The organism is Lentisphaerota bacterium (assembly GCA_016873675.1).
GTDB lineage: Bacteria > Verrucomicrobiota > Kiritimatiellia > RFP12 > JAAYNR01 > VGWG01.
In genome coordinates this window covers 1-41553 of the sequence record VGWG01000015.1, presented here as the reverse complement: position 1 = coordinate 41553, position 41553 = coordinate 1, and the positions used below count along the sequence as shown (strand labels likewise).

At 64.2% G+C, this 41553-nt stretch carries 35 protein-coding genes and 1 tRNA gene; 12 read left to right on the top strand and 24 right to left on the bottom strand.

Going from position 1 to position 41553, the window contains the following annotated elements:
• On the bottom strand, positions 1-622 hold a 622-nt coding region (locus FJ222_03710; protein ID MBM4163532.1), incomplete at its 3' end, for a formylglycine-generating enzyme family protein.
• Between the two features lie 191 nt (positions 623-813).
• Here FJ222_03710 and FJ222_03705 point away from each other — a divergent pair.
• The 4 genes from FJ222_03705 (at position 814) to FJ222_03690 (ending at position 6177) form a co-directional block, all read left to right on the top strand.
• Complete coding sequence (locus tag FJ222_03705; protein ID MBM4163531.1) at positions 814-1668, top strand: sulfide/dihydroorotate dehydrogenase-like FAD/NAD-binding protein; 855 nt, start codon at positions 814-816, stop codon at positions 1666-1668.
• 5 nt (positions 1669-1673) lie between these two features.
• On the top strand, positions 1674-3176 hold the full coding sequence (gene gltA / locus FJ222_03700) for an NADPH-dependent glutamate synthase (protein MBM4163530.1): 1503 nt from the start codon (positions 1674-1676) through the stop codon (positions 3174-3176).
• Between the two features lie 179 nt (positions 3177-3355).
• Complete coding sequence (locus FJ222_03695; GenBank protein ID MBM4163529.1) at positions 3356-4951, top strand: FAD-binding protein; 1596 nt, start codon at positions 3356-3358, stop codon at positions 4949-4951.
• Between the two features lie 188 nt (positions 4952-5139).
• Positions 5140-6177, top strand: coding sequence for a hypothetical protein (locus FJ222_03690; protein ID MBM4163528.1), 1038 nt, complete (start codon positions 5140-5142; stop codon positions 6175-6177).
• Between the two features lie 167 nt (positions 6178-6344).
• Here the strand turns inward: FJ222_03690 and FJ222_03685 are convergent, their stop codons facing one another.
• From FJ222_03685 to FJ222_03650, 8 genes are all read right to left on the bottom strand, one after another.
• The gene (locus FJ222_03685) at positions 6345-6662 is read right to left on the bottom strand and encodes a hypothetical protein (GenBank protein MBM4163527.1); all 318 of its coding nucleotides are present in this window, start codon (positions 6660-6662) and stop codon (positions 6345-6347) included.
• Positions 6659-8437 (bottom strand): heat-shock protein Hsp70, encoded by a 1779-nt coding sequence (locus tag FJ222_03680; protein MBM4163526.1) that lies wholly within the window; start codon positions 8435-8437, stop codon positions 6659-6661. The genes FJ222_03685 and FJ222_03680 overlap by 4 nt, the downstream gene beginning before the upstream one ends.
• A 5-nt stretch (positions 8438-8442) precedes the next feature.
• Entirely contained in the window at positions 8443-9432 is a 990-nt protein-coding gene (gene grpE / locus FJ222_03675; GenBank protein MBM4163525.1) for a nucleotide exchange factor GrpE, read from the bottom strand.
• Positions 9255-9557 carry a J domain-containing protein gene (locus FJ222_03670; GenBank protein ID MBM4163524.1) on the bottom strand — a complete coding sequence of 101 codons (303 nt, stop codon included), beginning with the start codon at positions 9555-9557 and terminating at the stop codon, positions 9255-9257. Before FJ222_03670 ends, grpE begins: the two co-directional genes overlap by 178 nt.
• A gap of 2 nt (positions 9558-9559) precedes the next feature.
• On the bottom strand, positions 9560-12106 hold the full coding sequence (locus FJ222_03665) for a hypothetical protein (GenBank protein MBM4163523.1): 2547 nt from the start codon (positions 12104-12106) through the stop codon (positions 9560-9562).
• Between the two features lie 622 nt (positions 12107-12728).
• Positions 12729-12950, bottom strand: coding sequence for a hypothetical protein (locus tag FJ222_03660; GenBank protein ID MBM4163522.1), 222 nt, complete (start codon positions 12948-12950; stop codon positions 12729-12731).
• A 140-nt stretch (positions 12951-13090) separates the two neighbouring features.
• A complete protein-coding gene (locus FJ222_03655) occupies positions 13091-13438 on the bottom strand; it encodes a hypothetical protein (protein ID MBM4163521.1) in 348 nt (115 codons plus the stop codon).
• Positions 13439-13996: 558 nt separating this feature from the next.
• Positions 13997-14365, bottom strand: coding sequence for an acyl-CoA thioesterase (locus FJ222_03650; GenBank protein ID MBM4163520.1), 369 nt, complete (start codon positions 14363-14365; stop codon positions 13997-13999).
• Between FJ222_03650 and tsaE the strand changes: the two genes are divergently transcribed.
• From tsaE to FJ222_03635, 3 genes are read left to right on the top strand one after another with little or no spacing between them, the layout of a single operon-like run.
• Positions 14364-14879 carry a tRNA (adenosine(37)-N6)-threonylcarbamoyltransferase complex ATPase subunit type 1 TsaE gene (gene tsaE, locus FJ222_03645; protein MBM4163519.1) on the top strand — a complete coding sequence of 172 codons (516 nt, stop codon included), beginning with the start codon at positions 14364-14366 and terminating at the stop codon, positions 14877-14879. The genes FJ222_03650 and tsaE overlap by 2 nt on opposite strands.
• Before the next feature lie 24 nt (positions 14880-14903).
• Positions 14904-16007: a 23S rRNA (adenine(2503)-C(2))-methyltransferase RlmN gene (gene rlmN / locus FJ222_03640; protein MBM4163518.1), complete on the top strand. Its 1104-nt coding sequence runs from the start codon at positions 14904-14906 to the stop codon at positions 16005-16007.
• A complete protein-coding gene (locus tag FJ222_03635) occupies positions 16004-17326 on the top strand; it encodes a hypothetical protein (GenBank protein ID MBM4163517.1) in 1323 nt (440 codons plus the stop codon). The genes rlmN and FJ222_03635 overlap by 4 nt, the downstream gene beginning before the upstream one ends.
• Here the strand turns inward: FJ222_03635 and FJ222_03630 are convergent, their stop codons facing one another.
• Positions 17327-17896, bottom strand: coding sequence for a cob(I)yrinic acid a,c-diamide adenosyltransferase (locus FJ222_03630; protein MBM4163516.1), 570 nt, complete (start codon positions 17894-17896; stop codon positions 17327-17329).
• 129 nt (positions 17897-18025) lie between these two features.
• Between FJ222_03630 and FJ222_03625 the strand changes: the two genes are divergently transcribed.
• Positions 18026-18102, top strand: a tRNA-Arg gene (locus FJ222_03625).
• 37 nt (positions 18103-18139) lie between these two features.
• A complete protein-coding gene (locus FJ222_03620; protein MBM4163515.1) occupies positions 18140-19468 on the top strand; it encodes a phosphomannomutase/phosphoglucomutase in 1329 nt (442 codons plus the stop codon).
• A gap of 117 nt (positions 19469-19585) precedes the next feature.
• Here FJ222_03620 and FJ222_03615 read toward each other — a convergent pair whose 3' ends face one another.
• The 8 genes from FJ222_03615 to FJ222_03580 all read right to left on the bottom strand — a co-directional run bounded on the left by FJ222_03615 (position 19586) and on the right by FJ222_03580 (position 28081).
• Positions 19586-19996: a type II toxin-antitoxin system VapC family toxin gene (locus FJ222_03615; GenBank protein ID MBM4163514.1), complete on the bottom strand. Its 411-nt coding sequence runs from the start codon at positions 19994-19996 to the stop codon at positions 19586-19588.
• Positions 19993-20241, bottom strand: a complete 249-nt coding sequence (locus FJ222_03610) for an AbrB/MazE/SpoVT family DNA-binding domain-containing protein (protein ID MBM4163513.1) — start codon at positions 20239-20241, stop codon at positions 19993-19995. Before FJ222_03610 ends, FJ222_03615 begins: the two co-directional genes overlap by 4 nt.
• A gap of 139 nt (positions 20242-20380) precedes the next feature.
• The gene (locus tag FJ222_03605) at positions 20381-20515 is read right to left on the bottom strand and encodes a hypothetical protein (protein ID MBM4163512.1); all 135 of its coding nucleotides are present in this window, start codon (positions 20513-20515) and stop codon (positions 20381-20383) included.
• 6 nt (positions 20516-20521) lie between these two features.
• Positions 20522-21571, bottom strand: a complete 1050-nt coding sequence (gene tsaD, locus FJ222_03600) for a tRNA (adenosine(37)-N6)-threonylcarbamoyltransferase complex transferase subunit TsaD (GenBank protein MBM4163511.1) — start codon at positions 21569-21571, stop codon at positions 20522-20524.
• Between the two features lie 19 nt (positions 21572-21590).
• On the bottom strand, positions 21591-23066 hold the full coding sequence (locus FJ222_03595) for a S41 family peptidase (protein ID MBM4163510.1): 1476 nt from the start codon (positions 23064-23066) through the stop codon (positions 21591-21593).
• Positions 23002-23694, bottom strand: a complete 693-nt coding sequence (locus FJ222_03590) for an L-ribulose-5-phosphate 4-epimerase (protein MBM4163509.1) — start codon at positions 23692-23694, stop codon at positions 23002-23004. The genes FJ222_03595 and FJ222_03590 overlap by 65 nt, the downstream gene beginning before the upstream one ends.
• A gap of 26 nt (positions 23695-23720) precedes the next feature.
• On the bottom strand, positions 23721-25430 hold the full coding sequence (locus tag FJ222_03585) for a ribulokinase (GenBank protein ID MBM4163508.1): 1710 nt from the start codon (positions 25428-25430) through the stop codon (positions 23721-23723).
• Between the two features lie 23 nt (positions 25431-25453).
• Positions 25454-28081, bottom strand: a complete 2628-nt coding sequence (locus FJ222_03580) for a glycoside hydrolase family 2 protein (GenBank protein ID MBM4163507.1) — start codon at positions 28079-28081, stop codon at positions 25454-25456.
• 243 nt (positions 28082-28324) lie between these two features.
• On the opposite strand from FJ222_03580, the gene FJ222_03575 reads away from it, so the two are divergent.
• From FJ222_03575 to FJ222_03565, 3 genes are all read left to right on the top strand, one after another.
• Positions 28325-29566: an aminoacetone oxidase family FAD-binding enzyme gene (locus tag FJ222_03575; protein ID MBM4163506.1), complete on the top strand. Its 1242-nt coding sequence runs from the start codon at positions 28325-28327 to the stop codon at positions 29564-29566.
• A 119-nt stretch (positions 29567-29685) separates the two neighbouring features.
• Entirely contained in the window at positions 29686-30306 is a 621-nt protein-coding gene (locus tag FJ222_03570; GenBank protein MBM4163505.1) for a hypothetical protein, read from the top strand.
• Between the two features lie 14 nt (positions 30307-30320).
• Positions 30321-32063: a hypothetical protein gene (locus FJ222_03565; protein ID MBM4163504.1), complete on the top strand. Its 1743-nt coding sequence runs from the start codon at positions 30321-30323 to the stop codon at positions 32061-32063.
• 49 nt (positions 32064-32112) lie between these two features.
• Here the strand turns inward: FJ222_03565 and FJ222_03560 are convergent, their stop codons facing one another.
• The 6 genes from FJ222_03560 to FJ222_03535 form a co-directional block, all read right to left on the bottom strand.
• Positions 32113-35154, bottom strand: a complete 3042-nt coding sequence (locus FJ222_03560; protein ID MBM4163503.1) for a type I restriction endonuclease subunit R — start codon at positions 35152-35154, stop codon at positions 32113-32115.
• A gap of 18 nt (positions 35155-35172) precedes the next feature.
• Positions 35173-36381 carry an ImmA/IrrE family metallo-endopeptidase gene (locus tag FJ222_03555; GenBank protein MBM4163502.1) on the bottom strand — a complete coding sequence of 403 codons (1209 nt, stop codon included), beginning with the start codon at positions 36379-36381 and terminating at the stop codon, positions 35173-35175.
• A complete protein-coding gene (locus FJ222_03550; protein ID MBM4163501.1) occupies positions 36378-36671 on the bottom strand; it encodes a type II toxin-antitoxin system HigB family toxin in 294 nt (97 codons plus the stop codon). The genes FJ222_03555 and FJ222_03550 overlap by 4 nt, the downstream gene beginning before the upstream one ends.
• A gap of 130 nt (positions 36672-36801) precedes the next feature.
• Positions 36802-38229 carry a hypothetical protein gene (locus tag FJ222_03545; GenBank protein MBM4163500.1) on the bottom strand — a complete coding sequence of 476 codons (1428 nt, stop codon included), beginning with the start codon at positions 38227-38229 and terminating at the stop codon, positions 36802-36804.
• Positions 38226-39371, bottom strand: coding sequence for a DUF1016 domain-containing protein (locus tag FJ222_03540; protein ID MBM4163499.1), 1146 nt, complete (start codon positions 39369-39371; stop codon positions 38226-38228). The genes FJ222_03545 and FJ222_03540 overlap by 4 nt, the downstream gene beginning before the upstream one ends.
• The gene (locus tag FJ222_03535) at positions 39368-41362 is read right to left on the bottom strand and encodes an SAM-dependent DNA methyltransferase (protein ID MBM4163498.1); all 1995 of its coding nucleotides are present in this window, start codon (positions 41360-41362) and stop codon (positions 39368-39370) included. Before FJ222_03535 ends, FJ222_03540 begins: the two co-directional genes overlap by 4 nt.
• Positions 41363-41553: the final 191 nt, after the last annotated feature.

Genomic DNA, 41553 nt, shown 5'->3' with positions numbered 1-41553 from the left:
ACATGTCGGAATCGGCATAATACACTGGCGTGAGTCCCTCTTTCTCGGACCGGGCGTTGCACCACTTCACGCAGTCATACCAATTGACCCCCTGTACGGGATGGTTGGTCCCCTTTCCCGATCCGACATTATCGTAGGCGTATCCATAGCTTGCGCTCCAGATCCGGACCTCATCCCACATCGCCTTCGTGACCTCTCGAGGGTCCATGTAAAAGGTCGCGACCGTGAGGGAATACGCTCCCAAGTCTGGATCATTTCCGCTGTTCGTTCCTCCCGGAACCAACACCAGAAACGAGGGAACGTCCTGCGGCGATGCGTTGGTCACGGTCGCCACCACACGGTAGAACTGCCGTGCGACGTCCATCGGAACGGAACAGGTCACGCTGCCCGATCCGCTCGCCACAAGCGTAATCGGCGCAGCGCCGTTTGAAGCGGCCCTCCACGAGCCGCCAGGCGCGGGCGCCGATTCCACCCGGTACACCGTCGCGGTCGGAATTTCGTTGAATGTCAGCCGTCCCGCATGGTTGAACGACTCGACGCTCAATCCATCGGCCCGGGCCACCAATTGGAGTCCAGAGAGCGCCATTCCCAAAACAAACGCGCGCATCGTGGTCCCTTTCATCGCAGTGAGAACACTACCCCAAGATAATTTGTCTCGGAGTGTACTGGATAAGCCTGCCGTTTCGCAAGCCTTAAAGTAAGGTGCGTTTTGTTCGGGCGCTGATTCGCGCTTGTCCGGCCGGGCGCTGTTTTGCTACTATATCTCGAATTGTCACGACATACCCGTTTCCATCGGCCAACAAACAGGCATGCATGAACCGAATCATTCGCAAGCAGCAGCTCTCCGCAGAGGTCTTCCGCATCGAAGTCGAGGCACCGTTGATCGCGCGCGAACGGAAGGCCGGCCAGTTCATCATCGTCCAGGTTGACGATGCCTTCGGCGAACGGATACCGCTCACCATCGCCGATGCCGACCCGGTACGCGGCACGATCACGTTGATCTTTCAGACGGTCGGGCGAACGACCCACCTGCTGGCCGACAAAAACCCCGGCGATACCATTCCGGCGCTCCTCGGTCCGCTGGGCACACCCACCCACATTGAGAAATTCGGCCATGTGGTCTGCGTGGGCGGCGGGATTGGCGTGGCGCCGCTGCACCCCATCGCCGAGGCGCTCAAGGCCGCCGGGAACCGCCTGACCATCATCATGGGTGCCCGCACTGCGTCGCTGCTGATCCTGGAGGATGAAATGCGGGCGCTCGCCGACGATCTGATCATCGTCACCGACGACGGCTCCCGCGGCCGTCAGGCGCTGGTCACCGTCCCCCTAAAGGAACTGTGCGAACAGAACCCGAAACCCGATCTGGCCGTCGTGATCGGCCCGCCAATCATGATGAAGTTCGGCGCCGAAACGACGCGCCCGTATGGCGTTCCGACGGTGGTCTCGCTCAACACCATCATGATCGATGGCACCGGGATGTGCGGCGGCTGCCGCGTCACCGTCGGAGGCGAGACCAAGTTCGTCTGCGTCGATGGCCCCGAATTCGACGGCCATCAGGTCGATTTTGACAACATGATGAAACGCCTCCGCTCCTACAAGAGCCGGGAGGACGCCGACCACCACGCCTGCCATCTGCAACAACAGGCCCACAAACTCGCCGCTGGATAACGTTTATGTCTCACGCCACACCCGATCAGCTCCATCACGCCGCCACCGCCAAACTGGCCGAAATCCGAGCGTCCGGAAAACCGCTGACCGCCAAGGATCGCGCCGCCATCCCGCCGCAAGAGATGCCCAACCAGGATCCGAACCTCCGCCGCAGCAATATGAACGAGGTGGCTCTCGGCTATTCGCCCGAACAGACCCAGCTCGAGGCCGAACGCTGCCTCCAGTGCAAGAATGCGCCCTGTGTCGGCGGCTGCCCGGTGGGAATCAACATCCCCGCCTTTGTCAAGGCCGCGGCCGAGGGGCGCTTTGACGATTCGATCGCCATCATTCGCGAGGCGTCGCTGCTCCCCGCCGTTTGCGGCCGGGTCTGCCCGCAGGAGTCGCAGTGCCAGGCACCCTGCACACTCGGCAAGATCCTCAAGGATGTCAACAAGTCGGTCGCCATCGGCCGCATCGAGCGGTTTGTCGCTGATCGCCAGCGGGAGGGCGGCGCACAGGCGGTCCCCGCCATCAAGCCGCCGACCGGCCGAAAAGTCGCCGTCATCGGCTCGGGACCCGCCTCGATCACGGTCGCGGCCGATGTCCGCCGCGAAGGCCACGCCGTCACGATGTTCGAGGCGTTTCATAAACCGGGCGGCGTCCTCGTCTACGGCATCCCCGAGTTCCGCCTCCCCAAGGCGATTGTCCGGAAGGAGATCGAGACCCTCCAGGCCATGGGCGTGACGCTGGAGACCAACTACGTCATCGGCCGCACCCGCAAGCTGCGCGACCTGCTGGATCGGGACGGCTTTGATGCCGTCTTCGTCGGCACCGGCGCCGGCCTGCCGAAGTTCATGGGTATCCCGGGCGAGAACCTCGTCGGCGTCTTTTCCGCCAACGAGTACCTCACCCGCTCCAACCTGATGCGGGCCTACGACACCGCGCAGGCCCACACGCCGATCTACCCATCCCGCAAGGTCGCCGTCCTCGGCGGCGGCAACGTCGCCATGGACGCCGCCCGCACCGCCCTCCGGATGGGCGCGGCAGAGGTGCACCTGATCTACCGGCGCACCGAACAGGAGATGCCCGCCCGCGTCGAGGAGGTCGCCCATGCGCGGGAAGAGGGCGTGATATTCCATATCCTCCAGAATGCCAAGCGGATCTTCGGCGACGACAACGGCTGCGTGCGAGCCATCGAATGTCTCCGCTATGAGCTGGGCGAGCCCGACGCCTCGGGCCGCCGGCGTCCGGTTGAAATCCAGGGGAGCGAGTTTGAGATGGAGATGGACACCGTGATCGTGGCGATCGGCAACGAATCCAACCCGCTGATCCGCCAGACCACCGCCGGCCTGAACGTCAATAAATACGGCAACATCCTGGTCGACGAGACCGGTCAGACGAGCCTCGATGGCGTCTACGCCGGCGGCGATATCGTCCTCGGCGCAGCCACCGTCATCCTCGCCATGGGCGAAGGCCGCCGCGCCGCCGCCGCCATCAACGCCCGGCTGGCAGGCCCGGCGCGGGCCTAGCCGTTGGGAAGGGTTCAGGTTTCAGGGTTCAGAAAGCCGCGAAACGCAAGGTAGGGCAGCGGCGTCCCCGCCGCGCCGCAGCAATAGGGAATGAACCTGGAAACGGCAGTTTATTCAATGACCTCGTGCTTTGCGCCTTTCCCTGAACCCTGAACCCTTCTCTTCCCCGGAACCGCTCCATGCTCCGTGTCCACGACATACACCTGCCGCTCGATCACGCCCCCGATGACATCGCGGTTGCGGCCGCCCGTGTTCTGGGCGTGAAGCCCGGGGCGTTGCAGCAGTGGGTGGTGCGCCGCCAGGCCATCGATGCGCGACGAAAGAACGCCGTCACCCTGACCTATTCCGTGGATGTCGTCGTGGCCAACGAGTCTCGGCTGCTCCAAGCCGCCGCCTCGCCCCAGGTGGTCGCCTCCCCCGACGAATCCTACCATCCGGCCTCCCCCGGCACAGCCCCCTTGCAGCACAGGCCCGTGGTCGTGGGCACCGGTCCGGCTGGGCTTTTTGCGGCGCTGACGCTGGCGCAGGCCGGCTACCGGCCGATCGTGCTGGAACGGGGCCGGCCGGTGCCGCAGCGCTGCCGGGACGTCGAGGCGTTCTGGAACGGGGGGGCGCTCGACCCGCACTCCAACGCGCAGTTCGGCGAAGGCGGCGCCGGCACGTTTTCGGACGGCAAGCTGACCACCCTCATCAATGATCCGCGCTGCCGCAAGGTGTTGGAGGAGTTTGTGGCCGCTGGCGCCGACCCCTCCATCCTCGTCAGCGCCAAGCCGCATTTGGGGACCGACCGCCTCCGCGCCGTGGTGGTCGCGATCCGCCAGCGACTGGAGTCGCTGGGCGCATCAGTCCGCTTTGAACACCAGGTGACCGGTCTCGATCTGGATCAGCAGCAACTCCGCAGGGTCCGCCTGCAAACCGGCGAATCCCTGCCCGCCCAGGTCTGCGTGCTGGCCATCGGACACAGCGCGCGCGACACCGTGGCGATGCTGCATCACAGCGGCCTGCGCCTGACGCCCAAGCCGTTTTCCGTGGGCGTGCGCATTGAACACCCCCAGGCGCTCATTGACACGGCGCAATATGGCCGTTTTGCGGGACATCCGCGTCTGGGTCCGGCCGACTACAAGCTGGCCTATCACGCGCCCCACGGGCGCAGCGCGTACACCTTCTGCATGTGCCCCGGCGGCGAGGTGATCGCGGCGGCATCCGAATGCGGCGGCATCGTCACCAACGGCATGAGCGCCTCGGCGCGCGACCGGGTCAACGCCAACGCCGCGGTGCTGGTCGGCGTGACGCCCGCCGATTTTCCGGGCGACTCGCCCCTGAGCGGCTTTGATTTCCAGCGGCAATGGGAATCACTGGCGTTCGCGCTCGGAGGCGCCAATTACTGCGCCCCGGCGCAACGGGTCGGCGATTTTCTGCGCGGTGTGCCCGGCACGCAGTTTGGCCGTGTGACGCCCAGCTACACCCCCGGCGTGCGGCCGGCGGATCTCCGCGGCTGCCTGCCGCCGTATGTGGCGGACACCCTCCGCGCGGCGCTCCCCCAGTTCGGCCGGCGCGTCGCCGGCTTCGACCTGCCCGACGCCATCCTGACCGGCGTGGAGACCCGCAGTTCATCGCCGGTGAGCATGCCGCGAAGCGAATCGGGCGAGAGCAGCATTGGCGGCCTCTACCCCGCCGGCGAAGGCGCCGGCCACGCCGGCGGCATCACCTCCGCGGCCGTGGACGGCATCCGCACGGCCGAGGCGATCATTGCCCGTTTCGCGCCGCCCCGCTGACGCACCCGTGGGCGCATGGCGGTTCTGATGAGGGTTACTTAATCGAGGCTCTTGCAGAACCCCTTCGGATCGGTTGCGGAGCAAGGTAGACAAGGCGCCCCGCCCCCGTAATCTGTCACTTGTTGTGGATATGGCAACTACGATGTGCTAACATTGCCCCGCTACAACCGCAGAGAGAGGGGGCTGTCATGCGAGCATCACGGATCACAGCGGATGGGAAGGGTTATTATCACTGCATCAGCCGGGTGGTGGACCGGCAGATGATTCTGGGGGACGTGGAGCGGGAGAAGTTTCGGGAGTTGATGCGCGGAGTCGAGACGTTCAGTGGCGTACGGGTGCTGACCTATGCGATCCTCTCCAATCATTTCCATATTCTGGCCGAGGTGCCTGCGAAGCGCGAGCTTGGCGAAGCGGAAATTGTGGAACGCCTGGCGGCAATGTATGACCGTCGGGAGGTCGTGGCGATACTGGATCAATGGGCGTTGTGGCGGACGCACGGGTTGGATACTCGGGTGCAGGAGGAGCAGGATCGGCTGCGCGTGCGGATGTGTGATGCGGGGTCGTTTGTGAAGACGGTGAAGCAACGGTTCACGCAATGGTACAACCGGCGGAAGGGACGGACCGGCACGCTGTGGGAGGACCGATTCAAGAGCGTGATGATCGAGCCGCCGTCGCATGCGCTGCGGGAGCGCCAGAGTGTGGGCGCGCTGGCGACGATTGCGGCGTACATTGATCTCAATGCCGTGCGCGCGGGGATTGTGAGCGATCCACGGGACTACGCCTGGTGCGGCTACGGCGAGGCCGTGGCTGGCGGGAAACGGGCCCGCGAGGGACTTGCGCTGATTTTTGGCGAGGCGCATGCCGGGTGTTGGCGTACGGTTGCATCACGTTACAGGCATCTGATTGATGCAGCCGGCCCTGAAAGCGGACGCACCACTGGCGGCGCGGCGTTGCCGCCGACTCTTACCGTGAAACAGGTTCAACAGATCGTGAAACAGCGAGGGGAACTGCCGTTGCGGGATGTTTTGCGATGCCGGGTTCGTTATTTCAGCGACGGTCTGGCGATCGGCAGCAAGGCGTTTGTGAACGAGGTCTTCCAGCAACACCGTGACAACTTCGGCCCGAAGCGCAAAGACGGGGCGCGACCGCTCCGTTTTGCGGACTGGGGAGGACTGTGCGCGGCCCGCGACCTGCGCCTGAAGCCGATTGCGGCGCCCGGCGGGTGACGGCGGGCCAGGCATTTGCCGGTTCGGCCTTCAGTCAATCCAGGAGCCTCAGGGGAGCCTCAGGGGACATAGAAATAGTCTGGCACGGATGAAGTTTGCGCACCGCCGGAAAGGGCTGCCCAATCGCCGTGAATGCGTCCACAAAAAAGACCAAAGTTCAGTTCAACTTACGGTTCTAGGTTTAAGGGGTGGAGTGCTTCTTGCGCCTGCCCGTGGCGGTGGAGCGCCAATTCGTGGTGGCCGAGGCAGAGAGCGGCCACGGCCCGGGCCGACGCGAAGGCGGGGTCGTGACGCCAACGCCAGGCGCGATCAAAGGCGGCGGTAGCGGCGTCGAAATCCCTTTCCCTCAAGGCTCGACACCCGGCTTCAAACCACTGACGCGCGGCGCGGTCACCCGCTTGCAGCGTGGAAAGATCGCAGCCGCAACGAGGACACGTCGGGACGCCCTTCTCCAGCGTGCGTTTGCAGGTGGGGCAGTTGTTCATTCGGATTCCAGATAGAAGAGGATGTCTTTCAATTCCTCTATGGCCTTGCCCACGGCCGCGTCGACGCGCGCCTCGCGCGCGGCCGCGAGTTGCGCCAGAATCCGGTCCGTGTCGGCCTGATCCGCCGCATCCATCTTGGCGCGTGCCTGTGTCACGCGCGCCAGCAGGTCTGCGCAGTCGTCGGGCGGGGGTTCTTCGGTGGCAAGGCCCGCGTCATCGTCCCCACACGCATGGGCGTCTCCATCATCCAACGGCGCCGACGCGAAGAGTGCGGCGACTTCCTTGCGCGATTTCTCAAGTTGTGCAGCATCCAGCTTGGCCAGGGCGTTCTCAATGGCCACCTCTTTGGAGAGACCGGTGGCTTTCTCCGTGGCGGTCACGCGCAAGATGCCGTCCAGATCCAGAGCCATGTGCAGGACAATCTCGTTGTTCTGGGGGACACGGGAAAGGCCCTTGATCATGAACCGGCCAATCAAGGTGTTTTCGCGTGCGTCATCGCTTTCGCCCTGAAAGATGTTGACCTCCACAACTTCCTGACAGTCATAGCAGGTATAGAAACTTTCCGCGCGGCGGACCGGCAGGGGCGCCCCGGAGCGGATCACGGCGGCGAAGTGGTATGGGCAGTATTGTCCGCGCACATCGCCCAGACAGGACGTGCCGAAGGTGTACGGCGTAATGTCCACGAGGATGCGCTGCTCGGTCGCGCCCATCAGGCGGGATGCCATGACGCCGGCACCGTAGGCCACGGCCAAGTCGGGGTGTACGTCCGTGCGGGGGCGCTTGCCGAATTCGCGTTCCAGCAGATTTTGCACGGCTGGGATGCGGGTGGAGCCGCCGACCAGCACAATCTCGTCGATCTCGCGGGGCTTCAGCCCCGCATCGGCCAGTGCCCGATGCACGGCGGCCAGCATGCGCGTTAGGAATGGCTCAAGCATATCTTCGAACGTGAGCCGGTTGATCTCCTCGTCGATGCAGTCCATGCCGCCGCGCTCCGTCGGCAGTTGGTCTTCGATCAGGCGCGCGAAGGTCTGGTCCGACAGATGCATCTTCGCGGTTTCGGCGGCACGGTTGAGGCGCAAGATGGCCGTCGGGGTGAGCAGTGCCGGCTTGTCCTGGCGGCTGTAGAGGCGGTCTGCGATGCTGGCGGCCAGCGCGGTATCGAAATCGTCGCCTCCGAGCTGGTTGTCGCCGTGGCTGGCGATCACTTCGACCACGTCGCCCTCCATGCGCACGATGGAAACGTCGAACGTGCCGCCGCCGAGATCGAAGGCCAGGACCGTGCGGGCACCGTGCTTGTGAGCGGCTTCGTAGGCCAGGCAGGCGGCCGTGGGTTCGTTGATGATGCGCAGGACTTCGAGGCCGGCGATGGCGCCGGCATCACGCGTCGCCTGGCGTTGCGCATCGTTGAACTGCGCCGGCACCGTGATCACGGCCTTGGCCACCGGGCGCCCCAGCCGCTTTTCGGCGCGCTCCTTGAGCCGGCGCAGGATCATGGCGGAAACCTCCTGCGGACGAAAGGTGCGGTCACCCAGAGTCAGCAGCGCATCCGTCCCCATCTTGCGCTTCACGGAGCGCACGGTCCGGTCTGGATAGAGCACCAATTGGTTGCGCGCCTCGACGCCGACCAGCAGATTGCCGGCGGGGTCCAGTCCGACGCAGGACGGCAGGATGGCGGTGCCGTTCTCCTCAACGGTCTCGACGCGTCCGTCCACGAATACGGCCACTTCGCTGTTGGTGGTTCCGAGATCGATGCCAATCACGGGATCTGCATTCATTACGTTCATAACGCTTTTGACACCTCCACATCGGCGGTTTGCAACACCTGATCTTCGCGCCGCCAACCCTGGCGCACGACGGTCACAACGGTTCCGGCGGGCCGGCCCGAGCCTGTCACGGTGGCAACAGCCCGCATCCACTTCGGGTCAAAGGGCTCGCCCGGTTCGGCCACGGAGGCGATGGACAAGCGACGCAAGGCATCGTCGGCCTTGTCTAGAGCCATTTGCGCACTGGTCGCCCCTTCCTGAAGCAACTGACGGGCCGCGCCCAGCCAGGGCCAGGGCGGCAGCGTGCGCCGACGGGCGGCCCGGACCGTGTCTTCGAGGGCGGCGCGGATGGCGATCAGCTCCGTCAGCACCGCGCCCTGTGCTTCGCGCCGGGCGATCGGCAGTTGGGTTTTCAGGTCGGCCGTGGTGCGCGCCAACCGTTCGTTCTGCTCGCGCAACTCGGCGCGCAGGCTCTCGGCCAGTGATCCGAGCTGCCGTTCCGCCTGCTGGCTGGCGCGTCCCACCAGGCGGGTTTCCTGACGCAGCGCCGCAAGTTCACCGAACAGCGTTTCCAAATCCGGTTCCGATGCGTCCGGTTCGTCTGTATCCAAATCGGCGAGGTCGGGTTTGACTGCATCCGGCTCGTCTGTATCCGAGGTCGAGTCGGTCGATTCAACAACCGGACTTTCGTCCGCGACCGACGATTCTGCGTCGTCATCCGTCAGGCTGTACAGCCAGGCGCGGAAATCCGACAGGATGTCCTCGCGCCAGTCGCTCGGCGTTTCGGCGACAGATTCCGCTTGGGGATCCGGAAGGATCGCCGTCGGCGTCAGGGTTGGTTCGTATTCGTTTCGATCCACAGGGTTACTCCAGCTCGGTGTCGCTCGACGGTGACCGGTTTGGGCACCAGATCGGCCATGGGCGCGCCTGGATTGTTCCCGCGCATGCCAAACAAGTGCAACCGGGTGCGCGCCAGTTCGGTTTTGATCAATTCGTACGCCTCGCACACCCGTTGAAACTCGTCGGGGCTTTGTTCAGGCGAATAGATGCGAATCTTCTGCAGGTACGCGCGGCGCACCTCCTCGTCGGTCGCCGTCTCGGGAACATCCAAGGTCAGGTAGGGATAAAGCATGGTTACCACAACTCCGGCTGGTTGAAGTCCGGCCCGGACTCAGGGCGCGAGGTTCGCGCGCGAGTCGAGCGCCGTTTGCTTTGGAGTTCAGAAAAAATATCAACCCTGCCGTGCCGCACCTTTTCCTTCAGACGGCCCGGCACGTCATCCCAGGCGCTGATCCCGATCTCCTGTTCAAGCAAGCGGTCGCGGGTCTTGTCGGTCAGACGCGCTTTCTGGCGTTTGCGATTGACGGGCGCACGACAGTGGCGGGACAGGGACTCGACGGCCTGCACAGCCTCCATGCGTCCTGATGCATGAGCCACGTGGTGCGCCACCGCCAGACATTCATCTACACGGTCAACGAGCGCATCGAAATTCGGATTGTCGTCGGGCGGCATGAACAACGGATCGTAGAGCAGCGCGCGGTAGGCGAGGTACTCCGGCGTCCGCGCGTCGCGCCGTGCCAGGCCGTTACCGGTCAGCGCCCAGAAAAGCGCGCGTGCTCCCGGTTGGGACAAAACATGGGGATTGAAAAGACCTTGCAGGAGAGACCACACCGAATCCGCGTCTGCCGAGCGATCCCGACAGGCGGCAACGATGACCGCACCGCAGGGAAACCGGCGCTTCAAGGACCAGACCGCATCCGGCTGTGCAGCCAGTTTGGCGAAATCTAACACCAATTGCGCGGGTGCTGACCGGGCCTGTGCCGTTAGCCATGCATCGACTTCGGTCAACTCCGCCGACACCTCCGCACGCCACTGACTCGCCAGCACGCTTACGGCTTGGTACGCCCAGATCGGATGTCCGGCAACCTCCCAAGCCGCGCGTCGCGCCGCCGCATCGCCACCGCTCCGCGAGGCGCAAATCCATCGCAGCGTGGCGCAGACGACCCGGATGAACTCCGGCGCATTCGGGGCGATTTCGTCCAGATCCTTTTCTGCGGCGGCATACATCCGGCGGGTCAGGCGCCCGGCGGCGCTGTCGAGACGCAGCAGCGGCCGCAGGGCCTCGACTTCGGGCCGACCGCGCGCCACGCTTTCCAGCCGTTTGAACATGGACAAGGCCTTCTGGGGTGTTCGATTGGATCGGAAAAGCGCGGTCAACTCCAGCAGCGGCGTGACATCCTCCGGGAAGGCCTTGATCCACGCCTGAAGAGCGGCTTCATCGTCCCCCTTGCAACGCTGCATCGCCGCGTGCCAGTGAACAAACGTTTCGCGCAAGGGATGGATCTGCGCGCTCTTTTGCCATAGTTTCTCGACTCGGCGGCCAGCATCGACATCGGCATCGGGATCATGTATCTCGAACGCATCGTCGAACTTGTCGTCGAACGCATCGTCATCCGAGTCGTCCTCTTCCCGCGTCAGGCAGATCGTGGCCAGCCGGTCATAGATCAGTGCCATGGCCAGCGGCGGCGGCTTGCTGTGCTGGATGACAAGCTCCCAGTCCTCGGCACAATCGTGATCGTCCCAGTACATGAATTTGACAAAGCTTGCCGTGAACTGCTGATTTTGCCGGAAGGATAGAAATAGTTCGTCCGCTTTATTGAACGATCCGCGCTCCTTGCAGATCCGGTTGATCGTGGGGGTGGCGGCCAACAGATAACGCGCCGCCATTTCGCCGAACAGGTGTTTCCGTTCTGCCCAGATCGGCTGGCGGGCCAGCTCATCGAAAATCCGTCGCGACTCGGTTAACTCTCCGGCTGCCAGATGCTGGTCGATTTGCACCAGTGTCCCATGCAGCGACGGCGCAACGAGCTTCGCATGCACTATCCTTTCGCGTGGGGTCTGCGGTGGCTCGCCAGCTAGGATGCGGCGCAGGATATCGGCGAGGGGACGCACGGCGCTATCGGCTGCGATCCGGTCCAGGAAGGCGGGCACATCCGCATCGTGGCCTGCATACGCGGCTTGCAAGGCATGGATGAATAGCCGCCAGGCGATGAACGGCGAGCGCCGGCCGACAACCTCCGGGAGACGCGCGTACGCCTCGGCGCTGGCACCGCTCTCGATCTCATCCCACGCCTTCAAGATGGTGGCAGCCGCAACCTTTAACGGATGCGCCTCCGTCAGGTGGGGGTGCTGGGCCAGCAGGCGCGGATCGCGGCAATCGCGGCGGATGCACGTGTCGATCGCTTCGGTCAACGCCGCGTCCAGTCCGTACCCGGCCAGGAATTGACCCGCCCCTCCGCCCAGTTCGACAAGCAGGGCCGGACGGCTGGAAATCAGCGCGACGACCGCTGGCTGTTGCACGGTCAGCACCTGCAGCAACTCCTGCGCAGATTTATGCTGCCCGGACGCGAGCATTTCGGCCATACGAACTTCGTAGGCGCGGGCCACAAGCGCGGTGTGTTGCGGGCCGTAGGCGGGATGTTTTCGCAGCAACTTGGCCAGTCCGAGCGCCTTGTGCCCGCGCTGTTGCGCGACCGCCGCCTGCAATTCATCCAACAACGGTACCAGAGCATCCGGTGCGCCTGTGGAGGGGGTGACGGCTGCCCCTTGTAAAGTACGATGCTTCGACATGTTTAGCGTCGCGCCAGCCAGTAGCCAGTGCAACACTGGCGAGTGGGCCATTCGTTCCTTCGTGTGAAAGCGGGTTCATTTTGACACAGAACGGCGGAGTTTACAAGCGCAGGTTGGGCGGCGGCGGCAGCAATTCTAATTTTGGGGTCGGGTCGCGGAATGATTATTGGGGGAGCTAGTGATTTTGAGCATGGGTTGTGGCCCGATGCAAGCTCTTGAAGCGTGACGGCGGTATTTTGCTGGGTTGCCGATGGATGCCGAACCGGTGTTGCCGCGTCACGCCTGGGAGACGCGCGTGGCGTCGTGTCTCCACGGCCGACGAGTTCAAGGACGGTGCGCGACAGGAACGCGAAGATGTTGAGGGACGCCAGCGTGTTGGCCAGGTGCTTCTCGCCGTGCCCGAAGAGGCACTTGCAAACTGGTGTGTAGGGCGCGTAGGCGCGGCAAAGCCTGGGTGAGCAGGATGAACCGCTCGACGAAATGTGGTGACGACGCGTAAACGACGAAGCGTGCGCCGAGGTGTAGGGACGACGTGTCGAGCGGGTGTTGGCCAAACACTTCGTCGGCGGTCTTCGTCGCACACCTTGTCGTTTACGCTTCGCGCACGGCTTCGTCGGACGTTCGGAGCGTCGAGGGGATGCACCACCAATCCAAACGGCGGGGTCGTGAACGATTACCCGTTGTCGAACGTGATCCCCGTGCAGGCCACGCCGATCATGCCGAGCCGGCGGATGACCTCGGCAGCCACCTCGTCCGCCTCCTTGGTCCGCGACCAGCCCACAAGCGTGAAGCGCGTGACCCGCTCCACCAGCGTCACCAGGTAGCCCGTCGCGTTCGCCCCGACAACCAGGTCGCCCTCCCAACCAAGGTCAGCAAGAATGTGCGAAGCTACCACGACCGTGAGCCCTCTGGTTTTATCGTAGATCAGTCTCCACAAGAATGAAGCTCCCACGAACACACCAAAACAGATGATGAGCCAAGGCACCTACCTGCCCAAAAACCGGCGTCGGCAGGAGCCGATTGCTGGCAACGATGTCACTCGATTGTCAAGTCAAAGACTTTCGGTTTTGAGCTCTGAACGGCTTTGGGGGGATTGTCGAGATCAGACTTCTTGATGGGTTCCCCTTTCTTGACCGGCTTTGCGAGCTTAACTCCTAACAGGACTTTCATATCTTGTCCGGTGATGAAGTCATCTGGCAAATTCGCATCTTTTACAAACCCTTGGGCAATGTTGTTCGTTGCAAGTACTGCTCCAGATTGCAGGTTTGTTGTCGCCACAGCGACGGTCATCCCGGAATCACGTGCCATACACATCGATCCGGCGAGTGAAACCGAAAGTACTGTCACTATGCCTATCAGGTTCTTGATTTTCATCGGCATCATCTCCTTGGTGAACAAGTGATCAAGCCGTTTCAGGCTATCTCCACAACGGTGTAGATAATAGATGAATACGGTGGACGCAGCAACGGAAATTGGGATGTCATGATGCCGACTTGCGGCCTATCTTGCGGATCGTAAGGATAGTCGGAAGGAGATAAGCAGAAGGTTTGGCCTGGGACTGAGTCCCCCCCCCCCACTCAGCCCGGCTGAGGCGGAAGGACGGAAGGTCCGTCCCGAATGGCGCTAAGTTAAGCCATTCCACCCTCTTTGTCGCGAGCTTTGTCGTGAGCGTTGTCGAATCGCAACCGGTTCGCCCATAGAGGGTTCAACAAAGCTCGCGACAAAGCTCACGACAAAGGTCCGCATATCAGAACCGCACATCCTTCCCCGGTTCTGCAAGCGCTTCATCGGGATGGAGATCCCAAGAACCTGACTAGGGACGGACCTTCCCCCACTCCCTGTGGCATTCGTCTTGATCTGCGGCGCGGCGGGACGCCGCCGCCCTACCGGCGCGGTGCACAGACTCACATACCCACTTCCGCGCGTTTCCTGTGGCATGCGTCAGATTCCGGCCGCGTCCCGCAACGGCAGCTTGACCCCGCCCGCGCCGACCCGCACAAAGGTGATGGCGGTGCCGAACATCTCCTCTTCCGTCATTTCGTGCAGCGTCCGCCGGAAAACCATCACGCGATAGGTCACCGACGTATGCCCCTCGCGCGCCCGCTCGATCTCGAAGCGGAGGATTGCCCCGTCACGAGCCCCCTTCTTAAACTCCACCGCGTCCATGGCGATCGTCACGAGCTGGCATCCCGGATAGTCCAGGCTCGCCGCCATCCAGGCGAATTCGTCAACCCACTTGAGGAGATTGCCGCCGAAGAGAAACCCGTAGTGGTTCAAGTGTTCAGGCATCACCAGTTTGTAGTTGGTCATGAGTGACTCCCTTCGCCCAGCTTCTGACTCGTCAAAACGAACCGTTTGCATCATACTCTATCCCATGACGACAGACCAGACCGTTCATTCGCTTGCCGAAACCTGGCGCCTGGCCGCCGGTGTCACGTCCCTCCTGCCGCGCGGGGGCGTGGTCGCCCTTTCCGGGGACCTCGGCGTCGGCAAAACCGCTTTTGTCCAGGGCATCGCCCACACCCTCGGCATCGCCCGCCCCGTGACCAGCCCCACGTTCACCCTCGTCGGCGACTACACCGGCCCCGGCGGACGCCTCGTCCACATGGATTTGTACCGCCTGACCGGCCCCGACGACCTTCTGGCCATCGGCTTCCCCGACTATCTGGAGAGCGGCGCCATCGTCGCCATCGAATGGCCGGAACGGGCCGGCGACCTCCTTCCACCGGACGCCGTGCAGGTCGCCCTGACCGTCCTCCCCGACCGCACCTCGCGCCGGATCATCATCCGCACACCCGCCTCCACCGCGAACAACCAGGAGTGATGCGCCGTCCGGACTAACCGACTTATGCCTGCCGCCACCACCATTCCCCTTGCCGCCGGCTTTCTGCCCGATGACTGGAAGAGGCTCTGCGCCGAGCTCGACGTCCCCGCGTTCCGCGCGGCGCAGCTCTGGCAGTGGGTTGCCTGCCGCCTGGTCGCCGACTGGGAGCAGATGACCAACCTGCCCGCCGCGCTCCGCCGGACCCTCGCGGGCCGCTGCGACCTGTCGGCCCTCACGGTCTGCGAGCGCACGGCATCCCCCGACGGCGTCACCAAGTTCCTCCTCGCCTGCCGGGACGGCGAGCGGATCGAATCGGTCCTCATCCCCTCCCGCGACCGCCAAACCCTCTGCGTCTCCACCCAGGCCGGGTGCGCCTTCCGCTGCGCCTTCTGCGCCAGCGGCGCCCTGGGCCTGGCCCGTGATCTGGATGCGGGCGAGATCGTCGGACAGGTCTTCGCCGCCGCCCGCGAACTCCGCGCCACACCAAATGCCGCGCCCGATGCCCGGCCTGAAAATGTGGTCTTCATGGGCATGGGCGAACCGCTCGCCAACTACGACAACACCCTCCGCGCCATCCGCGTCCTCAACGCCCCCGGCGGACTCACCATCGGCGCCCGCCGCATGACCCTCAGCACCTGCGGCGTCGTCCCCGGCATCCGCCGCCTCGCCGACGAGGGGCTGCAGGTCGAGCTCTCGGTCTCGCTCCACGCCCCGGATGACCGCTTGCGCCAGTCGCTCCTGCCCGTGGCCGCCCGCTGGCCGATCGCCGAACTGCTCGCCGCCTGTGCCGACTACACAGCGCGCACCGGCCGGATCATCACCTTCGAGTACACCCTCGTCCGAGGCCTGAATGACCAACCCCGCCATGCCGAACTCCTTGCGCGCCTCCTCCGACCCCTGCATTGCCGGGTCAACCTGATTCCGCTCAGCCCGGTCGCCGCCTTTGACGGCCACCCGCCCGACGCCGAAACGTGCGCCCGCTTCCAGGCCGTTCTGGAGCAGGCGCGGATCAACACCACCCTCCGCCACTCGCGCGGCCGCCAGGCCGACGCCGCCTGCGGCCAGTTGAGGCTGCGACGTACGGGCGGCCGGCAGGTCGCCCCTCACAATCCGAAGCACTCCACATGACACACACCACCGAGACCGTCACCCCCGCCGCCACGTCCCGCCGTACCGCCATCCGCGTCTTGTCGCGCTGGCTGAGTTCCCAGGACTTTCCTGATCGCATCATCCCCGATTGCCCTGATCGCGGCTTTGTGATGGACCTCGTCTACGGCACGGTGCGTCAGCGCCGGGCCCTCGACTGGCTCCTCGCGCGGCACGTCGAGAAGATGCCCACTGGCGAGACGCTCGCTGCCATCCTCTCCGGCGCCTATCAACTGTTCTACATGCCCGGCGTCCCCGATTACGCCGCCGTTGACGCGACCGTCCAGGCGGCGAAGCAGGCATCCAAGCGCTCGGCAGGCTTCGTCAATGCCGTCCTCCGCAATCTTCTGCGCAACCGCGAGGCACTCACCGCCGAGCTCGCCCGCCAGCCGCTGGCCGTCCGCCTCTCGCACCCCGATGCCCTCGTCGCCCGCTGGGTGGAGCAGTATGGCGAGGCCGAGACCGCCGCGCTCTGCGAATGGAACAACCGCCCCGCCGAGACCATCATCGCCCTGCTCCCGCACTGCGGCATCGGCGCGGCCGACTGGATCGCGCGTCTGGCGGCCTGTCCCGGATGCGAAACCCTCGCGGCGGTCCCCCACCCCGCCGCGCCCGACACCGCCGTGACGCTCCCCCACGGCGCGCCGCGGCTGGAGACCCTCCCCGGATTCGCCGAGGGGTGGTTTGTCGTCCAGGATCCGGCGACCCGCGCCGCGGTTGACCTTCTGGACGTCCGTCCCGGGCAGCGCATTCTCGACGCCTGCGCCGCGCCCGGCGGCAAGACCCTGCAGATCGCCTCGCGCCTGCTCGCCGGCGCCCGCGGCGCCACGCCTCCGGGCGAGCTGATCGCGCTGGATGCGCACAAGGATCGGCTCGTTTTTCTCCACGAGAATCTGGCGCGCGCCGGGATGGGCTGGGTCCGTGCCGTACCCGGCGACGCCTCACGCCTCACCCCCGCCGAGGCCGGCGGTCGCTTTGACCGCATCCTCCTCGACGTCCCCTGCTCCAACACCGGCGTCCTCCGCCGCCGGCCCGACGCCCGCTGGCGCTTCAACGCCCATCGCCTGCAGACGCTGGTGCACCACCAGCGCGCGATCCTCACCAACGCCCTGGCGCTCTTGGCGCCCGGCGGCATCCTCGTCTACTCCACCTGCAGCCTCGAACCCGAGGAGAACGCGCGGCAGATCGAGCGGCTCTGCCTCGCCTCATCCGGCCTGCGCCTGCTCGCCACCGTCGCGCGCCATCCCGTCCGCCACGGCACCGACGGCGCCTTCGCCGCCGCCCTGCAAATGCCGGGATGACTAGCACTCCACACCGGGCTGCGCCGGAAGACCCGCGTCGAAACCGTGCTTGATGCAGCGCATCTCCGTCACCGTGTCGGCCCGCGCGATCAGACCCGGTGTCGCGCCGCGGCCGGTCAGCACGATGACGCCATCTGCGGGCGCCTGGCTGAGCGCGGCGACGACGGAATCCTCATCCAGCAGGCCGCGGGCCACGGCGGTGCACACCTCGTCCAGAATGACCACCCGGTAGCGCCCCGACGCCAGCTCCGCAGCCGCCGCGCGCAGCCCTTCGGCCGCCGCATGGCGGTGCGCGGCAAACTGCGGCGCGTCGTCGGACCGGGGAACAAAACCGAGTCCTGCCTGACGAACCTCCACCCCCGCCAACATCCGCAGCGCCGCCAACTCGCCCGTCGCGGCATGCGCCTTGATGAACTGCACGATCAGCGTCTGCAGGCCGTGCCCGGATGCGCGCAGCGCGATTCCTAACGCGGCGGTCGTCTTGCCCTTGCCATCGCCGGTGAAAAGCAGAATCCGCGGCGCGCGTCCCCCGCTGCCGTTCCAACCGCCCGCTGTGTTGTCTGCTGTCATGAATCGCTTGGCTCCCTGTGTGAACTTCGGATACCGTACACCAGCCCACCCGCGCCGTCAATGGGAAGGATGAAGGTAAAACGGCGCTTGCTCTCTGCAGCCCGAACCTCTATCATGTGTCCTCTTCTCGCGCCTGTAGCTCAATTGGACAGAGCGTCAGCCTCCGGAGCTGAAGGTTGTGGGTTCGATCCCCGCCAGGCGCACCAGTCTGTTATCGATCACGCCACACACCCACATACACCTATGGCTGGCATCTTCAAAGCCTATGACATCCGGGGCATTTACGGAACCGACCTGACGGCGGAAACTGCGTACCGCATCGGCCGCGCGTTTGTTACCTATCTGGGCGACTGCTGCCGGAAGGTTGTGATCGGACGCGACATCCGCCCGCACTCAGAACCCCTGTTCGCCGCGCTGGCGAAGGGGATCAACGAACAGGGCGCAGACGTGATCGACATCGGTTGGTGCTCCACGCCGATGTCCTATCATGCCAACGGCCGACTCGGCGCCGACGCCTCGGTGATGATCACCGCCTCACACAACCCGGGCGAGTGGAACGGCTTCAAACTCTGCCGCAAAGGCGTGGTGCCGATTTCCGGAGCCTCTGGAATCGCCGATATCGAACGGATCGTTCAGTCGGGGTCTTTTGCGCCCCGGGCGGCGCGAACCGGAACCATCACGACCCATGACATTCTCCCTGCGTACACGGCCCATGTCGCCGGTTTTAATCATGCCGGTGGGCCGCTTCGCATCGCCGCCGACATGGCCAACGGCATGGGCATCTGGGAGGCCAAGACGCTGACGGGGCTGCTGTGCATCGACCCCCTGTTTGACACGCCCGATGGCACATTCCCTAATCACGAGGCGAACCCGCTGAACGTCGAGACGCTCGAAGCTCTGCAGGAACGCGTCCGCAGCGGCAACTATGCCTTCGGCGCGGCGTTCGACGGCGACGCCGACCGTGTCGGCTTTGTGGACGAAACCGGCGCGGTCATCCCCATGGATCTCGTGACCGCGCTCATCGCCCAGGATATTCTCTCCACGCGGAAAGGCGTGATCTTCTACGATTTGCGCTCGTCGTGGATCGTCAAGGAGACGATCCACGCGGCGGGAGGCACGCCGATGATGTCGCGTGTCGGCCATGCCTTCATCAAGCAACAGATGCGCGAACACGACGCCCTGTTCGCGGGCGAGCTGTCGGGCCACTACTATTTCAAAGACAACTACACCACCGAGTCGTCGGCGCTTGCGGTCCTCTCGATCGCCAACATTGTCAGCCGAGCCGGCAAGCCGCTCTCGGCGCTCATCGCTCCCCTGCGCGTCTATAGCGCGAGCGGCGAGATCAATACCCATGTCACCGGCGACCCACGCGCGATCCTCGCCGGTATTAAGGCGGCCTATGCCGACGGGAACGGCTTCGAGCTGGACGGCATCTCCGTGGAGTACGCGGACTGGTGGTTCAACGTCCGCTGCTCCAACACCGAGCCGCTCGTCCGCCTCAACGTCGAAGCCAAGACCCGCGACCTGATGATCGGCAAACGCGACGAGCTTCTCGCCCGCATCCGCGGCTGATCCGGCAATGGGGTCAGAAGCGAAGCGTATTCTTGCCGCATGTGGGATAAAATGTTTCGGAACCCGCCAGCCAGTAGCCAGTGCAACACTGGCTACTGGCTGGCGGGGCGCGGAATACTACGTCCCGGTGTGTGTCAGCAAACGGAAAAACGGAAATGAGGTGGCCTTTTTGTCGAAAGTGAGTCCTTCCGTGCAGCCGCAAGATTGTGCGCTCAGGGCAATGAGAAGATCAGAAACATCCAACTGGTTTTTGCGGCCTTCGAATAGGAGCCGGTGGAGCACTTGATCCTTCTCGAATTTCAATATCGGCATGTTCTTCAGGTCTTCCAGCGCGTCGAGAATTTCTGTTCGGGTCTTATCATAAGCGCTTTCCAGAACCCAGAACGTTTCGAGCAGCACCACCAGAGGCACGAACAACGTTTCGCGTGCGGACTCGGCCCGCTTGAAGCGGGCATAGACGAGATGTGCCTGCGTTTCGTCGTCGCGCACCAGAAAGCGGACGAGGATATTCGTGTCGAGCGCAATCATGATTGTCTCGCCTGCATTCGCCGGGCAATGGCCTGATTCATTTCGGCCACGGTCCTTCGCGCCTGACCGGATTTGTGCAGGCGACCAAAGACCTGATCCACCGTGCGCGTGGCCGGCCGCATAATGGCTTCGACTTCACCCTGCACGATGAACACAATCCGATCGCCGGTGTGAAGGCGCAGAGTATCTCGGACGGTCTTAGGAATAGTAATCTGACCTTTGCTTGTCAATGAGGCTGTGACCATGTCGGTTGATTTCCTTACTGCTCTGTTTTTTCTTACTATACTGTAAGGCATATCGCATGTCAACCCGCGAAGCAGCAATGCTCGGCGGGTGTCATCCTCCTCGGTTCATTCTGTTGGAATGCCTTGTTTCCCTTCCGGATTATCTGTACGCATCCTTTCGATCATCGATCGATAGAACGAACACCATGCGCTCGGACTCATCCAGAGCAAAAAAAATACGATAGGGTCCTACTCGATAGCGCCATGTTGCTGGTGTGTAACCCTGCGCATGCATATACAGTCAATTGTATTCTATTGCCAGACTCGGCACGGCGTCGAGGGCGAGGGTCTGGTCGCCGCAGGTGCCGCCACCCGCGCCGGCCAGCCCGGCGATCATCGCGGCGTTGTCGCCGCAGTATCGGGGTTCGGCCAGCAGCAGGCTGACCCCCCGGCGCGCCGCCACAGTCTGCAGGCGCTCGCGCAGGGAGCGGTTGAGGGAGACGCCGCCGCCGGCCGCCAGATAGCGATAGCGTCCGCCCGCCAGCGCCCGGTCACAGCGTTCGGCCAGCGCCGCCACGATCGCCTCCTGGTAGGCGGCGGCAATCGCGCACACATCGTCATCGCCCTGCGGCGGCTGTTCCCGAATCAGGTACAGCAGCGCGGTTTTGAGTCCGCTAAAACTCACGCACAAGTCGGCCCGCATCCCGCACAGCCCGGGATTGTCCGGCTGCACGCGCCCGCGCGGAAAGTCGAGGCCCGGACGCAGCGCAGCCCCGCGCGCGGCGCGATCGATCGCGGGGCCGCCGGGATAACCGAGGCCCAGCAGTTTGGCCGCCTTGTCAAAGGCCTCGCCAGCCGCATCGTCCAAGGTCTGACCGATCACGGTGTACGCGCCGATGGCCGGCACATCAATCAGGCAGGAGTGGCCGCCCGAGACCACGAGCGCCAGCAGCGGAAGGGCCTCCGCCGGGTCCGGCGCGCCGGGCGAGAGAAACACCGAATGGACGTGCGCCTCGATGTGATTGATGCCAATCAGCGGCTTGCCAAGCGCCACCGCCAAGCCCTTGGCGGCCGAGAGACCCACCAGCAGCGAACTCGCCAGCCCCGGTCCATAGGTCACGGCGATGCCATCAATGCCATTCCAGCCAATGCCCGCGCCTTCGACAGCCTCCCGGATGACCGACCCAACCTTCTCGACGTGGCTGCGCGAGGCAATCTCAGGCACGACACCGCCATACGGCTGATGCAGCGGGATCTGGCTGTAGACCACGCTCGACAGCACCTCCCGCCCGCCGCGCACCACCGCCGCCGCCGTTTCGTCACAGGAAGTCTCAATGCCAAGAAGGGTCATGGGGCTCGGGCTGAGAGGGTTATTCAGAGGGCGGGATTGCTTCGGGGCTCGTTCCCTGCGGCGCCTGCGATGCCTCGGCGTCCTGCGCGTTGCCGGGCGCCGCCGGACGCAACCGCGCGAGGGCCCGTTCCAACTGGGTGTCGACAGCATCGGCCACCGATTCGCGTTGATCGACCGGGTAGGCGTCGGGCATCTCCTCGTACAGCCGCTTGAGCTGCACCTGGCGCCACTGCTCCTGCTTCATGGGAATCGCCTCGCCCGGCACAATCCCTTTCCCATGAATCAGCCGGCCCAGCGGCGTGAAATAATGGGCGGTCGTGAGCTTTACCGCGCACGACGGCCGCGTCTGGGTCGGGATCACGTTCTGCACCGAGGCCTTGCCGAACGAGGTCTCGCCCACAATCACGGCGCGCGCGTGGTCCTGCAGGGCGCCAGCGACGATCTCCGATGCGCTGGCGCTGCCGCGGTTGATCAGCACCGCCAGCGGCAGCGCCGCATCGTGGTCCGGGCCCGCCGCGCGAAACACCCGTTCCTGTGACGTGCCCGCGCGCCCCCGGATGGTCACGACCGGCGCGCGCTCGGGAAGAAAATGCTGCGCCACCTCCACCGCCGATTCGAGCAGGCCGCCCGGATTTCCCCGCAGGTCAATGACCAGACCCTTGAGATTCTGCGCGCGCAGGCCCCGCAGCGCCCCGTCAAACTCGGCCGGGGTCTTCTCTCCAAACTGGATGATGCGGACATAGCCGTTGCCGTCTTCGAGCAGACGCGCGCCCTTGACGCTGATCAGCCGGATCTCGTCGCGCACAATCGTCACGTCCCTCGGCTCGGCCCCCTCTCGGTGGATCGTGAGGGTCACAGCCGTGCCGCGCGCCCCCCGCAGGCGCCTGACGGCTTGATCCACCGTCATGCCACGAGTCGTGGTCCCCTCGACCGCCGCGATGCGGTCGCCCGAGTGTAGCCCCTGGCGAAAGGCCGGCGAATCCTCGATCGGCGCAATGACGGTGAGCATGCCGTTCTGCACGCCGATCGTGATGCCGATCCCGCAGAACGATCCATGGGTCTCCTCTTGGAGCGCTTCATAGGTTGAGGGCTGCAAAAACGCACTGTGCGGATCGAGCGAAACCAGCATCCCGTCGATCGCGCCATAGAGCAGCTCGCGGAACGGTCGCTCCTCGACATAGCCCTGCTTGACCAGCAGGATCGCCTCGACCAGCAGGGCCATGTCCTCATAAGCCACATCGCGACCGCTGACCACCACGCCCGCATCGTTCGTGGTCGCCAGCTCGCGGGTGATCGCCGCCACCGCCGACTCTGTCGGCGGTGTGGTGCGGCACCCGGCAGTCACAAACAGAAGCAGTGCCAGAGCCGGACAGGCCCATCGGAGCCAGTGGCGAGACTGCCAGACTGACCGGCAACGACGTGTGTTCATGTTATCGGGCCTGCCCGTAATAGGCGTTGGGTCCGTGCTTCCGGCCAAAGTGTTTCTCAAGCACATAGGTCGGAATCGGCCCGATACCGGGGTTGATCTGGAGTGTGCCGAGCGCCATACGCGCCACGGCTTCGAGCGCGACGGCGTTGTGCACCGCCTCGCGGGCGCTGGCGCCCCAGGCGAAAGGCCCGTGGTTGGCGGCCAGCACGGCCGGCACATGCGCGGGAGCCAGCTCACAAAAACGCTCGATGATCACCGCGCCGGTGTTAGCCTCGTAGTCGCCCGTCACCTCGGCCTCGGTCAGCACGCGCGTCACCGGAACCGGCCCGTGGAAGTGGTCGGCGTGAGTCGTGCCCAGGCACGGAATCTCGCGGCACGCCTGTGCGAACATCGTCGCATGAAACGAATGGGTGTGCACCACGCCGCCGATTTCCGGCCACGCGCGGTACAGCGCCAAGTGCGTCGGCAAGTCGGAGGAGGGGCGCAACGCGCCCTCCACGACCCGGCCGTCGAGGTCGGTGACGACGAGGTCGCCGACCTTCATCGCGTCGTAGGCCACGCCGCTGGGCTTGATCACCACCCGGCCCGAACGCCGGTCAATCGCGCTGACGTTCCCCCACGTCAGGATCACCAGCCCGTGCCTGACCAGATCCAGGTTGGCCTCCAGAACTTCCTGCTTGAGCGCCTCCAGCATGTGTGCCTCCGCTTTCGAGCCTACCCTTATTGCCGCGCCTTCTGGCGGATGGCGATGAGTTTCTTCATCACCCCCTCCAGATCGGGATGCAAACCGGTCTTGCCAAATGCGTCGTGCAGCGAGCGGTACACCTCGTACAGCTCGGCGTAAACCTTGACGTGGGCCGCGATGGGCTTGTAGACGATGTCTTTGACGCCGGTCATCGCCTTCTGAGCCGCCGCCGTGGTGCGGTACGCGCCGCCCGCAACCGCGCCAAAAATCGCCGCGCCCAGCGCGCAAGTCTGCGCCGACCGGCTGATCCGCATCGGCCGGTTGCAGACATCCGCGTAGATTTGCATCAGGAATGGACTTTTCTCGGCAATGCCGCCGCAGGTCACCACTTCACGGACCGCGACCCCATGCTCCTCGAAGCGCCGGATGATCGTGCACGCGCCGAAGGCCGTGGCCTCGACCAGCGCGCGAAACAGCTCAGGCGCCGTCGTATGGAGCGTCTGCCCCACCATCAGGCCGCTGAGCAGCGGGTCGACCAGTACCGTGCGGTTGCCGTTGTTCCAGTCCAACGCGACCAACCCCGACGCGCCCGGCTTCTGCCCAGCCGCCGCCTGTTCGAGCGCGGCGATCGACGCGCCGTCGCTGGCCCGGCGATACTCGGCGGGACAGCCGTTGCGCGCGAACCAGAGGAAGATGTCGCCCACGGCCGACTGTCCGGCCTCGAGGCCAATCATGCCGGGAACGACCGAACCGGGAACCAGACCGCACACGCCCGGAATGTCGGCGATCGCGGCCCGCTCCGGCCCGACGAGGATGTCGCACGTCGATGTGCCGATGATCTTCACCAGCCGCCCCGGCTTGATCCCCGCCCCAACCGCGCCATGATGTGCGTCGAAGGCGCCCACGGCGACGGGCACACCACGCGGCAACCCGACCGCGCGAGCCAGATCCTCGGTCAGAAAGCCCGCGATCTCGTCCGACGCCATCGTGGTCTCATACAACCGGTCGCGCAACGCTGCCAGCTTGGGCGAGAGCTTCTTCAGAAACGCCTTGGAAGGGAGTCCGCCCCAAGCCGTGCCGAACATCGCCTTGTGCCCGGCCGCGCAAATCGACCGCGCGATCCGCTCGGGCTTCATGTTTCCAGTCACGAACGCCGGGACGAAATCGCACAATTCGACCCAGGTATATGCGGCGTCAAATACCTCGGGAGCCGTCTGTTCGCAGTGCCAGATCTTGGACCAGAACCACTCGCTTGAATAGGTGCCGCCGCACTTGGCCAGATACGGGACGCCCGCCTGGTGGGCCGCCTCGGTGATGCGCGCCGCCTCCGACCAACCCGTGTGGTCCTTCCACAGCCACGCCTGCGCCGCCGGGTGCTTGCGGAATTTCGGTGTCATCGCCAGCGGAATGCCGTCGGCGTTCACCGGCAGCGGCGTCGAACCCGTGGTGTCGACGCCGATGCCGACCACCTGTTCGGGAGAAAAACCTTTGACCTTTTTAGCCGCATCACGCACCACCGTGGCGACCGTGTGGATGAAGCCGTCGATGTAATCCTGCGGATTCTGCCTCGCGACATTCGGATCCTTCGGGTCGAGAATGATTCCCGCTTCACCGGTCGGATAGGGGAAAACGGCCGAAGCGACCTCCGTTCCGTCAGCCACGTCCACCAACAAAGCCCGGCAACTGTTCGTGCCGTAATCCACGCCCAGCGCATACGCCGCCTGCTTGCTCGTCTGTTTCCTCATCTGATCCTTCCTTTTCTGAACCATTAACGCTTTTTTCGTGTGCGAACCGTCTTGCCGCCTTTCCGTGTCGCTTCCTGTTGGGCCGCGACCCGCCGCGCCAAGAGGGCCACCCGGTTCAACGGCAGGGCGGCCGGCACGGGCGCTTCACCGCACGGATCCTGATAGGTGTCCCAGACCGACCGCAGGACGAGCGCCTCGCGAAAATCGTCGATCTTCATCCGAACGGCTGGCGTCACCCGGATGCGCATCGGCCGCGCCGGTTCCAAGCAAATGAAATTGTCGTCGAATTTGGCATCGATACCCTTGAGCGAGGCCCACAGCCACAACACCGGAACCTTGGAAGACAGGGTGACGGCGTAGCTGTTGTCGTCCCAGGCGCGGATCTCGACCTTGAGATTCGGCGGATGCCATTCGATGTGCTTGGGCCGGCAGAAGGTCACCACGTTCCACGAGACCGCCGCGCCCTCGCCATCGAGCATCGTCAGCCACACGATCAGGTTGCGCGCGCCATGTTGGGCAATCAGGTCCGACAGCGCCAGCGTCGTCAGCAGAGCGGTGCTGCCGGCGGCGAGCATCACCGGCATCGCGCCGCTGCGGACGACTTTGCCGTCAACCCGCGTGATGCGCCAGGCCAGCTTGCCATTGAAGGGCTTGAGCGGGTCGTTGCCCGCATGGATGTCGACAGTTCCGTCCTCGGGCTTTTCGACGCCCGACACAAGCAACGGCGCATAGAAGCGGCGGGCCATGTAATGCAGCGCCTTCCAGCGGCCCTCGTAATCGATCGACGCCCAGCTCGCGACCGGCCAGCAGTCGTTGAGCTGCCAGTACAGGGCGCCCATGCAGCGCGGTCGGTTGCGCCGCCAATGCTCCACCGCATACTTGATCGCCATTCCCTGCTGAATCTGGCTCAGCCACAGCGTGTTCTCAAAGCCGTTCGGCATGCGGTACCAGTCGAGCATGTAGTGCATGATCACCGCATTGCCGATGCCGCTGCGCTGGTGCCGCTCCATCACCGGGCTGGTGATGTTGCGGTCGCACGGCGCGGTGTATCGCTCCACCGCGCGCGGTTCTGGAAAACTCTGAAATCCGAATTCGCTGCAAAACCGGTGGTGGGATGTGCGGTACCATTCGAACGGCTGGCGGCTGTGCCACACGTCCCACAGGTGCGCATCCCCGCGCGCGGGATCGGCGTGATTCTTCCGGTCGCCCGGGGGCGGGGTATGGGGACTGCACGGCCAGTAGTCGCGCTGTGGATCCTGCTCCGCAACCACCCCGGCGATGAGTCGGTCGAACAGCTTGCCGTAATCCTCCCAGCTCATCTGCCTGCTGCTCCACGTGTCGCCCACCAGCCCCTGCTCCAGCTCGTTGTTGCCGCACCACAGCGCGATCGAGGGGTGGTGGCGCAGGCGGCTGACGTTCTGCTCGATCTCGATCCGAACGTTGGCCATCCAGGCCTCGTCGAACGCGGGATAAGCCGCGCAGGCAAACATGAAGTCCTGCCAGACGCAAATGCCGTATTCGTCGCACAAATCGTAAAAGGCGTCGCTCTCGTAGATGCCGCCGCCCCAGACGCGAAGCATGTTCATGTTCGCCAGGGCCGCGGCTTTGATGAGGCGGGCATACTCCACCCGCGTGAGGCGGACGACGAAAGCGTCGGCCGGAATCCAATTGGCCCCTTTGGCAAAGAACGGGATTCCGTTGATCACGAACTGGAACGACTCTCCCCAGGTGTCCTCGTGGCGATCCAGCCGCAACGTCCGCAAGCCGACGCGACGGGAGGCGTGCGCGATGTGAACGCGCTGCTGCAGCACGTTGAGGACCACCTCGTACAGCGGCTGGTCGCCCATGCCGGCGGGCCACCACAGTTGCGCGTTGCGGACATCGATGTGCAGATGCGTCCGGCCATCCGACCATTTTCCGCGCGCCTCGGCAATCACGGCGCCCTTGTAATAGACCCGCGCATGGGCGTCGAGCGCCACCCCGTCGCGAGACGGTGCGATCTCCGCGACACCGTCAATGTCGAGGCCGACCACCCCCTGCTTGATCCGGGAGTGGTCCTGACGCACCCGCACATCGGTGATCCGGGCGGTGTTGAAGGCCACGATCTCCAGTGGCCTCCAGATTCCGGAACTGGTCAGCACCGGTCCCCAGTCCCAGCCGAAGCTGCACGGCGACTTGCGGATCCAGGGGCGGAGGGCCGTCTCATGCGGCGGCGCCCAGCCCGGCAGCGGCCGCTCGCCCGCGGCCCGGCGCTCGATGTAGGCCAGGGGCGACTCGAAGCGGATGCGGAGGGTGTTGCGCCCCGTCCGGATGACGCCCGTGACGTCGAACTCCCATGTCCGGTACTGGTTGTCCGTCGTGCCGAGCTCGGCGTCGTTGAGCGTCACGGTGGCGATCGTGTCCAACCCCTCGCAGCGGAGCAGCACCCGGTCAAACGCGCTCCAGTCCTCCATCTGGAATGTCCGTTCATACACCCAGTTCTCGCGGGTGATCCACTGGAGCCCAGCCTCGTTGTCCCGGTAAAACGGATCTTCGATTTCTCCAGCCGCCAGCAGATCGGTATGCACGCACCCGGGGACAGTCCCGGGCCACGACGGCTTCGACCCCTCCTTTGAGAATGTCCACGCGCCGCATAAATCAAGTTGTTTCATTGTACCTCGGGAATCCGTTCAGCAAAAGTCCGCCGCCTCGCCACGCAAGCTCGCCGGCGCGCGTCCGCCCCAACACCCTTTCGACGGATGGAAGTATCCTTGTTTTACACCCCGATTGTCAAGGAGCGCGTAACGGAGCTGCGCAGGATGAGCGCCCGTATTGACACGCGATTCCTGATGCGATACCGTCTTGGCGTCTAGGGTCTGCAGATGTATCTCGGCATACGGAGAGCGGGGCTTTGAATGGATGGCGAAACCGACGTGGCTGTGGTTGGAGGCGGACCCGCCGGGCTGATGGCGGCAATTGCGGCCGGCCGACGCGGCCGACGCGTGACGGTGTTTGAACGGCTGGCTGATCCGGGGCGGAAGCTGCTGGCCAGCGGCGGCGGACGATGCAACCTCACCACGGCGACCCATCCGGAAACCTGGCCGGTGGCGTTCGGCCGCTGCGGCCGGTTCATCGTCCCCGCGCTGGCGGTCCTCGGACCGGAGGCGATCCGCGCGTTCTTCCTCCGCGAGGGGGTGCCGACGGTCGTGCAGGCGGACGACGCCTGTGTCTTCCCCCGGAGCCAGCGGGCGGCGGACGTGCTGGCGGCGCTCCGGCTGGCGGCGGAACGGGTCGGCGCACGTCTGGTCTGCGGCGAACGGGTCGAGCGGCTGACTCAGGCGCCCGGGGGAAGGATCACGGGCGTGATCGCGGCGGGACGGCCGACCCGCGCTCACGCCGTGGTGCTCGCCGCCGGCGGATGCGCCTACCCCGCCCTGGGGTCGGATGGCAGCGGCCTGGCCCTCGCGCGCGAGGCGGGCCTCACGGTGGTCGGCCCGGTCCCGGCACTGGTGCCGCTGGTGACCGCCGAAACCTGGCCGCACGCGCTGAGTGGAATCGTTCTGGAACGGGCGCGTATCCGCCTCGCCGGGAAGGGCGAGGACAAGGCGGGGCGCGTCGGGCCGCTGCTGTTCACCCACCGCGGGATCAGCGGCCCGCCCGTGCTCAACCTGTCCAGAGAGGTCTCGGCGCGGCTGGACTGCGGCGCCCCGGGCGTGGTGCTGCTCGTGGCCGCGCACGCGGATCGCGACGCGGTTGCCTGGAGGCGCCGCTTTGATGAATGGGGTGCCCGGCTGGGGCGACGGGCCTGCCACAACGTCCTCTCCGGCGAGATGCCTCGCGCGCTGGCCGAAGCCCTGTGTGCGCAGTCCGGCCTGATGAATGTGCCGCTGGCTCAGGCGGGACGCAAGCGGCTGGAGGCGCTGGCCGCGTGCTGCGGCGGCGCCGCGCTGACGGTCACGGCGACCGATGGCTGGAACCGCGCGATGGTGACGCGCGGCGGGGTGGCGCTCGATGATCTGGATCCCCGGACCCTGGCGTGCAGGCGGGTTCCCGGCCTCTTCTGCGCCGGCGAACTGGTCGATCTCGATGGCCCGTGCGGCGGCTACAACCTCACCTGGGCATTCGCCAGCGGCTGGCTGGCGGGGCTCTCGGCGTGAGCGAGGGCGGAGGAGGAAGAAGGACCAGGATGCGCTCAGAAGTTGCAATGCCCTGACTCTCCGGCTGACAAAGATTCCGCTTTGGTGTATAGTGTCCCCGTGAAAGGGATTTCGCTACCATGACGCCACGTCTAAATGCCTTGTTCATTGTCACCGCAATCACGTTCGCGCGTGTTCCTTTTGTCTTTCTGTTCATGGCGCTCGCGCTCGTCGAGGCGTTCCGGCCCTCTCTGGCACTGGCCGTGATCGCGACGGCCTGCCTCGTCATCGCCGCAGTCACCGATCTGTTTGACGGCCTGCTCGCACGCCGCTGGCGGGTGGTGAGCGCGTTCGGCGCGATGGCGGATCCGCTCATGGACAAGGTCTTCTACCTCGTCGTGTTCCCGACCCTGCTCTACCTGCTTGCCCGGCAGCAGCCTGCCGAATCGGTCCACGCCGTCGTCATGCTTGTCTTCACGGTCCTCTACATTTTGCGCGATCAGTGGGTGACCTTCCTCCGCTCCGTCGGTTCGGCCTACGGCGCCGACGTCCGAGCCAATTGGATGGGCAAGCTCCGCACCGCCATCAGCTTTCCCATTGGGTGCATCATTTACGTTTATCTGGCCTGTCACCCGTTCTGGCTTCCCCGCCCGTTGATTTACACTCTGGAGGCCTTCGCCATCCTCGTCAACTTTGCCTCCATTGTGGTCTACACCAAGCAGTACCTCCCCTGGCTACGCCGCGCGATTGCGGCCGCCTAAACCCCGCACCCGGCATGTCCGACACCGCGCCAACGCTTGCCGACGCCCTCTCGGCTGAACGCGACCGGGTGATTGACGCCCTTTCGGATGACGCAGTTTCGGCCTTTGCCGCGACCGATCCGGCCTTCACGTCGGGCGGATTCCGCCCCGGAAACACCGCGCTCATCCGAACGCGCCTCCGCGTTCTGGCGGCGGCGACCGACGGACTCTCGGACGCGCTGCGGCGGCTGCTGGCGCACGGTTCGCTCAACCGCACCCTGATCGCCGACCTTTCCGAATCCGCCATCGCCGACCTGCGCCATGACCTCGCCGCGCTCTTCGGCCCCGCCCGCATCCTCCTGGCGCTTCAACTCGATGAGCGGGAAACCGTCCGCGAGGCCGCCGCCCGCTGGCTGCGCGCGAATCCGCCGTTCGCCCCGGTCGATCCCGCCGCCGCCACTGCGCGTCTGCGGGATGTCTTCGGCCGACTGCTGGACGCCTGCGGCGTCGCTGGAACGGCGCCGCCCTTCACCCTCACTCTTACCCGCGAGGCGTGGCAGGACGAGAAGGCGCATCTGAACGACCAACTCCGAGACCTCCGCGTCCAGCTTCGCGCGCTCAAGGATTCTGCCGCGCGCGCGGTCCGGCTTCAGAAACTCGCCGACGCCCTCACCGCCGAACGGGACGATCTGGCCGCCCGGCTAGATGCGGAAACCGCCGAGAAACGACAGGTGATCCGTCAGCGCAGCGAGCTGGAGGCCGAACTGGGCCGCGAACGGACGCAACGCGAGGAGCGTCTGCGCGCCGCGCTCGACAGCCGGCTGGCCAGCGAATTCGCGGGCTGGATCGCCCATGCGCGCACCGTGGAGGCCGCGGCTGCCACCGACGTGATGAGACACCGCGATGCGCTTGAACAGGTCGAACACGCCCTCCGCAGACAGGCCGCCGCCGACCGCCATTCCGGCAACCGAGCCACCCTTCTCGCGCGGCTCGACGCCCTCGATGCCGCCCGCGCCCGCGCCCGCGACGCGCTCGCCCACGCGCTGGTGCAGACTCCCGAACTCCCCGCTGCGGTCCGAGCACTCGATGACGAGATCCAGCGCATCCGCGCCATCCTCAGGATCGATGAGCCTGTCTCCCCGCTGGAAGAGACCCTCACCGCCCGCCTCCACACCGCCGATGGCAACGCCCTCTACGCCATCCGTTCGCTGACCGAACGGCTCACCCCGTTCGCTGTGCTCGAACCAGGCGCGATCAACCGGATCGACGCCGCGATCAACCGCCGTCAGGCGGCCCTGCTCTCTCGCGGCGAGATGCCGGAGGGAAAGGCGCCCGAGCCCGTCCTGGCGCTCCGGCGCGCCCTCACCGGCCGCGGCAAGGCCATCCTCCTGATCGACGGACACAACCTGCTCTTCGCCCTCCAGGGGCGCTACATGCCGCCCTCGGGCGCGGCTGTCCCGGACCGCGAGAAGCGATCGCGGATGATCGCGGACCTCGTCCGCGTGGTCGGCCCCCACCCCTCCTGCCGCGTCTGGATCGTGTTCGACGGCCCCGTCTCCAGCGAGGAAACCCCAGCCCCGAACGTCCGGGTCTCCTACTCCGGTGGCGTCGGCGAACACCGGGCTGACGCCGTCCTGCTCGACGACATCCGATTCCTGCGCGGCGTCGACGCCGAGATTCCCGTGATTCTCGCCAGCAACGACAACGCCCTCTGCGGACAGGCCCGGCGCATCGGCGCCGTGACGATCGCCGCCACCGACATCGGCGCGCTGCTGTGAACGGCCGGGCAAATCCGGCCCCAGGGCAGACGGGCGGATGCGGACGGGATTACGCCGCCGATGACGAAACGGCCTGGGTGAGGGCGTAGATCATGTCGGAGACCGAACGCTTGAAGGCGTCGTTTTCGACGAACTGCTTGTAGACCTGGGTGTCGTCGCGCAGAAGGGTGAGCATGACCTTCTCAAGGGCCTTCTCGTATTCGATGCGGGCGGTGGAGGGGGTGTTGGCCCTGGCGTTCTGATAGGCCGGATCAGCGGCGACTTTCGGCGCAATGTCTTCTTTGAACCGACGGATCACGCGGTCGCTGTCGGAGAACAGCGTGCCGTACTGGGCGTTGAAGGTGTCGAGGATCTGTGTGAGTGTGGCAAGATCGGCCTCGGGCTTATGGCCGACCTTATCCACGGGAATCGGCGCGATCTCCGCATCGGCGTCGGGAAGCGGGATCTTGAGCGCGTCTTTCTTCTCCACGCGGTAGCTGTCCATGTCGACCGCCTGGATGATGGCGTCGGATAAGCCGTCGTCGGGCGGTGGCGGAAGCTTGGGGAGCAGGAGGGTCAGGAAGATGGAGAGCTTCTCCCATTCGCAATTCGTATAGGGAAGCAGAGACGCCAGAAACTCGTAGGTGCGGACGAATCGTGTGGCGCCGCCTTTGAAGCGGATCTTGGCGTCGGTGTCGAGGGACTCGATGTAGATGAGAGCGCACGCGTCGAGTATCGGGTCCAGGGTCTCGCGGGGCGCGCCGGTGAGAAAGCGCTCGCAAAGGGTGTCAACCTGCTGCGGCGAGTAGACCTGTTCGGCATCCAGGGCCGCTTTGAGATCGTGGAGTTTGTTGGGATCGGTCTCTTCGCTGAGAAGCGTAGTGCGATAGTAGTCGGCAAAAGCGCAGGTGATCGTTTCGGAGTTATTCTGGAAATCGAGCACGAAGACGTCCCGCTTCCCCGGGCAGGAGCGGTTCAGGCGCGAAAGCGTCTGGACGGCCTTGATGCCCGAGAGGGGCTTGTCAACGTACATGGTTTGCAGCAGGGGTTCGTCATACCCGGTCTGGAACTTGTCGGCGCAGATCAGGAAGCGGTAGGGCTCTTCCTGAAACGTGCCTGCGATGTCATTGGAGGGGAAGCCGTTGAGCGACGCTTCGGAGACCTGTGCGCCGGCGAACTCATGCTCGCCGGAGAACGCGACGATCGCCTTGTAGGGGCTCTTGCGTTCGACAAGGTAGGCTTCGAAGGCACGGAAATACTGGATGGCCTGCGCGATGCGGTTGCAGACGACCATGGCGCGGGCATGGCCGTTGATCTTGCCGACGCCGCCGGAGAGGAAGTGATCTACCATGATTTCGGCTTTGAGGCGGACGGCGTGATCGTGGCCCTCGACGTACTTGCGGAGCTTCTTGAGGGCCTTGCGGGTGTCGAACTCGGGGTCCTCTTCGACCTTCCTGACGAGTTTGCAGTAGGTGTGGACGGGCGTGTAGTTGGCAAGCACGTCGAGGATGAATCCCTCGTCAATGGCCTGCTTCATGGTGTAGCTGTGGAAGGGGCGGTGCCTGACCTTGCCCTCGGCGTCGGCCGGCAGGGCATCGCCGAACATTTCGAGGGTCTTGTTCTTGGGCGTGGCGGTAAAGGCGAAGTAGCTGGCGTTGGTCAGCATCTTGCGCGCGGCCATGCGCGATTCGAGGGCGGCGTTGACCTTGTCTTCGGCGTCCTCCTCCTCGTCGTCTTTCGAACCGAGCGCTTTGCTCATGGCCGAGGAGGTCTTGCCTCCCTGGCTGGAGTGGGCCTCGTCGATGACGATGGCAAAGGTCTTGTTGCCGGACACGGCGATCTCGTCGAGAATGAAGGGGAACTTCTGGACGGTGGTGATGATGATCTTCTTGCCGCTCTCGATGAAGGCTCGCAGGTCGCCGGAATGGTGGGCGTGCCCCACGGTCGCGCTCACCTGCATGAACTGTTTGACGGTCTTCTGGATCTGCTCGTCCAGGATCTTGCGGTCGGTGACCACGACTACGGAGTCGAAGAGGGCGGATCCGGCGGGACGGAGGGCGATCAACTGATGCGCCAGCCAGGCGATGGAGTTCGATTTGCCGCTGCCGGCGGAGTGCTGGATGAGATAGCGTTTGCCGGCGCCGCAGGCGGCGACATCGGCAAGCGCCTTGCGCACGACGCCGAGCTGGTGGTAGCGGGGGAAAATCTGGACGCGCGTGGACTTGTGCGTCTTGGGGTTCTTGATCTCAACGATCTGGGCGTAATTCTCAAGAATATCGGTGAGGCTTCGCGGGGCAAGCATCTCTGTCCAGAGGTAGTCGGTCTTGAGGCCGGCGGGGTTGGGCGGGTTGCCCGCGCCGTCGTTACAGCCCTTGTTGAAGGGGAGGAACCAGGATGCCTTACCCTTGAGATGGGTACACATGCGGACCTCGGAGTCGTCCATGGCGAAGTGGACCACACAGCGGCCGAACTCGAAGAGCCTTTCGCGCGGGTCGCGGTCGCGTTTGTACTGCTCCTCGGCGTCAGCGGCGGTCTGCTTGGTGAGTTTGTTCTTCAGTTCAAAGGTGGCGACGGGGAGGCCGTTGATGAAGAGGCAGAGGTCGAGGGCGCGGCGGGTCTCGTCGAGGCTGTAGCGGAGTTGGCGTGTGACGGAGAAGCGGTTCTTGGCGTAAAGCGCGGCGGCGGCGGCGTTGCCGGGCGAGGGCGTGCCGTAGAAGAGGGTGAAGTCGAGGGACTCGTGTTTGATCCCCTTGCGCAGGACGTGGATCACGCCGTGTTTGCCGATCTCCGAGGAGAGGCGGGCGAGAATTTTGAGCCGCTTGATGTCCTTGGCGTTGCCGTAGTCGGTGATGCCCAACTGCTTCAGGGCGGCGGGCTGGGTGTCGGCGAGGAAGCAGAACAGGGGGGAGACGTCGAGCGCGTGGGCGCGGTCGTAGGAGCCGGGGACGCCGGCGAACCAGCCGCTGCCGGCCGGCGCGGGGGCGGCGGGGGCGGCCGACGGGTCGGCGATGGCGGCACCGTCCCACGAGCCCGTCTCAAGGCCCTCCGTGCCGGTGAGGTGGCGCATGATGAGGGATTCGAGACCTTTTTCGGTGGTGTCGGTAGGGTTCATGACGATTACCTGCCCTCGCTAATCAGAACTCTTTTCAAGCAATCGGCGAACTCTGCCTGTGCCAATCAAGCTTGGGAAAAGTCTGTAGTCGTGCGCTTCAAACTGGATTCGACCTGCAGGAATGGCGGGGTTTATGCGGAGAGATGCTGCGAAACGAGTGACATCGCAGGGCCTTGATCTCGGCGTGAGTTTCGATGCCTGCCATTTGGAGTCGGGAATGAGTGCGTTGGCTGCGAAGGCGTCAGCCTCTGTCTCACACAGACACTTGCCCTTTTCTTGCAGGTCGTCGAAGAAGATCTCAATGCCGTCTTTGTCTAGATGTAGCACGACGTGGGCCAGCTCGTGGAAGAGGGTGAACCAAAAGTTGTCGAGACGGTCAAAGCGGAGCGAAAGTGCGATGACTGGAGAGCCGTCTGGCAGTTTCATGGCAGCGCCGTCGAGGTAGGTCTTGGGCAGATGCCGTTCAATAACGAGGTGGATGCCGCTCTTGTTGAGAAACTCCTTGGCGAGCTTGGGGCCTTCCTCCAGATAGCTGAGGCGTGCCAGTTCTGTGAGGAAGGCGTGATTCAGCGTGCCCTTCGCGTATGGAGGCAAGGCTTCGTTCTGGGCGAGGGCCATGACGCGGATACGCCAAGCCGCAAGAGCCTGTTCATCACACTTCTTGCCTGAGCGGACATTCTGGCGGTTGAGTGCGAGGCCCAGTGTGGCTGGCCCGAGCAGACCGACAAACGCGGCGGCAAGATCCTCAATCTGGTGTTTGGCTTCGGCCAGCGTCCCGTTGAAGCCTGGGAACCAGCCGCGCTTGACCATTATGGCGAGCGGGAAACGTTTGAATGCCTGGACTTCCTCTTCTGCCTTGAGCTTTGCTCCGGGTTCCTTCAAAAGAACTTCGGCAGGAATGCCGAGCCCGTTTACCAGGTTCCGGATCATCGTGAGACTCAGATTCCTCTGGCCCGAGAGCACCTCCGAGACCTTGCTCGGGCTGCCGAGATAAGGGATCATGTCCTTATTCTTAAGCCCCTGCTGTTCCATGCGAAAGCGGATGGCAGAGATGGGATTGGGCAGGTCAATCGGGAAGGTTTGCTTTTCGTACAGCGCGACGAGGGTGGCGAGCAAGTCAAGCTCGTCACCTTCTGGCGTGCCAGGCGTCGCGTCGAAAAGCGCTTCGATGCGCTTCATGGCGGCTTCGTAGTGCTCTGCCGTCTTGATCAGTCTTGCTTGCATCAGATCACCTGTGCGTCGATGTTGTCGTACTCTTCGTGCGTCCCCACAAACCGGATATACAGTATCTGGAAGCTGTAGTTGATCCAAACGACCAACCGGTACTTGTTGCCGCAGATATTGAACACGACTCGCCCTTTTTTGAGGATGCTGGCGTTCCCATACTTGGCCTTAACGTCTGCTGGCGTCTGCCACGTAGCGTGCTCAGCTTCCTTGAACCACGCCTTCAGCTCCTGTTCAGTGGTAGGCTGCGTCGTCCAGTAATCGCTGAGAGTCTTACGAGCAATGACGCGCATATTATTCCCTGTTTGGGTTATCCTGTCAATACTGAATTCCCAAATCGGGAATATCGTGCGGCGGGGGTATTGGAAACGAAAAGCGGCGTCGCGCGGGATACCGCTTGCCGCCGCACTCCAAAACGGGCGCTCATGCTTCGGCCTCCTCGGGTTCGAGGGCGGGATCGTCGGCGGCATCGGGTTCATCGGGGGAGACGGACAGAACGGACGCAACGGGCTCGGTTGCGGGCAGGGATGCGGCGGCGGCGCGGACGTCGAGCTTGCCGGTCACCACGTCGGCGGACAGGCGGGTGCGGTATTCGCGGAGCAGGGCCATCGCGCGTTGGAGGTTGGTGATGGCGGTGCGCAACGGAGCAATTGCTGTTTCAATATAGGCTAAAACGGCCTGTTGTTCATCTATTGAAGGAGTCGGTACTGCAAGGTTTGCATATTTGTCCGCGCCGATATTTTGAATTGTCGCTTTAATGAAGATTGAGTCCTTCCAGCGGAGGAAAGCGGTACTCTGCGTGAAAGAGAATAGATATTCCGGTATGACTATACTCGTGTTCGGTCGAGCGCGAATGAGGTAGCCAGCGTAACAAGCTTCTACGGTATTCGTGCGAACTAAGAAAGCTTTTCCGACTGTTGCTCCACTGCGCGCGAACAGGATGTCACCGTCCTCCACGAGGTAATCCTTAGCCACCTCTGGCGGCAGAGAACGGAATGTGTCAGGACGAAGGCTGCCGTCTCCGTTGAAGTCCGTGATACGCAGGTAACGTGGCCAGATTGGATTGTCAAATTCAGCAGCTGCGTTGGCACCGTATGTCAATTTTCCTCGAATACAGAATCGCAAGCGCCGCACCTCCCAATGCGCCGGGATGTCGCCGAGCCACGGGATGCCGGAGGGTTTGAGGGAGACGTTGGGATCGAGGCCGCGGGTGACGGCGCGGTGGATGATGGCCTGCTTCTGCTCGTTGAGCAGCGCGATGATCTTGCGCTTGGCGCGGATCGCCCGGTCGATGCGGCCGTGGGCGTGGTCGAGGAAACGCACGATGGCGGCTGGGTCGTAGGGCGGGGGGAGGGGCGTGTAGATCACCTTGAAATGCTCTGGCCGGAGGCTCCACATGTCGGACGTGATCCCATAAGACCAGCGTTCAGCCTCTTTCGCAAAGAGCGGGGTACGATAAAGATGATGGAAGTAGCGCGGCACGTTTGCGTCTTCGCGAAGGCGCATAACGACGTAGGCGGGACTGATGATGCCGCGAAGGTCGGATGCGGCAATCGCACCCTGCCATGCGCGCATTTTGTTGTAGGCGATGTCGCGGGGCTGGACGAGTTTGTAGGCCGACTTGTTGAGGTTGGAGCTGTCTTTCTTTGAACTGTCGGCAAGGAGCGTTTCTTGGCTGACGATGCCGCGGGTGATTGTGACTGAAAGCATCTCCTCATCGGGATGCTCGCGGTCTTTCACTTCGTCGAAGATAGCACGGTTTGGCAGCACCGGCCAATGGCGCGGAACTGAACCGAGCCAGGGTTGGCCGGAGTCCTTGTACGCGGGATAGGGCTGGAGGGAGTCGGTCACGCCTGGCCTCCGACGGCCGGCAGCCGTCTGACGGCCTGTTCCTGCGCATGCATGATTGCCTGGTGCAGTCGACGGCGCAGCAGGGACAGCGGCGGCAGTTCGGTCAGGTACTCGGCAACGCGAATGGATTTGGCGTCGAGTTCGAGCAGTTCCACTTGCTCGGCGTCGGCACCGGAGCACAGGATCAGCCCGATCGGGGCGTCTTCGCCGGGGGCGCGCTCGTATTTATCCAGCCAGCGCAGGTACAGCTCCATCTGACCGACATGCGCGGGCTGGAAGGATTCCAACTTCAGTTCGACGGCGATCAGCCGGCGCAGATGACGGTGGTAGAAGAGCAGGTCGAGATGAAAGTCGTCCTTGCCTATGCTCATGCGCTTCTGCCGCGCAACGAAGGCGAAGCCCGTGCCCAACTCCAGCAGGACGCCCTCGATCTCGCGCAGAATGGCGGTTTCAAGGTCGCGCTCGCTGTAGGTCCCCGTGAGACCCAGCAGGTCGAGCAGGTAGGGGTCGCGGAAAACGAGATCGGGGCTCATCTGCCCGTTCCGTAGTTTGGCGATCTCCCCCGCGATCATGGCTTCCGGTTTCTTGGACAGTGCCGTTCGCTGGTACAGCATGCCGCCGATCTTCTGCCGGAGCGTGCGCACGTCCCAACGTTCGATGCGGCACATCTCGGCGTAAAAGTCGCGGGCGAGCGGATCCTTGATGGGTAGCAAAGCATGAAAATGAGACCAGCTCAATTGTTGCGACAGCGTTACAACAATCGCCTCATCGGGGAACAACTGTGCAAACTGGATCATGCGGGCAATCTCGGCATAGCTGAAGCCGCGCCCGTACTCCACCATCAATTCTCGTGACACGGTCACGAGAATCTGCTTTCCATAGGCGGCGCGTCCGCCCTGAAGATTTTCGTGCAAGAGCCTCCGTCCCATGTACCAGCAAAGCAGGGTCTGGGTAGCACAAACGACCGTGGCGATCCGCTGGCGTGCGGACTGGATCAGCGCTCTCAGATCCGTGAGGAGCGCGGCTTCATTGACCACCGGCGGAACGTCATTTCCAGTGCCACACCTCGATACCCGATTGTTTTTGCTCTGCAGCGCGGGTGGCTTGCGCGTGCGGCGGGAAGGCGTCGGTTTCCTGGTCATCGCGGCCCTCCCTTCAGCAACCCGTCCAGCAGGCCCTCGGACTCCTGCTGCACGGCGAGGATGTCGGCGCGGATCTCGGCGAGGGTGCGCAGGGGTTGGGGCTTGTAGAAGTGGCGGGTGAAGGAGATTTCGTAGCCGACCTTGGCGGAGTCGGGTTTGATCCACGCGTCGGGGGTGTAGGGCAGGACCTCGCGGCGGATGAAGGCTTCGATGCCCGCTTTCGCGGTGGCTTCAGCGGGCAGGCCGCCGGGGAGGCCTTTCTTGGGAGCCGGTTCCGCATCCTCGGACGGGTCGGGCTCCTCGGCGGGATCGGACCAGTCGGCAAGCATCTTTTCGACCTCCGGGCGGATGGTGGCGAACGCGATGCAGAGGGCGTCGCCGAAGCGGTCATAGAGTTCGGCGCGGAGCGCCTCGTCGCCGGAGGCGAAACGGAGGGCGTCGACGGCTTTGAGGGTCAGCCGGCTGTGGAGGCGGAGAGGGCGCTCGACGGTGACCTTCCAGTAACCGAAGGCGGCGTTGGGGAAGATCTTGGATTGCGGGGATTCGGTGAAGGAGAGGTAGGCGTCGCAGATGCGGGCGATGTCGTCCTCGGAAAGCTCGCAGTTTTTCTTGCCGAGATTCTTGCGCAGGGGCTTGAACCATTGGGAGGCGTCGATGAGCTGGACCTTGCCGCGGCGATGGTCGGGCTTGCGGCTGGAGAGCACCCAGACGTAAGTGGCGATGCCGGTGTTGTAGAAAAGGTTGAGCGGGAGGGCGACAATGGCCTCCAGCCAGTCGTTCTCGATGAGCCAGCGGCGGATATTGCTCTCGCCCTGGCCGGCGTCGCCGGTGAAGAGCGAGGAGCCGTTGTGGACCTCGGCGATGCGGGAGCCGAGGGCGGAGGTGTGATCCATCTTGGAGGCCATGTTGGCGAGGAAGAGCATCTGGCCGTCGCTGGAGCGGGTGACGAAGGAGAGTTCCTCGCCGTTGTGCATGACCCGGAAGCGGGGGTCGCGCATGCCGTCCTTGCCGCCCATGAGGTCGAGATCCTTCTTCCAGCTCTTGCCGTAGGGCGGATTGGCGAGCATGAAGTCGAAACACTTGGCGGGAAAGGCGTCGTTGCAGAGGGTGGACCATTCGGCGCCACCGACGATGTTGTCGGCGTTCTGGCCCTCGCCTTTGAGGAGCATGTCGGCCTTGCAGATGGCGTAGGTCTCGGGGTTGATCTCCTGGCCGTAAAGGTGGGTTTTGACGTTGCGGCTGCGTGTGGCGGTGAGGCGTTTGAGCGTCTCCTCCGCGACGGTGAGCATGCCGCCGGTGCCGCAGGCGCAGTCATAGAGGGTGTAGGAGCCGGGCTTGATCTTGTCGGAGACGGGCAGGAAGATGAGGTTGGCCATGAGGCGGACCGCGTCGCGTGGCGTCCAGTGCTCGCCGGCCTCCTCGTTGTTCTCCTCATTGAACTTGCGGACAAGCTCCTCGAAGACGGTCCCCATGGCGTGGTTGTCGAGGCCGGGATGGCGCTGGGAGCCGTCGGCGTTCAGGACGGGGTTGGGGCTGAGATTGATGTCGGGGTCGAGGAACTTGTTGATGAGCGTGCCCAGCGCGTCGGCTTTGGAGAGCGTGGAGAGCTGGTTGCGGAACTTGAAGTTTTCGAGGATGTCCTGGACGTTCTGCGAGAAGCCGTTCAGGTAGTCGGTGAAGTCGGCGAGAAGCTGCTGCTGGCTGCCGCGCGACTGGAGATCACGCAGGGTGAACTTGGAGGTGTTGTAAAAGGCCTGGTCGGCGGCTTGGCAGAGGGCGGCGCGCTGCTCGGTGATGCCCGCCTTGTCGAGCATGGCCTTGGTGTCCAGAACGGCATGCTTTGTCGGTTCGAGGACGGCGTCCATACGGCGCAGGACGCACATGGGCAGGATCACATCCGGGTACTTGCCGCGCTTGAAGAGATCGCGGAGCACGTCGTCCGCGATGCCCCAGATGAAGGAAACGATTTTGTTGTGTGTCGCCTGATCCATTTCTCACCCGCTTTTTTCATGCTGCCATGAGAGAGGAAAATGGGCAGAGATCATAGCATAAAGTGGCACTTCACGAGAATCTGTGGGTGGTAGTTGATTAAGAAAGGCGCATCCGGTTATCCTTCTTGTACACAAAACAGAGGAGGATAAACGACACCGGATGCGCGTAGAAACTTTACTAAACCACATGG

Bases quoted from the DNA above. Each gene is read 5' to 3' on its own strand.
- FJ222_03550 (MBM4163501.1), bottom strand. From the start codon at position 36,671: ATGCGCGTCATTGCTCGTAAGACTCTCAGCGATTACTGGACGACGCAG.
- FJ222_03560 (MBM4163503.1), bottom strand. From the start codon at position 35,154: ATGAACCCTACCGACACCACCGAAAAAGGTCTCGAATCCCTCATCATG.
- rlmN (MBM4163518.1), top strand. From the start codon at position 14,904: ATGCCTGCCGCCACCACCATTCCCCTTGCCGCCGGCTTTCTGCCCGAT.
- FJ222_03540 (MBM4163499.1), bottom strand. From the start codon at position 39,371: ATGACCAGGAAACCGACGCCTTCCCGCCGCACGCGCAAGCCACCCGCG.
- tsaE (MBM4163519.1), top strand. From the start codon at position 14,364: ATGAGTGACTCCCTTCGCCCAGCTTCTGACTCGTCAAAACGAACCGTT.
- FJ222_03610 (MBM4163513.1), bottom strand. From the start codon at position 20,241: ATGGTCACAGCCTCATTGACAAGCAAAGGTCAGATTACTATTCCTAAG.
- FJ222_03580 (MBM4163507.1), bottom strand. From the start codon at position 28,081: ATGAAACAACTTGATTTATGCGGCGCGTGGACATTCTCAAAGGAGGGG.
- FJ222_03635 (MBM4163517.1), top strand. From the start codon at position 16,004: ATGACACACACCACCGAGACCGTCACCCCCGCCGCCACGTCCCGCCGT.
- FJ222_03620 (MBM4163515.1), top strand. From the start codon at position 18,140: ATGGCTGGCATCTTCAAAGCCTATGACATCCGGGGCATTTACGGAACC.
- FJ222_03705 (MBM4163531.1), top strand. From the start codon at position 814: ATGAACCGAATCATTCGCAAGCAGCAGCTCTCCGCAGAGGTCTTCCGC.
- tsaD (MBM4163511.1), bottom strand. From the start codon at position 21,571: ATGACCCTTCTTGGCATTGAGACTTCCTGTGACGAAACGGCGGCGGCG.
- FJ222_03665 (MBM4163523.1), bottom strand. From the start codon at position 12,106: ATGGCCCACTCGCCAGTGTTGCACTGGCTACTGGCTGGCGCGACGCTA.
- FJ222_03605 (MBM4163512.1), bottom strand. From the start codon at position 20,515: ATGCATGCGCAGGGTTACACACCAGCAACATGGCGCTATCGAGTAGGA.
- FJ222_03695 (MBM4163529.1), top strand. From the start codon at position 3,356: ATGCTCCGTGTCCACGACATACACCTGCCGCTCGATCACGCCCCCGAT.
- FJ222_03630 (MBM4163516.1), bottom strand. From the start codon at position 17,896: ATGACAGCAGACAACACAGCGGGCGGTTGGAACGGCAGCGGGGGACGC.
- FJ222_03535 (MBM4163498.1), bottom strand. From the start codon at position 41,362: ATGGATCAGGCGACACACAACAAAATCGTTTCCTTCATCTGGGGCATC.
- FJ222_03685 (MBM4163527.1), bottom strand. From the start codon at position 6,662: ATGAACAACTGCCCCACCTGCAAACGCACGCTGGAGAAGGGCGTCCCG.
- FJ222_03575 (MBM4163506.1), top strand. From the start codon at position 28,325: ATGGATGGCGAAACCGACGTGGCTGTGGTTGGAGGCGGACCCGCCGGG.
- FJ222_03615 (MBM4163514.1), bottom strand. From the start codon at position 19,996: ATGATTGCGCTCGACACGAATATCCTCGTCCGCTTTCTGGTGCGCGAC.
- FJ222_03595 (MBM4163510.1), bottom strand. From the start codon at position 23,066: ATGTGCTTGAGAAACACTTTGGCCGGAAGCACGGACCCAACGCCTATT.
- FJ222_03670 (MBM4163524.1), bottom strand. From the start codon at position 9,557: ATGCTTTATCCCTACCTGACCTTGGATGTTCCCGAGACGGCGACCGAC.
- FJ222_03590 (MBM4163509.1), bottom strand. From the start codon at position 23,694: ATGCTGGAGGCGCTCAAGCAGGAAGTTCTGGAGGCCAACCTGGATCTG.
- gltA (MBM4163530.1), top strand. From the start codon at position 1,674: ATGTCTCACGCCACACCCGATCAGCTCCATCACGCCGCCACCGCCAAA.
- FJ222_03655 (MBM4163521.1), bottom strand. From the start codon at position 13,438: ATGATGCCGATGAAAATCAAGAACCTGATAGGCATAGTGACAGTACTT.
- FJ222_03585 (MBM4163508.1), bottom strand. From the start codon at position 25,430: ATGAGGAAACAGACGAGCAAGCAGGCGGCGTATGCGCTGGGCGTGGAT.
- FJ222_03650 (MBM4163520.1), bottom strand. From the start codon at position 14,365: ATGACCAACTACAAACTGGTGATGCCTGAACACTTGAACCACTACGGG.
- FJ222_03565 (MBM4163504.1), top strand. From the start codon at position 30,321: ATGTCCGACACCGCGCCAACGCTTGCCGACGCCCTCTCGGCTGAACGC.
- FJ222_03680 (MBM4163526.1), bottom strand. From the start codon at position 8,437: ATGAATGCAGATCCCGTGATTGGCATCGATCTCGGAACCACCAACAGC.
- FJ222_03570 (MBM4163505.1), top strand. From the start codon at position 29,686: ATGACGCCACGTCTAAATGCCTTGTTCATTGTCACCGCAATCACGTTC.
- FJ222_03690 (MBM4163528.1), top strand. From the start codon at position 5,140: ATGCGAGCATCACGGATCACAGCGGATGGGAAGGGTTATTATCACTGC.